The sequence below is a fragment of the Halogeometricum sp. S3BR5-2 genome (assembly GCF_031624635.1).
Taxonomy (GTDB): domain Archaea; phylum Halobacteriota; class Halobacteria; order Halobacteriales; family Haloferacaceae; genus Halogeometricum; species Halogeometricum luteum.
The window spans coordinates 392,330-446,725 of the sequence record NZ_JAMQOQ010000001.1; the positions used below are offsets into that span (position 1 = coordinate 392,330).

57 protein-coding genes (2 of these 57 only partly in view) are annotated in these 54,396 nt (G+C 69.1%); 33 read left to right on the forward strand and 24 right to left on the reverse strand.

Annotated elements, in window-relative coordinates; genetic code table 11:
- Window positions 1–1,675, reverse strand: partial view of a bacterio-opsin activator domain-containing protein gene (locus NDI79_RS01950; RefSeq protein ID WP_310926768.1) — the 5' portion only. 122 nt of this gene lie to the left of the window's left edge; the window shows 1,675 of its 1,797 coding nt (coding positions 1–1,675); its start codon is at window positions 1,673–1,675; its stop codon lies off the left edge, out of view.
- Between the two features lie 107 nt (window positions 1,676–1,782).
- Window positions 1,783–4,131, reverse strand: a complete 2,349-nt coding sequence (locus NDI79_RS01955) for a PAS domain S-box protein (protein ID WP_310926769.1) — start codon at window positions 4,129–4,131, stop codon at window positions 1,783–1,785.
- Between the two features lie 230 nt (window positions 4,132–4,361).
- On the opposite strand from NDI79_RS01955, the gene NDI79_RS01960 reads away from it, so the two are divergent.
- From NDI79_RS01960 to NDI79_RS01970, 3 genes are all read left to right on the forward strand, one after another.
- Window positions 4,362–4,523, forward strand: a complete 162-nt coding sequence (locus NDI79_RS01960) for a DUF7563 family protein (protein ID WP_310926770.1) — start codon at window positions 4,362–4,364, stop codon at window positions 4,521–4,523.
- Between the two features lie 112 nt (window positions 4,524–4,635).
- Window positions 4,636–4,896 (forward strand): UPF0058 family protein, encoded by a 261-nt coding sequence (locus NDI79_RS01965; protein WP_310926771.1) that lies wholly within the window; start codon window positions 4,636–4,638, stop codon window positions 4,894–4,896.
- A 114-nt stretch (window positions 4,897–5,010) separates the two neighbouring features.
- Window positions 5,011–6,750, forward strand: a complete 1,740-nt coding sequence (locus NDI79_RS01970; protein ID WP_310926772.1) for a MutS-related protein — start codon at window positions 5,011–5,013, stop codon at window positions 6,748–6,750.
- Window position 6,751: 1 nt separating this feature from the next.
- On the opposite strand, the gene NDI79_RS01975 is transcribed toward NDI79_RS01970, so the two are convergent.
- Window positions 6,752–6,994, reverse strand: a complete 243-nt coding sequence (locus NDI79_RS01975) for a DUF7511 domain-containing protein (protein ID WP_310926773.1) — start codon at window positions 6,992–6,994, stop codon at window positions 6,752–6,754.
- Between the two features lie 230 nt (window positions 6,995–7,224).
- On the opposite strand from NDI79_RS01975, the gene NDI79_RS01980 reads away from it, so the two are divergent.
- Both NDI79_RS01980 and NDI79_RS01985 read left to right on the forward strand, forming a co-directional pair.
- Complete coding sequence (locus NDI79_RS01980) at window positions 7,225–8,652, forward strand: CRTAC1 family protein (protein ID WP_310926774.1); 1,428 nt, start codon at window positions 7,225–7,227, stop codon at window positions 8,650–8,652.
- Window positions 8,653–8,733: 81 nt separating this feature from the next.
- Window positions 8,734–8,916 carry a DUF7576 family protein gene (locus NDI79_RS01985; RefSeq protein WP_310926775.1) on the forward strand — a complete coding sequence of 61 codons (183 nt, stop codon included), beginning with the start codon at window positions 8,734–8,736 and terminating at the stop codon, window positions 8,914–8,916.
- Window positions 8,917–8,922: 6 nt separating this feature from the next.
- Here NDI79_RS01985 and NDI79_RS01990 read toward each other — a convergent pair whose 3' ends face one another.
- Both NDI79_RS01990 and NDI79_RS01995 read right to left on the reverse strand, forming a co-directional pair.
- Complete coding sequence (locus NDI79_RS01990) at window positions 8,923–11,322, reverse strand: ATP-dependent DNA helicase (protein WP_310926776.1); 2,400 nt, start codon at window positions 11,320–11,322, stop codon at window positions 8,923–8,925.
- Window positions 11,323–11,386: 64 nt separating this feature from the next.
- Window positions 11,387–12,568, reverse strand: coding sequence for an MFS transporter (locus NDI79_RS01995; protein WP_310926777.1), 1,182 nt, complete (start codon window positions 12,566–12,568; stop codon window positions 11,387–11,389).
- 168 nt (window positions 12,569–12,736) lie between these two features.
- Here NDI79_RS01995 and NDI79_RS02000 point away from each other — a divergent pair, with 168 nt between their 5' ends.
- Window positions 12,737–14,170 carry an NAD(P)H-hydrate dehydratase gene (locus tag NDI79_RS02000; RefSeq protein ID WP_310926778.1) on the forward strand — a complete coding sequence of 478 codons (1,434 nt, stop codon included), beginning with the start codon at window positions 12,737–12,739 and terminating at the stop codon, window positions 14,168–14,170.
- Window positions 14,167–14,691 (forward strand): cyclic pyranopterin monophosphate synthase MoaC, encoded by a 525-nt coding sequence (gene moaC, locus NDI79_RS02005; protein WP_310926779.1) that lies wholly within the window; start codon window positions 14,167–14,169, stop codon window positions 14,689–14,691. Before NDI79_RS02000 ends, moaC begins: the two co-directional genes overlap by 4 nt.
- Before the next feature lie 23 nt (window positions 14,692–14,714).
- Here the strand turns inward: moaC and hflX are convergent, their stop codons facing one another.
- Complete coding sequence (gene hflX, locus NDI79_RS02010; protein WP_310926780.1) at window positions 14,715–16,064, reverse strand: GTPase HflX; 1,350 nt, start codon at window positions 16,062–16,064, stop codon at window positions 14,715–14,717.
- Window positions 16,065–16,343: 279 nt separating this feature from the next.
- On the opposite strand from hflX, the gene NDI79_RS02015 reads away from it, so the two are divergent.
- Window positions 16,344–16,676 carry an FUN14 domain-containing protein gene (locus NDI79_RS02015; RefSeq protein WP_310926781.1) on the forward strand — a complete coding sequence of 111 codons (333 nt, stop codon included), beginning with the start codon at window positions 16,344–16,346 and terminating at the stop codon, window positions 16,674–16,676.
- 27 nt (window positions 16,677–16,703) lie between these two features.
- Here the strand turns inward: NDI79_RS02015 and NDI79_RS02020 are convergent, their stop codons facing one another.
- On the reverse strand, window positions 16,704–17,429 hold the full coding sequence (locus tag NDI79_RS02020) for a ribosome assembly factor SBDS (RefSeq protein WP_310926782.1): 726 nt from the start codon (window positions 17,427–17,429) through the stop codon (window positions 16,704–16,706).
- A gap of 99 nt (window positions 17,430–17,528) precedes the next feature.
- Here NDI79_RS02020 and NDI79_RS02025 point away from each other — a divergent pair, with 99 nt between their 5' ends.
- Both NDI79_RS02025 and NDI79_RS02030 read left to right on the forward strand, forming a co-directional pair.
- A complete protein-coding gene (locus tag NDI79_RS02025; RefSeq protein ID WP_310926783.1) occupies window positions 17,529–17,852 on the forward strand; it encodes a NifU family protein in 324 nt (107 codons plus the stop codon).
- Window positions 17,853–17,979: 127 nt separating this feature from the next.
- Window positions 17,980–18,153, forward strand: coding sequence for a hypothetical protein (locus NDI79_RS02030; protein ID WP_310926784.1), 174 nt, complete (start codon window positions 17,980–17,982; stop codon window positions 18,151–18,153).
- Window positions 18,154–18,193: 40 nt separating this feature from the next.
- On the opposite strand, the gene trxA is transcribed toward NDI79_RS02030, so the two are convergent.
- A complete protein-coding gene (gene trxA / locus NDI79_RS02035; protein ID WP_310926785.1) occupies window positions 18,194–18,532 on the reverse strand; it encodes a thioredoxin in 339 nt (112 codons plus the stop codon).
- Between the two features lie 115 nt (window positions 18,533–18,647).
- The gene (locus NDI79_RS02040; protein WP_310926786.1) at window positions 18,648–19,310 is read right to left on the reverse strand and encodes a 2,5-diamino-6-(ribosylamino)-4(3H)-pyrimidinone 5'-phosphate reductase; all 663 of its coding nucleotides are present in this window, start codon (window positions 19,308–19,310) and stop codon (window positions 18,648–18,650) included.
- 165 nt (window positions 19,311–19,475) lie between these two features.
- On the opposite strand from NDI79_RS02040, the gene NDI79_RS02045 reads away from it, so the two are divergent.
- Window positions 19,476–20,507 carry a glycosyltransferase family 4 protein gene (locus NDI79_RS02045; RefSeq protein ID WP_310927613.1) on the forward strand — a complete coding sequence of 344 codons (1,032 nt, stop codon included), beginning with the start codon at window positions 19,476–19,478 and terminating at the stop codon, window positions 20,505–20,507.
- Between the two features lie 66 nt (window positions 20,508–20,573).
- On the opposite strand, the gene NDI79_RS02050 is transcribed toward NDI79_RS02045, so the two are convergent.
- Together NDI79_RS02050 and NDI79_RS02055 are read right to left on the reverse strand one after the other, a co-directional pair.
- Window positions 20,574–20,978, reverse strand: coding sequence for a DUF7510 family protein (locus tag NDI79_RS02050; RefSeq protein WP_310926787.1), 405 nt, complete (start codon window positions 20,976–20,978; stop codon window positions 20,574–20,576).
- Window positions 20,975–21,232, reverse strand: coding sequence for a hypothetical protein (locus tag NDI79_RS02055; protein ID WP_310926788.1), 258 nt, complete (start codon window positions 21,230–21,232; stop codon window positions 20,975–20,977). The genes NDI79_RS02050 and NDI79_RS02055 overlap by 4 nt, the downstream gene beginning before the upstream one ends.
- Here NDI79_RS02055 and NDI79_RS02060 point away from each other — a divergent pair.
- The 3 genes from NDI79_RS02060 to NDI79_RS02070 are packed head-to-tail and all read left to right on the forward strand — an operon-like array spanning window position 21,215 to window position 25,321.
- Complete coding sequence (locus tag NDI79_RS02060; protein ID WP_310926789.1) at window positions 21,215–22,486, forward strand: Single-stranded DNA binding protein; 1,272 nt, start codon at window positions 21,215–21,217, stop codon at window positions 22,484–22,486. The two genes, NDI79_RS02055 and NDI79_RS02060, sit on opposite strands and share 18 nt — an antisense overlap.
- Window positions 22,483–24,522: a hypothetical protein gene (locus NDI79_RS02065; RefSeq protein ID WP_310926790.1), complete on the forward strand. Its 2,040-nt coding sequence runs from the start codon at window positions 22,483–22,485 to the stop codon at window positions 24,520–24,522. Before NDI79_RS02060 ends, NDI79_RS02065 begins: the two co-directional genes overlap by 4 nt.
- A gap of 4 nt (window positions 24,523–24,526) precedes the next feature.
- The gene (locus NDI79_RS02070) at window positions 24,527–25,321 is read left to right on the forward strand and encodes a metallophosphoesterase (RefSeq protein ID WP_310926791.1); all 795 of its coding nucleotides are present in this window, start codon (window positions 24,527–24,529) and stop codon (window positions 25,319–25,321) included.
- A gap of 38 nt (window positions 25,322–25,359) precedes the next feature.
- On the opposite strand, the gene NDI79_RS02075 is transcribed toward NDI79_RS02070, so the two are convergent.
- The gene (locus tag NDI79_RS02075) at window positions 25,360–25,845 is read right to left on the reverse strand and encodes a DUF7342 family protein (RefSeq protein ID WP_310926792.1); all 486 of its coding nucleotides are present in this window, start codon (window positions 25,843–25,845) and stop codon (window positions 25,360–25,362) included.
- 179 nt (window positions 25,846–26,024) lie between these two features.
- Complete coding sequence (locus tag NDI79_RS02080; RefSeq protein WP_310926793.1) at window positions 26,025–26,324, reverse strand: hypothetical protein; 300 nt, start codon at window positions 26,322–26,324, stop codon at window positions 26,025–26,027.
- 92 nt (window positions 26,325–26,416) lie between these two features.
- Between NDI79_RS02080 and NDI79_RS02085 the strand changes: the two genes are divergently transcribed.
- A complete protein-coding gene (locus NDI79_RS02085; protein WP_310926794.1) occupies window positions 26,417–29,263 on the forward strand; it encodes a DEAD/DEAH box helicase in 2,847 nt (948 codons plus the stop codon).
- Window positions 29,264–29,357: 94 nt separating this feature from the next.
- Here the strand turns inward: NDI79_RS02085 and NDI79_RS02090 are convergent, their stop codons facing one another.
- Window positions 29,358–29,507 (reverse strand): hypothetical protein, encoded by a 150-nt coding sequence (locus NDI79_RS02090; RefSeq protein WP_310926795.1) that lies wholly within the window; start codon window positions 29,505–29,507, stop codon window positions 29,358–29,360.
- A 102-nt stretch (window positions 29,508–29,609) separates the two neighbouring features.
- Between NDI79_RS02090 and NDI79_RS02095 the strand changes: the two genes are divergently transcribed.
- Window positions 29,610–30,320 carry a class I SAM-dependent methyltransferase gene (locus NDI79_RS02095; protein ID WP_310926796.1) on the forward strand — a complete coding sequence of 237 codons (711 nt, stop codon included), beginning with the start codon at window positions 29,610–29,612 and terminating at the stop codon, window positions 30,318–30,320.
- Window positions 30,321–30,329: 9 nt separating this feature from the next.
- Here the strand turns inward: NDI79_RS02095 and NDI79_RS02100 are convergent, their stop codons facing one another.
- On the reverse strand, window positions 30,330–30,695 hold the full coding sequence (locus tag NDI79_RS02100; RefSeq protein WP_310926797.1) for a hypothetical protein: 366 nt from the start codon (window positions 30,693–30,695) through the stop codon (window positions 30,330–30,332).
- A gap of 60 nt (window positions 30,696–30,755) precedes the next feature.
- The gene (locus tag NDI79_RS02105) at window positions 30,756–32,915 is read right to left on the reverse strand and encodes a CDC48 family AAA ATPase (RefSeq protein ID WP_310926798.1); all 2,160 of its coding nucleotides are present in this window, start codon (window positions 32,913–32,915) and stop codon (window positions 30,756–30,758) included.
- A gap of 136 nt (window positions 32,916–33,051) precedes the next feature.
- Here NDI79_RS02105 and NDI79_RS02110 point away from each other — a divergent pair, with 136 nt between their 5' ends.
- Complete coding sequence (locus tag NDI79_RS02110; RefSeq protein WP_310926799.1) at window positions 33,052–33,192, forward strand: DUF7128 family protein; 141 nt, start codon at window positions 33,052–33,054, stop codon at window positions 33,190–33,192.
- 13 nt (window positions 33,193–33,205) lie between these two features.
- Here the strand turns inward: NDI79_RS02110 and NDI79_RS02115 are convergent, their stop codons facing one another.
- Window positions 33,206–33,436 carry a DUF7508 domain-containing protein gene (locus NDI79_RS02115; protein ID WP_310926800.1) on the reverse strand — a complete coding sequence of 77 codons (231 nt, stop codon included), beginning with the start codon at window positions 33,434–33,436 and terminating at the stop codon, window positions 33,206–33,208.
- A complete protein-coding gene (locus tag NDI79_RS02120; protein WP_310926801.1) occupies window positions 33,436–33,894 on the reverse strand; it encodes a DUF5796 family protein in 459 nt (152 codons plus the stop codon). Before NDI79_RS02120 ends, NDI79_RS02115 begins: the two co-directional genes overlap by 1 nt.
- 167 nt (window positions 33,895–34,061) lie before the next feature.
- On the opposite strand from NDI79_RS02120, the gene NDI79_RS02125 reads away from it, so the two are divergent.
- The 5 genes from NDI79_RS02125 to NDI79_RS02145 all read left to right on the forward strand — a co-directional run bounded on the left by NDI79_RS02125 (window position 34,062) and on the right by NDI79_RS02145 (window position 38,738).
- Complete coding sequence (locus tag NDI79_RS02125) at window positions 34,062–34,928, forward strand: shikimate kinase (RefSeq protein ID WP_310926802.1); 867 nt, start codon at window positions 34,062–34,064, stop codon at window positions 34,926–34,928.
- Entirely contained in the window at window positions 34,925–35,254 is a 330-nt protein-coding gene (locus NDI79_RS02130) for a chorismate mutase (RefSeq protein ID WP_310926803.1), read from the forward strand. The genes NDI79_RS02125 and NDI79_RS02130 overlap by 4 nt, the downstream gene beginning before the upstream one ends.
- Window positions 35,255–35,595: 341 nt before the next feature.
- Window positions 35,596–36,702, forward strand: coding sequence for a CNNM domain-containing protein (locus NDI79_RS02135; protein ID WP_310926804.1), 1,107 nt, complete (start codon window positions 35,596–35,598; stop codon window positions 36,700–36,702).
- 95 nt (window positions 36,703–36,797) lie between these two features.
- The gene (locus NDI79_RS02140) at window positions 36,798–37,886 is read left to right on the forward strand and encodes a CNNM domain-containing protein (protein WP_310927614.1); all 1,089 of its coding nucleotides are present in this window, start codon (window positions 36,798–36,800) and stop codon (window positions 37,884–37,886) included.
- Window positions 37,887–38,204: 318 nt separating this feature from the next.
- Window positions 38,205–38,738, forward strand: coding sequence for a LysE family translocator (locus NDI79_RS02145; protein ID WP_310927615.1), 534 nt, complete (start codon window positions 38,205–38,207; stop codon window positions 38,736–38,738).
- 88 nt (window positions 38,739–38,826) lie between these two features.
- Here NDI79_RS02145 and NDI79_RS02150 read toward each other — a convergent pair whose 3' ends face one another.
- Both NDI79_RS02150 and NDI79_RS02155 read right to left on the reverse strand, forming a co-directional pair.
- A complete protein-coding gene (locus tag NDI79_RS02150) occupies window positions 38,827–39,447 on the reverse strand; it encodes a hypothetical protein (protein WP_310926805.1) in 621 nt (206 codons plus the stop codon).
- Window positions 39,448–39,581: 134 nt separating this feature from the next.
- Window positions 39,582–39,785, reverse strand: a complete 204-nt coding sequence (locus NDI79_RS02155) for a hypothetical protein (RefSeq protein ID WP_310926806.1) — start codon at window positions 39,783–39,785, stop codon at window positions 39,582–39,584.
- 150 nt (window positions 39,786–39,935) lie between these two features.
- Between NDI79_RS02155 and NDI79_RS02160 the strand changes: the two genes are divergently transcribed.
- From NDI79_RS02160 to NDI79_RS02170, 3 genes are all read left to right on the forward strand, one after another.
- Window positions 39,936–40,619, forward strand: a complete 684-nt coding sequence (locus tag NDI79_RS02160; protein WP_310926807.1) for a haloacid dehalogenase type II — start codon at window positions 39,936–39,938, stop codon at window positions 40,617–40,619.
- 58 nt (window positions 40,620–40,677) lie between these two features.
- Window positions 40,678–41,595, forward strand: coding sequence for an alpha/beta fold hydrolase (locus NDI79_RS02165; protein WP_310926808.1), 918 nt, complete (start codon window positions 40,678–40,680; stop codon window positions 41,593–41,595).
- A gap of 100 nt (window positions 41,596–41,695) precedes the next feature.
- The gene (locus tag NDI79_RS02170; RefSeq protein WP_310926810.1) at window positions 41,696–42,394 is read left to right on the forward strand and encodes an SRPBCC family protein; all 699 of its coding nucleotides are present in this window, start codon (window positions 41,696–41,698) and stop codon (window positions 42,392–42,394) included.
- A gap of 19 nt (window positions 42,395–42,413) precedes the next feature.
- On the opposite strand, the gene NDI79_RS02175 is transcribed toward NDI79_RS02170, so the two are convergent.
- Window positions 42,414–42,986 (reverse strand): flavodoxin domain-containing protein, encoded by a 573-nt coding sequence (locus NDI79_RS02175; protein WP_310927616.1) that lies wholly within the window; start codon window positions 42,984–42,986, stop codon window positions 42,414–42,416.
- A gap of 160 nt (window positions 42,987–43,146) precedes the next feature.
- On the opposite strand from NDI79_RS02175, the gene NDI79_RS02180 reads away from it, so the two are divergent.
- The 7 genes from NDI79_RS02180 to NDI79_RS02210 all read left to right on the forward strand — a co-directional run bounded on the left by NDI79_RS02180 (window position 43,147) and on the right by NDI79_RS02210 (window position 50,491).
- Window positions 43,147–43,986 carry a 2-oxo acid dehydrogenase subunit E2 gene (locus NDI79_RS02180; RefSeq protein WP_425499578.1) on the forward strand — a complete coding sequence of 280 codons (840 nt, stop codon included), beginning with the start codon at window positions 43,147–43,149 and terminating at the stop codon, window positions 43,984–43,986.
- Between the two features lie 87 nt (window positions 43,987–44,073).
- Window positions 44,074–45,099, forward strand: coding sequence for a DUF7544 domain-containing protein (locus tag NDI79_RS02185; protein WP_310926812.1), 1,026 nt, complete (start codon window positions 44,074–44,076; stop codon window positions 45,097–45,099).
- A gap of 115 nt (window positions 45,100–45,214) precedes the next feature.
- A complete protein-coding gene (locus NDI79_RS02190; protein WP_310926813.1) occupies window positions 45,215–45,394 on the forward strand; it encodes a hypothetical protein in 180 nt (59 codons plus the stop codon).
- Window positions 45,395–45,692: 298 nt separating this feature from the next.
- Window positions 45,693–47,165, forward strand: a complete 1,473-nt coding sequence (locus tag NDI79_RS02195; RefSeq protein WP_310926814.1) for an extracellular solute-binding protein — start codon at window positions 45,693–45,695, stop codon at window positions 47,163–47,165.
- Window positions 47,166–47,171: 6 nt separating this feature from the next.
- Window positions 47,172–48,158 carry a carbohydrate ABC transporter permease gene (locus NDI79_RS02200; RefSeq protein ID WP_310926815.1) on the forward strand — a complete coding sequence of 329 codons (987 nt, stop codon included), beginning with the start codon at window positions 47,172–47,174 and terminating at the stop codon, window positions 48,156–48,158.
- A gap of 1 nt (window position 48,159) precedes the next feature.
- Complete coding sequence (locus NDI79_RS02205; RefSeq protein WP_310923442.1) at window positions 48,160–49,086, forward strand: carbohydrate ABC transporter permease; 927 nt, start codon at window positions 48,160–48,162, stop codon at window positions 49,084–49,086.
- Between the two features lie 4 nt (window positions 49,087–49,090).
- Window positions 49,091–50,491, forward strand: coding sequence for an ABC transporter ATP-binding protein (locus tag NDI79_RS02210; RefSeq protein ID WP_310926816.1), 1,401 nt, complete (start codon window positions 49,091–49,093; stop codon window positions 50,489–50,491).
- 45 nt (window positions 50,492–50,536) lie between these two features.
- Here the strand turns inward: NDI79_RS02210 and surE are convergent, their stop codons facing one another.
- From surE to NDI79_RS02225, 3 genes are all read right to left on the reverse strand, one after another.
- Window positions 50,537–51,334, reverse strand: a complete 798-nt coding sequence (gene surE, locus NDI79_RS02215; protein WP_310926817.1) for a 5'/3'-nucleotidase SurE — start codon at window positions 51,332–51,334, stop codon at window positions 50,537–50,539.
- 75 nt (window positions 51,335–51,409) lie between these two features.
- The gene (locus tag NDI79_RS02220; protein WP_310926818.1) at window positions 51,410–52,849 is read right to left on the reverse strand and encodes a small ribosomal subunit Rsm22 family protein; all 1,440 of its coding nucleotides are present in this window, start codon (window positions 52,847–52,849) and stop codon (window positions 51,410–51,412) included.
- Window positions 52,846–53,643 carry a prephenate dehydrogenase/arogenate dehydrogenase family protein gene (locus NDI79_RS02225; RefSeq protein ID WP_310926819.1) on the reverse strand — a complete coding sequence of 266 codons (798 nt, stop codon included), beginning with the start codon at window positions 53,641–53,643 and terminating at the stop codon, window positions 52,846–52,848. The genes NDI79_RS02220 and NDI79_RS02225 overlap by 4 nt, the downstream gene beginning before the upstream one ends.
- 144 nt (window positions 53,644–53,787) lie before the next feature.
- Between NDI79_RS02225 and NDI79_RS02230 the strand changes: the two genes are divergently transcribed.
- On the forward strand, window positions 53,788–54,396 hold the 5' portion of the coding sequence (locus NDI79_RS02230; protein ID WP_310926820.1) for an SDR family oxidoreductase. It continues 237 nt past the right edge of the window; only the first 609 of its 846 coding nucleotides appear in the window; its start codon is at window positions 53,788–53,790; the stop codon falls past the right edge of the window.

Consider the following 54,396-nt stretch of genomic DNA (forward strand, 5'->3'; position numbering starts at 1 on the left):
CGAGCGACTCGGCCACCTCCTCGGCCGTGCTCCCGCGCGGCCAGTCGAAGTAGCCCGAGACGAACGCCGTCTCCAGCACGTCGTGCTGTCTGCTCGTGAGTTTGTCCTCCAGTTCGCGCTTGAACGTCTCCGTCGACTGGACCGACTGCTCGACCTCGCGCTTGGCGACGACTTCGATGGCGGGGAACGCGGAGCGCACCGTGTCGCTCAGGACGCGCAGGTCCGCGTCGGGCGAGACGGTGACCGCGAGCGACCCGGCGCCGTTCGTCGCGGTGAGCGTGTTGACGCTGGCCCCGAACTCGATCAGCGGACCCAGCACCGTCGACCCGGTGATGCGCACCTCGAACATGGACTCCTCGGGACCGTCCGTGATGGTCCGAGCGTTCTCGACGGACTCGTGCGTGGTGAGATACTCCAGTATCGCCTCGGTGTCGGCGCCCTCGGTGCTCAGATAACAGGAGACGCCGCCGTCCGCGGCGGGCGAGAACCCCTGGAGCGTGACGCGGCAGTCCGCGACCGCCGAGAGGTCGACGAACAGGTCGTCTCTGTCCTCGTGTGAGAACTCCAGTTCGACCGCGGTGTCGCTGTAGAGGAGACGCTTGGATTCGGCGGCGTTGATGCCGTGACCGATGGTCGCGCCGAGTTCCTCGAACACCGTCCGGTCGTCGTCGCCGAGCGACGCCCCCCGGTCGGTGTAGACGACGAGGGCGCCGTAGGCGGTGTCGCGGTACGCGATGGGGACGACGACGGCCGAGAGGCTCTCGCGGTCGAGGTCCGGCGGGGCCGCCCCGTTCGACTCGAACACCGCCGCGAAGTGGTCGGCGCTCACGTCGTCGACCAACTGGACCCGCCGCTCCTGCAGGGCCGCGCGGACGACGGGCGTGACCGCCTCCGCCGTGCCGTTGAGCCGCGGCGGCGCGACGCCCGAGGAGGTCCGGCAGGTGACCGCGTTCACGGCGTCGCTGTAGCGGGCGACCCACGCGGCGGCGTAGGCGTCGAACGACGCCAGCGACTCGCAGACGGTCTCCTCTATCTCCTCGCGGGTCGTCGCGTCGACGAGCGCCCGGTCGACCTCTCTCAGTAAGTCGTTGATGTGGTGCAGTCGGTCGAGTTGCCGCTGTCGCTTCTCGATTTCGTCGGCCTGACCCTTCCGGACCGCCTCGACCTGTTCGCGGAGTTCGCTCAGGACCTCCGGGTCGCGCAGGTCGTCGAGGTCGCGCGTCTCGAGGGCTTCCTCCGTCGATTCGAGCGCGAAGAACTCCCGCACCTCCTCGTCGAAGTCCGAGCGCACGACGAGTTCGTCGACGGCCTCGCGGACGTCCGTCTTCGTCACCGGCTTCACGAGGTAGTCGTCGAACGGCATGTCGACGATGTCGGTGTCGGGTTCGACCGCGGTCATCATCGCCACGTGGCAGTCGAGGCCGCGGTCGCGGAGGGCTTCGAGCACGTCGTCGCCCGAGAGGTTGGGCATCCGACGGTCCAGGAGGACCACGTCGACCGTCTCGTCGACTTGGTCCAGGGCGTCCTCGCCGCCGTACGCGACTCGGACGTCGTAGTCGTCCCGGAGCCAGTATTCGCAGGTGTCCGCCAGGTCCTCGTCGTCGTCGACGACCAGGACGACGGGCGTCGCTGAGCGACCGTCCTTCTCCTCACCCAGCGAGCGTTCGGTGGACATGCTGATAACTTTTCGAACTGCCCCCACAGATATATATCTGGCCCCTTGGCGGTCGAATTTATCCGCCGTGGAACACTAACGAACGTAAAGAACGCGCCGGATTCGGTTCACACCGTCTGGAGCACGATGGTGAAGACGGCGCCCGTGGGGTCGTTGTCGCTCACGTCGATAGTGCCGCCGTAACTGTCGACGAGTTCCTTCACGAGGTAGAGGCCGAACCCGCTGCCGGGCGTCGAGAGCCCCTCGACGCCCTTCTCGACGATGTGGCGTTTCTCCTTGTCGGGGACGCCCGGGCCGTTGTCCTCGATTCGGACGGCGACCATGCCGTCGCTGCACTCCTCGACGTCGACGGCGACCCGCGGGACGGCCTTGTCGTTGTGCTGGACGGCGTTCGTGAGGAGGTTCTCGAACACCTGCGGCAGCAGGTCGTCGGCGAGGACGTCCACGTCCGGGATGGGTCGCTCCGTCGAGACGACGACGTGTTCGTTGTCGTCGTCGATGCGTTCGAGTTCGCGCACGAGCGTCTTCCCGAGCGGTTTCGGTTCCAGTTCGTGCGCCTCGCTGTGGACGATGGCCTTCGTGAACGAGCGCATCGTCTCCACGAGGTCGACCATCTCCTCGATGCGACCGCGCACCGTCGAGAGGTGCGTCCGGCCCGGTTCGTCGACGAAGTCCTCCAGAATCTCCGCCCGCGCGCTGACGACGTTGAGGCCGTTGAGGAGGTTGTGCCGGAGGATGCGGTTCATGAACTCCAGTCGCTCGCGCTCCTGTCTGAGTTCGCGTTCGCGCTGCTTACGTTCCGTGATGTCGCGGCCCTCGGGGACCAGGAGGACGACTTCGCCCATCTCGTCGGTGACGGGCGTGATGGAGAAGTCGAGGACGAGTTCCTCGCCCGTCCGCGGGTCCGCCCCGGTTGCCTCGTAGCGGACGAACTCGCCGGCGGCGGCCCACCTGATGGCGTCTCTCAGGCCGGCGATGGTGTCCTCGCTCGCGTCCCACCACGGCGCCTCCCAGAACCGCTTGCCGATGAGTTCCTCGCGGTCGGTGCCCGCGAACTCCGTGGCGGCGTCGTTCACCTTCACCACCGTCCCGTCGGGGTCCATCAGCCCCATGAACTGGAAGGTGCGGTTGAACACGGCGTCGAGGCGGCGTTCGCGGCGCTTCCGGTCGGTCATGTCGCGGACGACCTTCACGAACCCTCGGCAGGCGCCGCCGTCGCCGGTCAGGGCGGTGATCGACACCAGCGCCCAGAAGCGCGTGCCGTCCTTGCGAACGCGCCACCCTTCGGTCTTCACCTGTCCCTCCGTGCGCGCCCGTTCGAGCAGTTCCGAAGGGTAGCCGTCCTCGGTGTCCTCGGGGTAGAATATCGAGAAATGCTTGCCGAGCACCTCCGACTCCTCGTACCCCTTTATCTCCTCGGCGCCGCGGTTCCAACTGGCGACGTGGCCGTCGGGGTCGAGTCGGAAGATGGAGTACTCCTCAACGTCCTTCACGAACGTGCTGAACTCCTCTCGGCGGCGCTTCAGTTCGCGCTCCTCCCGTCTGCGCTCGACGGTGTCGATGGCGTGGGCGACGGCGTCGCCGAGTTGCTGAAGCGGGTCCTTCGGCCCGTCCTCGCCGCCGAACGCGCCCTCCCGTTCGGAGTAGAGGACGAGGACGCCGTAGTTCGATCCGCGATACTCCAGCGGAACGCAGACGCAGGACTCGAACCCGCGTTCGAGGGCCGCCTCGCGCCACGGGCCCCACGCGTCGTCCGACTCGATGTTCGCCGTTATCTGCACCTCGTTCCGCCTGATCGCCCGGCCGACCGGTCCCCGTCCGGTCGCCTCCTCGGCGTCGATAGAGAACGACGACTCCGAGAGGTAGCCGTGCTCGGCGCCGGCCCACGCCGAGGGAACGACGGTATCGCCGTCGATGCGACCGATCCACGCGAACGTCAGCGGCGTCGTCTCGACCAGCCGACTGCACACCAACTGCTCGACGTGCGCCCGCGAGATGGCGTCCTCGCTGGCGCCGCTCACCTCGGTGATGACCTGCGTGAACGTCTCCAGGATGTCGAGGCGGTCCCGCTGGCGTTCCAGGCGCTCCTCGCGGCGCCGCCGGTCCGTCACGTCGTTGAAGTAGACGGTGACGCTCCCGTCGGCGGGGTAGACGTCCGCCTCGAACCACTTCTGTAGGGGGGCGTAGTAGTCGGTGAACGTCGTCGGTTTCCCCTCGGCGAACGCGCGTTCGCACTCCCCGAGGAACGGCGCCGCCTCCGCGTCCGGGAAGGCGTCCGCGACCGCCGCGCCGACCAACTCGTCCCGCCCGCGGTCCAACAGCGCCGCCGCCTTCTCGTTCAGATAGGTGAATCGGTAGTCGGCGTCGACGGTGAACACCGCGTCCGAGACGCGTTCGAGGTGCTCGCGCACGTCCGTCTCGAACTCGCCCGCCGACCGTCTCGTAGAGTCCTCCATGGTTGTCGCCGCGCCCCGCGGACCGCGCGCCGGGGCGCCGTTGCTTGTATGGTGTCCTCGGCCGAAACATATACCCCTTTCCCAATCCCACGGCGCCGCCCTAACCACGTAGGACGGCGAGTTAGGAGCGCTCTCGGATTATCAAAGAAAGAGAATGTCAAAGCGAATCTTAACGTTCGACGAGTCAACCGCCCCGCACTCCGTTCCGGTCCCCGACCAGGTGGTTCCCGATGCCTAAGTGCCGAAACTGCGAGTCGTTCGTGACGAGAGACTACGTCCGGGTGTTCGCCCCCGACGGCACCGACGACCCGCGCGTCTGCCCCCACTGCGAGGACAAACTGCGCGACGGCGGCGACGTCCGCGAGGCGCGGACGAGGCGTCTCTCCTCCTGAGGCGGGCGGCGGACGGCGGGCGGACCGCGCCTCCGCACGCCGCGCCCGCCGCCGTTCTCTTCCCCGCACACGGGCGGGAAACTTACCCGCTCCGAGCCCCTAGGTCGCTCGGATGAAGAAGAACGAACTGGTCCATCTGCACGCCCTCCTAACGTGCGTGGCCGAGGACTTCGTCGACCGCGGCCTCGTCGACGCCGAGGCGTTCGCGTCGTACCGCGCGCTCGGTATCTCCGCCCGGTCGCTCCGCGCCTCGCGCGAGGACCACCAGACGGCCGTCCGCCTCCTCGCCGAGGCGCTCTCGGCGGCGGCCGCCGAGGACGCCGAGGACCCCGACCGCGGGGCCGCGGGCGATACGCATCTCTCGCCGCGATAACCGCCGCTCCGACCCGGAGCGGTATCGTCGCAGTCGAGGCCGGCCGCCGGGCCGCCTCCGAACCCGACGACGGAGACGAGGAACCTACAAGACCGGCCGCGCCCAGTTCCCGGTATGCGATTGCAGGATTACTGGGGGGTCGGCCCGAAGACGAGCGAACGGCTCCGCGAGTCGCTCGGCGTCGAACGGGCCGTCGAGGCCATCGAGGGCGCCGACATCAGGACGCTCGCCGAGGCGGGACTGCCCCGCGGGCGGGCCGTCCGCATCCTCCGGCGCGCGAACGGCGCCGCGGGGATGGACGCCCTCGGGACGCGGGACGTCCACGAGGTGTACGACGAACTGCTGACGCTCGCCGGCGAGTACGCCGTCACCGACCACGCGGCCGACCGCATCCGCGTGCTGACACCGTTAGAGCGCGTCGAGGACCGCGAAGACCGATTGGACGACGTGCTCGACGCCCGCGAGGCGTGGGAGTCGCTCGGCGGGGACGCCCGCGAGGCCGTGCTCGACGCCTTCGCGCGCTACGACGAGGCGGGCGGGTCCGACCGGGCGGCCGTCGAGGCGGCGCTCTCGCTCCGCGAGGCGGGATTGAGAGGGGCCACGTTCGCCGCCCTCGACGGCATCGACGACGACGCCCTCCGCGAGGCCGCGGGCGCCCTCGGCTACGTCGAGGACGACGGCTCCGTCGCCGCGGGCGCCGACGAGGAACTCGACCGCCTGCGCGAGCGCCTCGACTCGGTCAGAGAGATGGAGAGCGGCGCTCTCGACGCCCTCGAATCCGTGCGTTCGCGCGGCGTCCGCAGCCTCGATGAGTTTCGCTCGGCGTTCGTCGAGTACGTTACCGAGGAGACGGACCTCCGGCGCGGGCGCGTCGAGTCCGCGACGACCGACGACGCCTACGACGAGGCCGACTTCGCCTCCGCGACGCTCAGGAACCTCGTCGCGGAACTGGAGGCCGACGCCGAGGCGAGAGAGGAGTCCGTCGCCGCGGACCTCCGCGCGGACGTGGAGGCCGCCCGCGCGGACGTCGACGCCGCCGTCGCCGCCGTCTCCGACATCGCCTTCGAACTCTCCTTGGGTCGGTTCGCCGCCGAACACGACTTGGTCCGGCCGAGACTCGTCGACGACGGACTGGCCGTCCGGGGGGCGCGCAACCTGACGCTTCCGGGCGACGTCGACCCCGTCTCCTACGCCGTCGGCACCCACGGACTGACGGGTGACCCCGACTCGACGCCGCCGTCGGGCGACCGGGTGGCCGTGCTGACCGGCGCGAACTCCGGCGGGAAGACGACGCTCCTGGAGACGCTCTGTCAGGTGGCGCTGCTCGCGTCGATGGGGCTGCCGGTGCCGGCCGAGGAGGCCGAAGTCGGCGCGTTCGACACCGTCGTCTTCCACCGCCGACACGCCAGTTTCAACGCGGGCGTGCTCGAATCGACGCTGAAGTCCATCGTCCCGCCGCTCTCCTCGGGCGGGCGGACCCTCATGTTGGTCGACGAGTTCGAGGCCATCACGGAACCCGGGCGAGCGGCGGACTTACTGGAGGGATTGGTGTCGCTCACGGTCCGGCAGGACGCGCTGGGAGTGTACGTGACGCACCTCGCCGACGAACTGAGCCCGCTTCCCGAGCAGGCGCGCATCGACGGCATCTTCGCGGAGGGGCTGACCGAGGAGTTGGCGCTCGAAGTGGACTACCAGCCGCGGTTCGGCACCGTCGGCAAGTCGACGCCGGAGTTCATCGTCTCGCGACTCGTCGCCAACGCCCGCGACCGGGCGGAGCGACAGGGGTTCGAGGCGCTGGCGGCCGCCGTCGGCGAGGAGGCGGTCCAGCGGACGCTCTCGGACGCGGTTCAGTGACTCAGCGCATCTCGGCGAGGTCCACGAAGGCGTCGAAGTCCGCCGATATCCACGCCTCGACGCGTTCGAGACAGCGGTTCCGACGCGGGTACACCGTGCACCGGTCGGGGCCGTCCTCGTAGCTGACGACCACGCTGTGAAGCTCGAACTCCCGGCCGTCGACGTCGCGGGACCGGTCGACGTCGGCGCCGGTGATGTTCCGCGCGTCTGGCGTCCCGTCGGAGCCGGCGGATGAGTCGGACATGGGCGTTTCGTTCGAAGAACGCTCCTCCAGCCTACATAACCTCTACTAACTCCGCTCAATAGGTCACATTTCGGAAATATGGCTCCACGGAGGACGGTCTCCGAACCCATTCCGTTCGGTCGAGTCGGCCGACCCGGTTCGCGTCGGTCGGTTCGACGCGAGGACGGCGCCGCTCTCCCGGCGGAGCGTCGGACCGCACGTTTTTCGGCGTCGGTCCCCGACGGGGAGATATGTTCGAGGACCGCTCCGGCCGCCTCCCCGACAGGCGACCGCTCAAGGGGTACGGCGCGGCCGTCACGGCCGGACCGGACGGTCCACTCCTGTTCGTCGGCGGGTACGGCACCGACAACCGGGTGTTGACGGGCGGCGACGACGGACTCGTCGACGCGACCCCCGACCCCCTCTCGGACCCCCACGGACACGCGTTCGGCGTGGTCGCGGCCGACGTCGACGCCGACGGCGACGAGGAGGTGTACGTCCACAACAGCGACGCCTACGGCGGTATCTCCACCGAGCGGGACCGCCTGTTCGACCGAACGGCGACCGGGTGGCGGGACCTGTTCGGCCTCCCCGTCAACGCCGGCCGGGAGAACGTCCGCGCCGGGCGGTCCGTCGCGGCCGTCGACCGACTCGGAACCGGCCGCTACGGCCTCCTCCTCGCCTGTTACGGCGCGCCGATGCGCTTCTACGAACTCGGCGACGACGGCGAGGTGACCGACATGGCCGAGGACGTCGGCGTCGACTTCCTCACCGGCGGCCGGTCGCTGGTCGCCGGTCCCGTCGTCACCGACCGGACGGACGTGTTCGTCGGCAACGAACGCGGGCCGAACTACCTCCTCCGCAACGACGGCGGCCGCTTCTCCGACGTGGCCGAGGCGTTCGGCCTCGGCGCGCCCGGCGAACACGCCCGCGGCGTCGCCCTCGTCGACCCCGACGGCGACGGCGCGTTCGACCTCGTGGTCGGCAACTGGGAGGGGCCGAACCGCCTCTTCGAGCGACGGGGCGGCGGGGGCGGGGACGACGGCGAGGGAAACGGCGACACCGACGCCGACCCGACGTTCGTCGACGTCGCGCCCGCCGAGTGGGCCGAACCCACGCGGACGCGGACCGTCCTCGCGGCCGACTTCGACAACGACGGCGCCCCCGAGGTGTTCGTCAACGCGATGGGCGCGCCGAACCGACTCCTCCGGTACCGCGGGGGCGAGTGGGCCGTCGCGGACCCCGGCGACGCGGCGGAACCGCGCGGCCTCGGCACGGGCGCGACGGTGTGCGACGTCGACGGCGACGGGACGCTCGAACTGCTCGTCGTCCACGGCGAAATCGGCTCGCAACCGCTGTCGCTGTACGCCGCCCCGAACGACAACCGGTGGCTCCGCGTCCGGCCGCTGACCGAACACGGCGCGCCCGCGCGAAACGCCGTCGTGACGCTCGACACCGACCGCGGGACGCAGACGCGACTCGTCGACGGCGGGTCGGGCTACCTCTGCCAAACCGAACCGGTCGCGCACTTCGGCCTCGGCGGCGACACCGCCGCGGCGGCGGTACCGGAGGAGGTTCGGGTCCGCTGGCCCGGCGGGCGCGAACGGGGCGTCGACGTCAGCGAGGAGGAGGCGGAGACGGAACTCTCGGTCGAGCACCCGGCGAACCGCGGTGCGTGACTCGGACGGGACCGCACCGCGCCGAGGCAAGTTCCGCCACCTCGGTCGGAGTGAAGTGCGTCGGGCGGTTCTCTTCCGGGGATGGTAGACCCGACCTCGGATCTCGGGGAGGACGTCGACGAGTCCGACGCCCCCGCCTGCGCGAACTGCGACGAACCGATACTCCAGTCGCCCACGCACCGCGTGGTCACCTGGGTCGAGGACGGGGCCGTGCGGCACCGCCACTTCTGCTCGGAGGAGTGTCGCGAGGAGTTCGGAGAGTAGCGACGTTCACTCGACGGACGACCAGAAGCGGTCGACGCCGAGTCGAAGCATGTCCGGGCTGACCGGCGAGAACTCTTCTCTCTCCTCTTCGGGGAAGTACTCCCGCACACCGTCCCACGAGTCGCGGGCGTAGCGCGCGTCGACGAAGGCGCGGACGCCCACCTCCTCGGGGCCGCGGATGACCCGGCCGATAGCCTGTCTGGCTTTTCTGACTGCCGGCACGGTGAGGGCGGCCTCGAATCCGCTGCGAGACGTTCCGCCTCGCATGCTCCCGCTCGCTCCGCTCGCGGGACCGCTTCCAAATTCACGGTCGTACGCCGTCTTCACCGCCCGCGTGCGCGGACTCGACGTGTTGATGATTGGGACGCCGCAGACGACGGCCGCGGCGAGTCGGTCGCCGCGGTAGTCGACGCCTTCCGTCAAAGTCCCGCGCAGACTCGTCACGAGTACCTTCTCCTCGCCGCCGAAGAAGTCGGCCTTCAGACGTTCGGTCGCGCCGTCGTCGGACGCCTCGTCGAGGAGCACCGTCTTCGATAGTCTCGACTCCAACTCGCCCGCCATCCACTCGGCCTCGGCGTAACTCGGCATCCCGACGAGGACGTTGCCCGGCGAGCGGGCTATCTCGGCGCAGGCGTCGACGTGCGCCCGGCGCGTCGGGTTCTCCTCGCCCGGCGGGCCGCGGTTCCCGTAGGTGAACTTCGGGGCGTCGACGGCGAACGACGCGCGGTTCTCCTCGGGAAAGGCGAGGCCGTACGTCCGCTCGGCTATCGGGCGGTCGTCCGATTCGAGGGCGTTCAGCCCCGTCACTTCTCGAAAGACGTCCAGCGGGGCGAGCGTCGCCGACATGAGGACGCCGCCGCCGAACTCGCCCAACCGCTCTGCGATGGCGTCGCCGGGGATGCAGTTGTGGAGAGCGAGATGCGCGTTGTACGCGCGCCGCCATGAGTCCTCCCGTTCGCTCTCGTCCCACGTCCGGTCGAGTTCTATCTCCCGGAAGTAGCCCGCGTGGTCGGCGCGCGCCCAGTTGGCCAGCGTCCGCCCGACGCCCGGCGCGGCGCGTCGGGTGTCCTCCTCTTCGGCGCTGTTCAGCACGCGGGCCGCGACGGCGCCGACCGTCTCCGCGCGGACCCACGTCCCCTCGTCGTAGCCCGCCTCGTCGGCCCACGCGGTCAGTTCGTCCTCGGCGGGTTCCTCCGGGTCGCGGAGGGGTATCTCGTCGTCGTCCAGTCGGGTCAGGTCGGCGCGCCAGTCGGGCAGTTCTTTGTCCAAATGCGCCGTCACCCGCCGGTCGAGTTCCTCCCGCAGGTCCCGAACGAAGTCGCGCGTCTCCTTCAGTTCCCGGAGCGTCACGTCTGACTCCTCCAGTTCGCCGCGGACGAGTTCGGCGTCCTCGCTCTCCCGTCCGTCACCGTCGAACTCGACGGGTTGGATCACGCGCGTCAGTTCGTTCTCGGCGTCCCGCAGGGTGGCGTCGCCCACGCCGTCGCTGACGAGTTCGCGGACGCGCGGTTCGAGCATGTGGGCCTCGTCGCAGACGACGAACGTCGACTCGTCGAGGAGGGCGCCCGTGAACGACCCGGTCGTCGTCGGGTCGAACGCGTGGTAGTAGTTGCCGACGACGACTTCGACGTGCGGCAGGACGGCGCCCATGACCGAGTGCGGGCAGGTGCCGTACCCCGCCGACAGGCGCACGAGTTCCTCGGTGTCGATGAGGCCCGACTCCGTCACGTCGAACGGGACGGCCTCTATCGGGTCGCCGTCCTCGGGCAGGTCGTCGAGGAACGTCGCGTAGAAGGGGCAGTACTCCGTGTCCTCGTATTCGGACGTTTCGGGGAGGTACGGCGTCGGTTCGCCGGCCGTTTCGAGGTAGTCGGGACCGGTCGTCGAACCGCTGTCGAGGAGGCCAGTCTGCGCCGCCCGCGCCTCCTTGACGAGTTTCCCGGTCGAGGTGAGACCGCCGTCTCCCACGAGGTTACGCGTCCGCTCTCTGAGCCCCTCGCAGCGGTCGTACACCGTCGAGTCGTCGATGGCGGCGACGTTCTCTCGACTGTACGGACAGACGTCCGCCTTCCCGACGAGCGTCAGCGCCGAGACGGGGTTCCAGTCGTCGGGCAGGTTGTCGTTGATGGTACGCAGGTCCTGTTCGAACTGCCTGAGCTGCTGTTTCACGCTCGTCAGCACGAGCACCCGTTCGTAGTCGGAGTCGGGGTCGCGGACCCGGTCGATGCCGGCCGTGAGCGCGAGCATCGTCTTGCCCGTCCCGCACGCCCCCTCGACGACGAGGAAGCCGCCGTCCTCGGCGGCGTCGACGGCGGCGTCGATGCCGTCGGCTTGCTCGGGGTAGGGTTCGGGGTGGCCGAACACGGCCTGCCAGTTCACGCGCCTCACTCGCGTCGCGGCGGTCATAGGGATGTCGGTGCTGGCCCCGCGCTCGTATTTGAACGTTCGCGGGACGGGCGCGACCGTCGATTCAGGAGACGATCGCGCGGCGCTCCGTCCCCGGAATCCGCCCGAGGGCGTACAGCGCGACCAGCGCGACGACGACGCCCGCGAGGCCGAACGCGAACGCCCGGAACACGTCGTCGAAGGCGTAGCCCGCCTCGGTGAGGACGCCGACGACGCCGCTTCCGTTGGCCTCGATGAGCAGGGAGGCGCCGCTGAAGACGGCGTAGGCGCTGCTGCGCACCTCGGCGGGGAGCGTACCGAGCAACCACGTGTCGAGCGCCGGGAACATGCTGTGGATGGTGTAGCCGACGACGGCGGTGACGGCGAGCACCGGGAGGAACCCGGTCACCTCCGTGAGGGCGAACAGCGCGGCGACGTAGGCGGCGAGCACGGTCAGGAGGTACGGCACCGTGGGGAGGCGGTCGGCGAGGCGGCCCGAGAGCCAGAACGCGGGGACGCCCGCCGCGAAGACGACGGTGAGCATCGTGCTCGCCTGCGTCGTCGAGAACGACTTCGCGGTCACGAGGTAGGTGACGTAGAAGTTGAAGAGGCCCTGCCAGACGAACCCGGCGGTGGCTATCATCAGCAGTCCGACGCCCATGAGTCGCCAGTAGCGCAGGGCGCCGACGAAGTCCCGGTCGACGTCCGTCTCGACGACGGCGTCGCTGTCGCGGGCGGTGTAGGCGAGGACGGCGGTGACGACGGCCGCGAGAACCGCGAGGAGCCAGAACGTCGCGCGCCAGTCCGCGACGGTGACGAACGCGACGACGACGGGGGCGGCGACGACGGCGGCGAGTTGGGCGGCGGTGCCGTGGACGCCGATGGCGCGCCCCACGGCGTCGGGGTAGAGTTCGCCGACGAGGGGGACGGCGGCGACGAAGTACGCCCCCGAGGCGAGACCGATTCCCAACGCCCCGACCTGCACCGCCAGAACCGACGGCGCGAGGGCGGTGAACGCCGCGGACAGCGAGAGCAGCGCCCCCGTCGCGAGGACGACTCGGTGGCGGGCCACGCGCGTGAGCAGGTAGCCGACGGGGATGCGCGGCACCGCCGTCCCCATCCAGACGAGCGTCGTCACCAGGCCCACCGTCGCCGGGCCGACGCCGAACTGCGTCTGGAACGTCTCGACGAGGGGCGCGAACGCCGTCCGACCGAGGTTGACGAGGAAGACCAACCCGCAGAGCGTGCCGAACAGTCGTGTGGTCACGCCGGCCGATTCGGCCACCGGGGTGAGGAAGCTACCGGAAGGGGCCAACGGGGAGAGGACGGGGACGGCCCGACCGCGCGTCTTCGAGCGAAGCCGGACCGCCGGGTAACCCGGCCGGCCGGCGACCGGGCCACCTCTTTTACCACGGCACCGAACCAACGCCCGCGTATGATTTCGAGCGACCGCATGGCAGCGGTGGACGAGAACAGCGAAGCGCTCGGCGTCCCGCGGAAACAGCTGATGGAGTCGAGCGGGAACGCCGTCGCCCGCGCGGTCCGCGACGTCGCGGACCCCGGTGCGAGCGTCGTCGTCGTCGCCGGCCGCGGCAACAACGGCGGCGACGCCTTCGTCGCGGCGCGCTTTCTCGACGGGTACGACGTGTCGGTCCGCCTGCTCGGCCGTCCTGACAGCATCTCCACGGACATCGCCCGCGAGAACTGGGACGCCCTGCAGTCCGCGGAATACGACGCGGAATCCGTGACGGACTCCAAGGACCTCGCTCTCGGCGACCCGGACGTCGTCGTCGACGCGATGCTCGGCACGGGCGTCACCGGCGCCCTCCGCGAACCCGAGGCGACCGCGGCGGAGGCGATGAACGGCCTCGACGCGACGGTCGTCGCCGTCGACGTGCCGTCCGGCGTGAACGCCGACACCGGCGAGGCCGAGGGCGTCGCCGTCGACGCCGACCGCGTGGTGACATTCCACGACCAGAAGCCGGGGCTCCCGGACCTCGACTGCGAGGTGACCGTCGCGGACATCGGCATCCCGCCGGCCGCCGAGGCGTTCGTCGGCCCCGGCGACCTGCGCTCGGTCCGCGAGGGCGTCCGCGGCGGCGACTCGCGCGTGTTCGTCATCGGCGGCGGCCCGTACACCGGCGCGCCCGCCCTCTCCGGGCAGTCTTCCCTGCGGGCCGGCGCGGACCTCACGTTCGTCGCCGCGCCGTCGAAGGTGTCCGGGCAGATTCAGGGGTACGCCGAGGACCTCATCGTGCAGGACTACGAGGGCGACCACCTGACGCCCGACCAGGTCGACGGCCTCGTGGAGACGGCCCACGACTACGACGACGTGGTCGTCCTCGGCCCCGGCCTCGGCAACGACGACGAGACGCTCGAAGCGGCCGAGCAGTTCCTCGAACGGTTCGAGGGGAAGGCCGTCGTCGACGCGGACGCCCTCGCCGTCGTCTCCGAGGTGGACACCGACGCGACGCTGGTCTGCACGCCGAACCGCAAGGAACTGGCCACGATGGGCGGTCCGGACGTCGACGGCCCCCTCCGCGACGCACGCGAGGAGATAGAGGAGTTCGCGGCCGACCTCGGCCACGTCGTCGTCGCCAAGGCGGCCGAGGACGTGGTCTCGGACGGCGAGCGAACGCGACTCGTCCGCGCCGGAACCCCGGCGATGACCGTCGGCGGCACAGGCGACATCCTCGCCGGCATCGTCGCGGGCCTCCTCGGCACGCAGGACCCCTTCGACGCCGCCTGCGCCGGTCCGTTCGTCAACGGCCGCGCGGCCGAACTCCTCGACGACGAACGCGCCGGCGGCCTCCTCGCCTCGGACCTCCTGGAGACCATCCCGCGGGCGATTCGGGGTGAGGGGGAGTGACGGGAGGGGAAGGCGGCGACGCCGACGCCGATGTCAATGCCACCGACGACTCCGACCTGACCCACGTCGACGACGACGGCGACGCGCAGATGGTGAACGTCGGCGAGAAACCGGACAGCCGCCGCCGCGCCGTCGCGCGCGGGACGATTCACCTCACCGAGTCCACCGTCGGCGCGATTCGCGCCGACGAGATAGGCAAGGGCGACGTGCTCTCGACCGCCCGAATCGGCGCGATTCAGGCCGTCAAGCACACGTGGGAGACGATTCCGATGTGCCACCAGATTCCGATCACGAACGTCGACACCGAGTTCGACGTGGCCGACGACGGCGTGACGCTCTCCGTCGCCGTCGAGACGACCGGAAAGACGGGCTGTGAGATGGAGGCCTTGGAGGGGGTGACGACGGGGTTAAACGTCGTCTGGGACATGGTGAAGGCGGCCGAGAAGAACGACGAGGGTCAGTACCCCGAGACGCGGATATCGGACGTGCGCGTGGTCGAGAAGAAGAAGCGGACGGGCTGAGCACCGCCGCTCGGTCCGTCCCCTCAGTTCCGCCGCCCGCCGTCCGTCTCGGCTCCGGCCCCCGCCTCGGCGCCGCCCGCCCGCACGTCCGCGGCCTTCGCCCGCGCCTTCTCGACGATAGCGGGGCGGGCCGCGAACTCCACGAGGACGTTCTCGCCGTCGTACTCCTCGTTCTCGACGTGGCCGTGGTCGTACAGCCACGAGACGAGGCTCATCGAGTCGTCCGACATCGGCAGGAGGAGTCGCTCCTCGCGCCAGTCGGGGAGTTCGTTCTCGATGCGGTCGGCGAGTTCGGAGACGTTCTCGCCGGTCAGCCCCGAGACGACGACCGGATTCGGCGCGAGGGCGCGGAGCGCCTCGGTCTTCCGTTCGAGTTCGCCGGGGTCGACGAGGTCTATTTTGTTCAGCACCGTCACGATGGGCGCCTCGTTCCGTTCGTACAGCGTGTCGTGGCAGGTGACGAGTTTGTCGCGCATCTCCTCGACCGGTTCGGAGGCGTCGACGACGAGGAGGACGAGGTCCGCGCGGTACACCGAGTCGAGCGTCGACTTGAACGACTCGACCAGCCAGTGCGGCAGGTTCGAGACGAAGCCGACGGTGTCGGTGAGGAGGACGTCGCGCGTGCCCGTCTCGGCGCGGCGCGTCGTCGTCCCGAGCGTGGTGAACAGGCGGTCCTCGGACTCGGCGGTCGGAGCCAAGTCGGGATGTAAGCCCTCGTTCTCGCCGACCTCCAGGTCCTCGGCGAGGCGGCGCATCAGCGTGGACTTCCCGGCGTTCGTGTAGCCGGCCAGCGCCACCAGGTCGAACCCGGACTCGCGGCGCTGTTCGCGCCGCGTCTCCTCCTTCTCGGCGATGGCGTCGAGTTCGTTCTTGATGCGCGAAATCTGCGCTTTGATGTCCTGTTCGCGCGACTCGTCGTACTCGCCGAGACCCATGAACCCGGGGCGCTCGTCGCGCTTTGCGAGCGAGGCCTTCGCCTCCGCGCGCGGGAGTTCGTAGCGGAGTTCCGCGAGTTCGACCTGCAGTTGGGCCTTCCGGGTGTTGGCCCGCTGGCCGAATATCTCCAGGATGAGCGTGAAGCGGTCGATGACCTCGACGCCCTCGGGGAGTTTCCCGCCGATGTTGTACGTCTGGTAAGGACCCAGACGGTTGTCGACGATGACCACCGCGGCGTCCGTGTCGACGGCGAGGGCGGTGAGTTCGTCCACCTTCCCCTCGCCAAAGTGGAACGCGGCGTCCTCCTCGCGCGACTGGGAGAGTTCGCCGACCACCTCGTACCCCGCGGCGCGCGCGAGGTCCCGTATCTCAGAGAGGTCCGCGGACTCGCCGGCGTCGACGCGCTTTGCGACGACGGCCGGAGTGCCGTCGCTCATCGGCGACCCCCGACCGCTCGCCGGTGGTTCGCCCGCACGCGTGCGAGGGTTCCGCCGCCGGCGCACGTGAGCGCTGCTCGAATCGACTCAGGGGAGATGCCGGTTCGTCACCCCGATTGTCCCGCCCGCCGTCTGTTCGCAGTCCATACCCCCGGGTTGGGCGCCGCGGGACTTGTAAGTTCCCCGCGGCGGCGCACACCGTCACCGCCGCGGACCGGTGTTTCTACTGACCTGTCCACATACACAAAAGTTATAACTTCTGATGATACAGGACGAGATATGCCGGACCCGCTACAGCTGTCGATAGACCCCACCTCCCTCGGACTCGAGTTCGGAAGCGGCGCCGTCGTCGGCGGCGTCGTCGGTTTCGCCGCGAAGAAGGTGGCCAAGGTGCTCGCCGTCGTCGTCGGCCTCGAACTGGCGCTGTTCAAGTTCCTCGAATCGCGCGGGATACTCGTCGTCGACTGGGAGAAACTCACCGCCGGGATGATGAAGACCACCGAGGCGGCCGCCGCCGGAACGCCCCCGAGTTGGCTGTCGACGCTCCTCTCGACGCTCTCCGTCTCGGCGGGGTTCACCGGCGGGTTCCTCCTCGGATTCAAGCAGGGATAGCCGCCGTTCGACACGCCTCCGCGTGCCTCACCGGGTGCTCAGTTCGTCTTTGTCCTTGACGATGCGCGTTTCGGCCTCCCCGGAGGTGTAGTCGTTCACCATGTCGTAGAACTCGTTCTGCATCCCCGCCGGGAAGGTGACGACGCCGACCCACGACCCGTCGTTCTGCCACTCCTCTCGCTCCAAGTCGCCGTACTCGCGCACCTGCGCCTGCGTCTTCCCGGCGTACTGCGCCGGAATCTGGACGGCGACGGTCACCTCGTCGAACCGGATGGGGATGACCGGCCGGAGGGCGTCGAGGGCGTCGTCCACCTGCGACTCCACCGTCTCCATGGGGTCGACTTTGAACCCCGCCTGTTCGAGGGCGCGTTCGATGCGGTCCGGAGGGTGCGGCGCGTTGTCCATCTGCGGGTTCACGGCGTTGCGCGTGATGGTGTTGATGAGTTGCTTGCGCTTTTGCTCCTGCATCTCGCGGCGCTGTTCGGCGGTTATCTGTATCTCGCCGCGCTTTACGACCTCCGGGATTATCTCCATCGGGTCCGTCGTCCCGAACACGGTTTCGAGGTCCTCCTCCGCCGGTCTGTCACCGCGGGAGGCGTCCTCGAAGACGTCCTCCGCCGCGATGACGTCCTCCAACTCGCCCTCGAACTCGCCACGTTTCATCGCGAGGGCGGCGTCGGGGTCGATGAGCACCTCGAAGCGTTCGCCGTGGGACTCCAGTCGGGCGGTCACCGCTTCGTCGAGTGAAATCATACGACGTGATACTCGCTCCGAATTAAAAAGCCCTCCCCGAACTCGACGCGCGTGGCCGGGGAGCGAAGCGCTATATCGGCCGCGCGCCTCCGCCCGGCTATGAGCATCGACACCGCGGACGACGCCGCGACCCTCGAAGACCGACTCGCCCTGTTCATGCGGCGCAACTTCCCGCAGATTCAGATGCACGGCGGCACCGCCGGCATCGACGCTCTCGACGAGGAGTCGGGCGAAGTGTGGATTTCGCTCGGCGGCGCGTGCTCGGGGTGCGGCATCTCCCCGATGACGGTGCAGGCGCTGAAGTCCCGGATGGTGACGGAGTTCGAGGAGATATCGCAGGTGCACGCGACGACGGGCGGGTCGTTCGACTACGATACCCCCGAGGACCCGTTCGCGCGCAGTCGCGACGACGCCCCGTTCTGAGACGCTTCGCTCGAACCGACTTCGCGGCCGGAAACCCCCCGTTAACGACCCGATTACCGGGCGAATGGGGCCACTAAACGGCGTCTAGTCGAACCGTACCTATATAATCAGACGACAGTCTCGGAGTATGTCCAAAACGAAATCACACCGCTCGAACGCGTCCGCGCGCTACCACGTCGTCTGCCGCGACTGTCCGACGGAGTCCGTCGAGCGAACCGGCGTGGCGGCCGCGCAGGTGCGCAGCGAACACGTCGCCGAGACGGGACATCGCGTCGTCGTCGGCGCTCTCTCGGGCGAGTAGTCGAATCGAAAATCGAGAACGGCGTCGCCGGCGCGGGCGCTCAGTTCGACAGTTCCTCGATGATGTCGAGGAGGTCGTCTTTGTCCTGCACGCCGATGACGCGCTTGGCCTGTTCGCCGCCCTGGTAGAACTGCAGCGTCGGCACCGAGCGGACGCCCTCGTCGCGGGCGAGTTCCTGCAGTTCGTCGATGTCGACTTTCAGGACCAGCGCGTCGGTCTCGGCGGCGATTTCCTCGACGGTCGGTTCGAGCATCTTGCACGGTCCGCACCAGTCCGCGTGGAAATCCACGAGCACCACGTCGTGTTCCGAGACGAGTTGTTCGAGGTGGTCCTGGCTCTCGACGTGGACGGGGCTGCCTTTGCTTTCGGGCGTGCTCATTATCGGGGATAGTCGCGGGACGCCCTTAACTATTGAGAGGGAATGTCGACTGGCCGCACGACCGTCGAGCGACCGCCGGGCGACTACCGGGCGCCTGCGGAGCGACGGCGTCCGCTCAGGGGACGTCGTATCCGAGGAGGACGCCGTCGTCGATGCGTTCGACCTCGCGGAGTTCGAGTCGGGGGAACGACTCGACGAAGCCGTCGCCGTCGGCCAGCGTGGGGGCGTCGCGGCCGCCGAACACCACCGACCCGACGTACAGGGTGAGTTCGTCCACCAGTCCGTCCTCGAACAGCGAGAAGATGACCTCGCCGCCGCCCTCGACCATGAGTCGGTCGACGCCGCGCGATTCGAGTTCCGCGAGGGCGTCGGGGAAGGAGACGCGCGTCCGGCCGGCGACGACCACCTCCGCGCCGGCGTCGCGGAGAGCAGCAATTCGGTCGTCGGGGGCGGCCTCGCTCGCGAGGAGGTACGTCGTCGCCGCGCCGTCGAGGATTCTGGCGTCGGACGGCGTCCGGGCGCGGGAGTCCGCGACGACGCGCGCCGGCGAGGGGTCGCGGCCGGCGGTCCGGCGTTCGTCCCGGTAGTTGTCGTCGTCGAGGGTAAGGTGCGGGTCGTCCGCGAGGACGGTGCCGACGCCGACGAGGACGGCGTCGCTGTCGGCGCGGACGCGGTCGACGCGGGCGAAGTCGTCCGCGCCGCTGATCTTCACCTGCTCGCGCCGCCGCGTCGACAGTTTCCCGTCGACGCTCGCGGCGGCGTTGACGACGACGTGCATACGCCTCCGTGGACGCGACCCGGAAAACGGGTTTCGGTCGGCGTTCGTACGGCGAGATTCGGTCGGCTTCGCTCCGACGGGAAGCGGTGCTGTCCGGCGACCGCGGACCGGAGATATAAATACGCCACCGTGGTAATCCATTACAGAATGCCGCCGAAAGTGCTGATGCTGGGTTGGGGCTTCCCGCCGAACGTGAGCGGTGGTCTCGACACCCACGTCGGGGAGATGTTCGACGGACTCAGAGCGCGCGACGTGGACATCGAACTCGTCCTTCCGGCGGAGTACGCCCCGGAGGACAGGGAGGGAATCCACGGCGTCCCGACCGGACAGGGCGACATCATCACCCGCATCGGGCGGCTCAGTTCGGCGTTCGCGGAGCACGCCGAGGACGCCGACATCGTCCACACCCACGACTGGTTCGGCTACGGTCCGGGGTCGCGCGCGAAGTCGAACGCGGACGTCGAGTGGGTGACGACGTTCCACTCGCTGTCGTCGGACCGCAACCTCGACCCGCCGAAGCGGGAGGTAGAGACCGAACGCCGCATCGCCGAGCGCTGCGACCACCTGTTGGCGGTGAGCAAACTCACCGCCGGCCGCGTCAAGGAACTGTACGGCGGCGACCCGGAGGTCATCTACAACGGCTTCTCGAAGTGCGAAACGACCGGCCGCGACCTGAAAGAGGAACTCGATATCGACGGCGACATGCTGTTCTTCGTCGGCCGGCACACCGACCAGAAGGGCATCTCCCACCTCGTCTACGCGATGGAGAAGCTCAGACGCGACGACGTGACCCTCGTCGTCGGCGGGTCGGGCCACCTCACGGCGCAACTGAAGAAGTTCGCCCAACTGCTCGACGTCGAGGACCAACTGGAGTGGGTCGGCTACATCCCCGAGGAGGAACTCGGCGACTACTACGCCTCGGCTGACCTGTTCGTCTCGCCCTCCCTCTCGGAGCCGTTCGGCATCACCATCACGGAGGCGCTCTCGGCCGGCACGCGCGTCGTCGCCACCGAGAGCGGCGTCAACGAGGTGCTCCCCGACGACTGCGTCATCGAGGTCGAACCCGCCTCCGACTCCATCGCCGACGGCATCGACTACGGTCTCTCCCTGGAGGGGCCGCCGGAGTACGACCCCGTCACGTGGGAGGACGTGGTCGACGAGACGATCGACTTCTACGAGCGCATCGCGGACGAGTAGACGAGTAAACCCGAGCGCTACGCGGACGCTGACGCGTGAACGTGCGACCGGCGCTCGTCGAGTTTTTTACCGCAGCAGACGCACGTCGGTGACCGGTTCGGGGTGGCGGATCCGGTAGCCGTCGCTGGTCGGGACCATCCCCTCTCGGGGGAGGCTCTGTCGGGCGGCCTGGTACGGCGAGTCGTCGCGGGCGGACTGGTAGGGGCTGTCGTCCCGCGAGGACTGGTAGGGGCTGTCCCGGTCCGCCGGTTGGTACGGGCTGTCACCGTCGGCCCGTTGGTACGGACTGTCGCTCTGCTGGCGCGCCCCGCGCTCGAAGTCCTCCGGCGGCAGGTAGATTCGCTCGCCGGACTCCGACTCGACGACGACGGCGGTGTCCCGGTCGCCCCGCATCGTGATGACCGTCTCCTCGTCGTCGACGGTCAGGCTGAACGAGACGTCCTCCTCTCTCTCTGCCTCGGCGTCGCTCATACCCCCTCCTGCGGCGGCCTCGCACTTAGCAGTTCGTGCTCCTCTTCGACGTTTGATTCCGCAGACGCGGTCGGGACGGCGGTGAAGCCTCGAAGGTCGACCCTTTTCAGCCCCGCCGGTGGCGACTTCCCGGCCGCCGTCGCGCGTTCGCGTTCGGTCTCTTCGCCGTCGCGCGACCCCACCCGACGACCCCCGCCGGCAACCCTTTTTACGGGACGAGGCAGTAGTTCACGACGATGAACGTCGACGAACACGCCGAGGAACTCGCCTCCACCCTCGGGGTAGACAAAGCGGAGGTCAAATCCGACCTGGAGAACCTGCTGTCGTACAGCGTGCCGATAGACGAGGCCAAACAGAGCATCCGCCGGAAGCACGGCGGCGACTCCGGCGCCAGCGCCGCGCCCACCTCGAAGGACGTGGCCGACGTCGACACCGACGACGGCAACGTCACCGTCACGGTGCGGGTGCTCACCGTCGGCAAGCGCTCCATCCGCTATCAGGGCGAGGAGCAGACCATCCGCGAGGGCGAACTCGCGGACGCGACGGGCAAGATATCCTACACGGCGTGGCAGGACTTCGGCTTCGAGGCCGGCGATTCGGTCACCGTGGGCAACGCCAACGTCCGCGAGTGGGACGGCAAGCCCGAACTCAACCTCGGGCAGAGCACCACCGTCGCGGTGGAGACGGAACCCGTCGAGACGGCTCACGAGGCCGGCGGCGACACGGACCTCGTGGACTTGCGCGCCGGCGACCGGGGGCGCAACGTCGAGGTGCGCGTCCTCGAATCGGAGGAACGGGTCATCTCCGGGCGCGACGGCGACACCACCATCCGGTCGGGCGTCGTCGCCGACGAGTCGGCCCGACTGCCCTTCACCGACTGGGGCGCCCGCCCCGAACTCCGCGAGGGCGAGGCGTTCCGCTTCGAGGACGCGTACGTCCGTGAGTTCCGCGGCGTCCCGCAGGTGAACCTCTCGGAGTTCACCACCGTCACGCCGCTCTCGCGCGACGTGGAGGTGAACGAGGACGCCCCGCGGATGCGAATCGACGAGGCCGTCGGTTCCGGCGGGATGTTCGACGTGGAAGTCGTGGGCAACCTGCTGGAGGTGCGCGACGGGTCGGGACTCATCGAGCGCTGCCCCGACTGCGGACGCGTCCTCCAGAACGGCCAGTGCCGCCAGCACGGCGACGTCGACGGCGAGGACGACATGCGCGTGAAGGCCATCATCGACGACGGGCACGGCACGGTGACGGCCGTCCTGGACCGCGACCTCACGGAGGAACTGTACGGCGCGCCGATGGCCGACGCGATGGAAGCGGCCCGCGAGGCGATGGACAAAGAGGTCGTCGCCGACGAAATCAGGAATCGCGTCGTCGGACGGGAGTTCCGCGTCCGCGGCAACCTCTCGGTGGACGACTACGGCGCGAACCTCGAAGCGACCGAGTTCGAGGAGACGGGGGACGACCCCGCCGACCGCGCGGCCGCGGTCCTCTCGGAGGTGTCGGCATGAGCGTCATCGAGAACCGCCGCGAGGTGGCCTACCGCGTCTTCGCCGCGGAGTTCGACGACGCCACCCTCTCCTACTCCGAGGGCGACGAGGAGCGAGCGCCGAACTACGTCGTCACGCCGACCGGCGCGCGCGTGAACCGCCTGTTCGCCGTCGGCGCCCTCACCGAGGTGGAGTCGGTGAACGAGGAGGTGCTGCGAGGCAGAATCGCGGACCCGACCGGCGTGTTCGTCACCTACGCCGGGCAGTACCAACCGGAGGCGATGAACTTCCTCGACCGCGCGTCGCCGCCGATGTTCGTCTCCATCACGGGCAAGGCGCGGACGTACGAACCCGAGGACTCGGACCGGGTGTTCACCTCGGTCCGCCCGGAGAGCATCAACGAAGTCGACGCCGGCACGCGGGACCGGTGGGTCGTCGCCGCCGCCCGAGCGACGCTCGAACGCGTGGCGACGATGCGGGCCGCGATGGCGATGGACCGCCGCGGCGAGGACCTGCGTGTCGCCCTCGAAGCGCGCGGCGTGAACGAGTCGCTGGCCGCGGGCGTTCCCCTCGCCATCGACCACTACGGGACGACCGAGCACTACCTCGAAGCCGTCCGGCGGATGGCCGTCCAGGCGCTCGAACTCGTCGAAGGCGACCGCGACGCCGTCGACTCGCTGACCGTCGACCCGGACGAGGTCGGACCGGACGAACTCGGTCCGCTTCCGGCGGTCCCGGCGGCGACGGAACCCGAGGGCGGCGACGTCGCCCTCACCGAGGTCCGCGAGGGCGGCGACGCCGACGAGAGCGTCACTGCCGCCCCCGACGGTGCGGCGGGCGACGCCGACGCGGAACCCGAATCCGAATCGGGCGCCGCCGATGCCGATGTCGATATCGGCGCCGGCGCGGGCGCGAGTACGACCCCGGACGCGAACACCGACACGGCCGCGGACGCGGAAGTCGAGTCGTCCGGAACCGACCGCGAGACGACCGAACCCGGGATGGAGACGGCGGCCGCCGAGTCCGCCGAGACGTCGGACCCGTCCGGCCCCGACCCGTCGACGGAGGCGCCCGACGCGCCCTCGGAGTCGGACGCGACCCCGGACTCGGTCGAGACGGAACCCGACCCGACCGAACGGACCGCCGCCTCCGCGACGGCGGACGCCGGCGGGTCGGGGAGCGAGAGCGACTCGGAGCCGTCCGATTCGACGGGCGGACTGGGCGACTTCGACGAGGGGTCGGCCGCGTCCGCCGAACCGGCCGGAGACGAGACGGCCGAGTCCGAATCCATGTCCGACGCGGACGACGGTGACGCGAGCGGACTGGGCGACTTCGACGCCGGCGACGCCGAACCCGAGGCGACGGAAGAGGCCGGAGCGGACGCGACAGAGGCGGAGGCGGCGGAGGCGGACGCGGGCGAGATGTACGAGATGAGCGACGACGAACGCGCGGAGATAGAAGAGGAGTTCGGCGCGGAGTTCTCCACCGGCAACGAGGTGGACGACCCCGGCGAGGCCGACATCGACGTGCCCGACGCCGACGAACTGGAGGCGCAGGCCGCCGAGGCGAACGCCGGAACGAACGGCCAGACGCCGTCGACGACCGAGTCGGTCGCCTCCGAGTCGACCGGCGAGTCCGACGCGGCGAGCGATGAACCGGCGGCGACGCCGGACGACCCGCGCCCGGACACGCAGTCCCCCGAGGCGGCGGCCGAGTCACCGGACGGCGCCGTCGCGGACGACGTCGAGACCCCCGAGGAGGCCGAGACGGCGGCCGGCGAGTCAGACCCCATCGAGTCCGCGGGCGGCGACGACGCGGAGACCGCGGACGCGGACGCCGGCGGCGACGCGGAGGCCGAGGACGTCGACCTCGAAGACGCCGTCGTGGAGGTCATGGCCGACTTGGACGACGGCGACGGCGCGGACCGCGAGGCGGTCGTCGAGGCCATCGTCGACCGCTACGGCGCCGACGCCGACGCCGTCGACGACGCGATTCAGGACGCCCTCATGAGCGGGAAGTGCTACGAGCCGAACGAGGGCACGCTGAAGTCCATCTGAGCCGATGGCGCGCCGACGCGACAGGCCGATAGTCGAACCCGTGCCGGGCGACCCGGCGGCCGTCGCGCGCCTCGGCCCCGACGCCGGCGGGGACAGAGCGCTCGTCGTCGCGGACTACCACGCGGGCATCGAGGCGGGCCTGCGCTACGAACGCGGCGTCGAACTCGACAGCGACGCCGACGTGCGGTTCGCCCGCCTCTCGCGACTGCTGGACGAGACGGACCCCGACCGACTCGTCGTGCTCGGGGACCTGGGCCACCGCATCGGCGACCCGCGCGGCGACGAGACCGAGGAGTTGGAGGCGTTCGTGGAGCGAATCACGAGGAGAGTACCGGTGACGCTCGTCCGCGGCAACCACGACGGCGGCATCGCGGAGGCGTTCGGCGACCGACTCGACGTGACCGACGCCGCGGGCGTCCGACTCGGCCGCGTCGGCTTCGTCCACGGCCACACGTGGCCCGCCCGCGAGGTGGTCGAGAGCGAGGTGGTCTGCGCGGCGCACGAACACCCCGCCGTGCGACTCGAAGACAGCGTCGGCGGCGGCCGGAAGGAACGCGCGTGGCTTCGCGGCCCGATGAACCCCGACCCCTTCGCGGCGCAGTTGGGCGTGGACGTGACCGACCTCGATTGGAAGACGCCCGAACTCGTCGTCTTCCCGGCGTTCAACGACCGCTCCGGCGGAACGTGGGTGAACGTCGAGGGGCAGGGATTCCTCTCGCCGTTCCTGCCGGCGGGCGTGTTCGACGCGGACGCGTATCTACTCGACGGGACGCGACTCGGGCCGTATCGGTCCGTGTGACCGCACGGGGAGCCGCGGGGTCGCTCGAAGACCGACGGTCAGTTCGCCGGCGACCGGTCGCTCCGGTCGGGTCCGCCCTCGTCCGTCCCCTCTCCTTCGGTCCCGCCCCGCAACTCGGAGAGCATCGACAGGACGGTCGAGTACCCCTCCAGACGGCCCTTCTCGTACTCGGTCAACTCCGCGTACGGGCGGTCGGGGTCGGCCCCCTCGGCCTCCCGGACCGCGGCCTCCATGCGGGCGAGCGTCTCGGAGTCCAACTCGGTCGGGTCGACGCCGCGTCGGGTCTCGGAGCGGCGCACCGACCCCGACGGGTCCATCTCGTACCCGTCGCCGTCGACTCGGACGACGCCCTCGTCGACCAGTCGGTCGAGCGCCTCCTTCGTCTCGGCCTGCGTCCCGTCCGCGAGGACGGCGAGGTACTCGGCGCTCCGCGGTTCCTCCAGTACCTCCACCGCGGAGACGACGCGTTCGCGCAGCGTGAACACGTGCGTCCACGAACCCGGAGACCACCGTGACCGCTTCATACCTTCCCGCTAGGTGTAGCTCCTTATGACTGTGGTGGCAGATTTCCTATATTTCACTCGTGAGAACGTATGAACAAGGCTGTCAGAACGTAATTTCAACGGACAGCGGGTAGAACGAGCGCGTTCGAAACCTGACGAGCAGTCGATAGGACGACGAGAGGAGGGGCCGACCACCCGGGTCAAGAGTACTGCCAGACGGTCCCAGCGGCGAAGAGAAGCGCCCCCAACGCTGACGCGTAGACGAGCAAGTTCCACTCGTCCGGGGTCTCGGCGGTTCCCGGACCGACCGTCTCGTAGGCGACGAAGGCAGCTACGAGGACGCCGCTGGCGAGGAAGAACGCCGAGGTGACCGTCTCTCCGTCGGCGTACGACAGCAGGCCGCGAGCGAGGCTCGTGAGCCCGAAGACGAGATGGGAGAGCGAGTACGCGAGGGCGGGACCGGCGAGCGGACGGGAGCGAGTTCGGGCGGAGGGGTTCACGGCGACCGCTTCGTTCCGTGGGGAGGTAACTGTCGGGGAATTGTCGTGAGGAGGGCGGTGCGCTTAATCCGCTCGCGCCGTTAGCAGTGTCGATGGGAGACGCGACGGCCGCGCAGGGTATGGACGCGTTTACGGCGCTCGGCGAGACGGTCCGCGCGGCGCTCTCCGAACGGGGCTTCACGACGCCCACGGAGCCGCAGCGACGGGCGATTCCGCCGATAGCCGCCGGGAAGAACGCCCTCGTCCTCGCCCCGACGGGGACGGGGAAGACGGAGACGGCGATGCTCCCCGTGCTGGACGCCATCGTCGACTCCGACCCCGACGAGCGCGAGGGCATCTCTGCGCTGTACATCACGCCGCTTCGCGCCCTCAACCGCGACATGCGCGAGCGCCTCGACTGGTGGGGCGAGGAACTCGATATCGAAGTCGACGTCCGCCACGGCGACACCACGCAGTATCAGCGGGGAAAGCAGGCGGACGACCCGCCGGACGTGCTGGTGACGACGCCGGAGACGCTGCAGGCGATGCTGACGGGCAAGAAACTCCGGAAGGCGCTCTCGGACGTGCGCCACGTCGTCGTCGACGAGGTGCACGAACTCGCCTCGGCCAAGCGCGGCGCGCAGTTGACTATCGGGTTGGAGCGCCTCCGCGCCCTCGCCGGGCCGTTCCAGCGCGTCGGCCTCTCGGCGACGGTCGGTTCTCCGGAGGAGGTGGGGAAGTTCCTCACCGGCGACCGACCCTTCGAGGTCGTGGAGGTCGACGCCGGGAGCAAGGTGGAGTTCACCGTCGTCCACCCCGAGATAACGCGCGAGGACCAGGAGTTAGCGGGGCGGTTGGCCTCCGAGGACGAGATGGCCAGCCACGTCCGCGTCATCCGCGACGTCGTCCGCGAGAACGAGTCAACGCTGGTCTTCGTCAACACCCGACAGACGGCGGAGGCCCTCGGGTCGCGGTTCAAGACGCTCGACGCGCCGATTGAGGTCCACCACGGGTCGCTCTCGAAGGACGTGCGCATCGACGTGGAGGACCGCTTCAAGGCGGGCGAACTGGACGCCCTCATCTGCACCTCCTCGATGGAACTCGGCATCGACGTGGGGCGGGTGGACCACGTCGTCCAGTACGGCAGTCCGCGCGAGGTGGCCAGACTCCTCCAGCGAGTCGGCCGCGCGGGCCACCGCCGCGACCAGACCTCGCGGGGGACCGTCGTCACCTCCTCCGCGGACGACACCCACGAGGCCCTCGCAATCGCGCGAAAGGCCGAAGCGGGGGAGGTCGAACCCGCGCGCATCCACCACGCCAGCCTCGACACCGTCGCCAACCAAATCGTCGGCGTCGTCATGGATTACGGCGAGGTGTCGGCCCGAGAGACGTACGAACTGATCACCGCCGCGTACCCGTTCCGCGACTTGGGAGAAGAGACGTTCCGCGAGATAGTGCGGGAGCTATCGGGCAACCACCTGCTCTGGATGGACGAGGAGAAGGACGTCCTGGAGAAGTCGGGCGGGACGTGGCAGTACTTCTACGCCAACCTCTCGATGATACCGGACGAGGAGACGTACGACGTCTACGACATGTCTTCCCGGAGACAAATCGGCACGCTCGACGAGCGGTTCGTCGTCAACTTCGCCGAACCGGGGGCGTCGTTCATCCAGCGCGGGGAGATGTGGCGCATCAACGACATCGACGAGGACGAGGCGGAGGTGAACGTCACGCCCATCGAGGACCCCGGCGGCGAGGTGCCGTCGTGGACGGGGTCCGAGATACCCGTCCCCGCGCACGTCGCGGGCGAGGTGGGCGAGATTCGCGAGACCGCCGCGCGGCAGTTCGCGGCGGGCGGGGAGCGAGGCGCCGTCGCCCGCGACTTCCTCGCGCGCTACCCGACGGACGAGCGGACCGTCTCGAAGTCGCTGAAGCCGACGGAGCGACAGGTCGAGGCCGGATTGCCGGTGCCGACGGCGGACCGGTTGGTCATCGAGGGGCAGGGGCGGAAGGTGGTGCTCAACTCCCCGTACGGCCACCGCGTGAACGAGACGCTCGGTCGGATGCTGGCCGCCCTCGTCGGCCAGCGCACCGGCTCTTCGATAGGTATCGAGACGGACGCCTACCGAGTGAAGTTCGAGGTGCCGCCGAACGCCTCCGTCCACGATTTCACGGAGGTGTTGGAGACGACCGACCCCGACCACGTCGAGGGCGTCCTCGAACTCGCCCTGAAGCACTCCGAATCCCTCAAGTTCACCCTCGCGCAGGTGGCCGCGAAGTTCGGCGCGCTGAAGCGCTACCAGGGGAACAAGCGCTTCGGCGGCGACCGACTGCTGGCCGCGTTGGAGGATACGCCCGTCTACGACGAGGCCGTCCGGGAGGTGTTCCACGTCGACCTCGCGGTGCCGGAGACGGCCGAGTTGCTCAGGCGGATTCAGGACGACGAGGTGGCCCTGGAGACGGCGCGCGAACGGACGCCCATCGGCATCGACGGTCGCTCCAGCGGTCGGGACCTGCTCGTCCCCGAGAACGCCGACGCGAGCGTGATTCAGGCCGTCCGCGAACGGATTCGGAACGACCGGGTCATCCTGCTGTGTCTGCACTGCACGGACTGGAAGACGACCAGGAAGGTGCGCCGCGTCCGCGACCAACCGGAGTGTCCCGACTGCGGCGCGACCCGCATCGCCTGTCTGAACCCGTGGGACGACGAGACGGTGAAGGCCGTCCGCGCCCCCGACCCCGACGAGGAACAGGAGCGACTGAAGCGCCGCGCGTACCAGTCGGCGAGTCTGGTCCAGAGCCACGGTCACAAGGCAGTCGTCGCCCTCGCCGCCCGCGGCGTCGGCCCGCAGACGGCCGCGCGCGTCATCGGCAAACTCCGCGAGGACGAGGACGACTTCTACCGCGACATCCTCGAACAGGAGCGGCAGTACGCCCGGACGCAGTCGTTCTGGGACTAGAGCTGCGGGTTTGCGATGGGCGATACGGTCTCGGGCGCGTTCGAGAACGTGACGACCGGAATCCGGCGACAGGCGGCGCAGCGAGTTCCAGCGACTACGACTCCTCGGAAGCCCCCGCCGTCTGAACTCCCGGGACTCGCTGCGCTCCGCTCGTTCGCTCCTGCGGTGCTTGCTTCGTCCGGGTTCGTCCGGACGGCGGCCCCTTCCAGTCCCGCCCGCGGCGGATGTCGACCTGTCGTCGCATACCGGAGAAACCGCCGCCGACGTCGGCGCCGGTACCGTGTCGAACGGTATCCCGACGCGAACCCGCGGGCGATTTATCCCGCACACGGGCGACGGTTCGCACATGCCGGACGACGCCCTCGGCACGGCGATGTGGGATTTCCTACACGGCGAATACGACGGGTCGTGCGTCCACGTCGACCCGGAGACGGGAGAGACGTGGGACGCGAACGTCGAGCAGTTCTACTTCGCGCCGTACGCCCGGTGGCCCGCGGAGACGAGAGCGTTCGTCGACGGACTGGCGACGCCGCTCCTCGACGTGGGGTGCGGCGCGGGTAACTACGCGCGCGTCGTCTCCCTCCGCGGCCGCGTCGCCGCCTTCGACGCGAGTCCGCTGGCCGTGCGAACGGCGCGCGCACGCGGCGTCGACGCCTTCGTCGCGGACATGTTCGACCCGCCCGTGCGCGAGAGTCGGTTCGAGACGGCGCTGGTGAACGGTACGCAGGCGACGCTGGCACGGTCCGACGCCGAACTCCGCGACTTCCTCCGCGAACTCGCGCGGGTCACGACGGCGACGGGCGAAGCGCGAGTCGATTCGTACGACCCCGAACGAGTCGGGGAGTCGCACGGGCACGCTCCGACCGAAGCGGACGGCGTCGGCCGCCGGCGGTTCCGCGTGGAGTACCGGAAACGCGACCTGGTCGGGCCGCGCTTGGAGTTCCGGACGGTTTCGCCCGCGAGACTTCGGGCCGTCTGCGAGGAGACGCCGTGGACCGTCGCGGAGACGACGTACCCCGGAGAGTTCGGTTACTACCGGGCGCGACTGGAGAAGTGAGGGAACCGGTCAGCGCCACGCGCCCGGCCGGGACGGGTCGCGCCGCGGGAGGAACGGCAGGGCGAACGCGACGGCGGCGACGAGGAGGAAGACGCCGAGGAGCAGCGGCGTCGTGACGATGGCGAGGGGAATCGTCCACCACGGCGCCGCCCCGGCGGCGACGCCCTCCAGCACGTCGGGTCTGGTGTTCAAGAGCAACAGCAGCATGAAGACGAACTCCGCAAAGGCGACGCGGAACAGACCCCGAAGGACCCACCACGTCGCCGAGAGCGGACCGCCGGTCAACTGACCCCACTCGTCCCGGACGCGACGCCGCCATCCGGAGGTGCTCACGGTCGGCCACCGCGGTTCGTGTGCCACGTACTCACGACTCATACTAGTGGGACGGTCAGATAAACCCGTATTGCGGGTCCGCGGGACTGTCGAGGGCGGCGACTACTCCTCGGCGGCGCCGCGGACAACGTCGAGAGCGGCGTCGAAATGCGCCTGCGTGATGCGAATCTCGTCGGCGTGGTCGTTCGCCTCCTCGCCGTCGTAGGCCTCCGCCACCTCCTCGATGGCGCGCATCGTCGCCTCGCGGCAGACGGCCTGGATGTCGGCGCCGGAGAGACCGTCCATGTGCGCCGCGAGTTCGTCCAGGTCCACGCCGTCGGCGAGCGGTTTCTCGCGGGTGTGGACGCCGAGGATGGCCCGCCGGGCGTCCACGTCGGGCGCGGGAACGAGGACGTGCGACTCCAGCCGACCGGGTCTGAGGAGAGCGGGGTCGAGGGCGTCTTTCCTGTTCGTCGCCGAGAGGACGACGACGTTGGGGTTGTCCGCCAGACGGTCCAACTCGGTCAGGAGCTGCGAGACGACGCGTTCGCCGACGCCCGAATCGGACCCCGCCGAGTCGCGGTTGGTCGCGATGGCGTCTATCTCGTCGAAGAAGACGATAGCCGGGGCGGCCTGCCGCGCGCGCTCGAACACCTCCCGCACGGATTTCTCGGACTCGCCGACGTATCTGTCCAGGAGTTCGGGGCCGGCGACGTGGATGAAGTTCACGCCGCTCTCGCCCGCGATGGCCCGCGCGAGGAGCGTCTTGCCCGTCCCCGGCGGGCCGTGCAGGAGGACCCCCGAGGGCGGCGTCGTGTTCGCCGCCTCGAACAGGGGCGCGTAGGTCAGCGGCCACGTCACGCTCCGTTCGAGGGTGCGCTTCGCCTCTTCCAACCCGCCCACGTCGTCGAACGTCGTCGTCGGCGCCTCGGCGACGTACTCACGCATCGCGGAGGGTTCGACGCTCGCCATCGCCGTCTCGAAGTCCTCGCGGGTCACCTCCAACTCCGAGAACTCGACTTTCTCGCCGCCGCCGCGGCGGGCGCGCCGCAGGGCGGTCATCGCCGCCTCCTTCGACAGCGACTCCAGGTCGGCGCCGACGAAGCCGTGGGTTCGCGCGGCCAGTCTGTCCACGTCCACGCCCTCCGCGAGCGGCATCCGCCGGGTGTGGACCTCCAGAATCTCGCGGCGGCCCTGCTCGTTCGGAACCCCTATCTCTATCTCGCGGTCGAACCGGCCGCCGCGGCGGAGGGCGGGGTCCAAGGAGTCCACCCGGTTCGTGGCGCCGATGACGATGACGTCGCCGCGGGCGGCCAGACCGTCCATGAGCGAGAGCAGTTGGCCGACGACCCGGTTCTCCACGTCGCCGCCGTCCTCGCGCTTGCCCGCGATGGAGTCTATCTCGTCGAAGAAGACGATGGCGGGCGCGTTGTCCCTGGCCTCCTCGAACTTCTCTCTGAGTTTCTCCTCGGATTCGCCCTTGTACTTCGACATGATCTCCGGACCGGAGATGGTGATGAACGTCGCGTCCACCTCGGTGGCGACGGCCTTCGCGATGAGCGTCTTGCCCGTCCCGGGCGGGCCGTGCAGGAGCACGCCCTTCGGCGGGTCGACGCCGAGGTGGGCGAACACCTCGGGTTCGGAGAGGGGGAGCTCTATCATCTCGCGGACGAGGTCCAACTCCTCGTCGAGGCCGCCGATGTCCTCGTAGGTGACGCCGGTCGGCTTGTCGGATTCCTCCTCGTCGCCGCCGGAGACGCTGGTGACGACGCGGCTGACGGTTCCCTGCTTCGAGAGTCTGAGCTTCGTGGAGGCGGTGACGCGGACCATCCCGTCGGGACTCGTCTCCTCGACGACGAACGGGTCCGAACTCAGCGTCTCGAAGCGTATCTGCCCGCCCGACTGGATGGGCCGGTCCTGTATCGCCCGCTTGATGAGTTCGACCGCCCGGTTGTCGTCGGTGAACGCCACGTCGTCGGGCATCGACAGCGTCACCGACCGGGCGTCGTCGACGTCCACTTTCCGAATCCGAACCGTCTCGCCTATCTTCGCGTCGGCGTTCGCCCGCGTGTCGGCGTCGACGAGGACGACGCCGTCCGGCGTGCCGCCGCCGGCGGGCCACACCTTCGCCACCGTCTCGCGGCCGCCCTCGACGACGACGGTGTCGCCGCTGAGGACGCCGAGACGCTGGCGCGCGGACTCGGGGAGGCGGGCGATGCCGCGGCCGGCGTCTCGCTTCTCCGCGCCGCGGACGGTGAGTTCGAGGCCCTCGTCGTCTGGCATACCACCGGCTTGGGGTGCCCCGGTCTTTACCCTTGCCCGACGGCCGCCGGGGGCGGCCGCGCGTGCCGCCGTCCGCCCGCCCGTCGGCCTCCCGTCCGGCAGAAACGTTATGGGTCGCGATAGCACATCACCCCGTATGGTCTCCACGACGGAGAGGGACGGAACGACCTGGTACCGCTGTGAGGAGTGCGAGATGCTGTTCGACGCGGAGTCCGACGCGAAGACGCACGAGGAGAACTGCGACGGCGAGGACGACAGCCCGTCGTACCTGCAGTAGATCGGAAACGACGCTACAACTCTTCGAGCAGTCGCTCGGCGTGGTCGCGCGACTGCGCTCGCTCCCAGCGCACCCGCGCGGCCTCCCCGTAGGAGAGTTCCTCGCGGAGTTCGTCGGGGAGGAAGCCCGCGGCGGCGCGGAGCACCTCACCGTCGTCGTCCCCGAACTCGACGACGCCGTAGGCGTCCGGGGCCGACCCGACGGTCTTCCGTTCGAGCGGTTTCCAGCGCTTTCGGAGCGCCATCACTCGCTCTCGCCCTCGTCCTCGTTCTCGCTCTCGGTCACGAACTCGTAGGAGGTCTCCGCCCAGTCGTCTTCCTCGAAGACGAACACGCGGCCGCGGGCCACCTCCGGGTCGGCCTCGATTTCGGTGCGCATGCTCTTCGTCCGGCGGACGCGGACGCCCGGGAACAGTTCCTCCTCCTCGTCGGCGCCGAGGACGACCCGACCGACGCCGCTGGCTTCGAGGATGTCGTCGTCGGTCTTCAGGTCGTTCACGTACATCATCACGCCCTCCGTCTCCGTGGGGTCGGTCACGAGGACGTGCGTCTCCCGTCCGGGGGCGGTGGTGAGCGTCCCGGTGACCGCCTCCGGCACGCCGCGGTAGAGGGTCGTCCGGCCGTCGAGGTACTCGACCTGCACGCCGTGGTCGAGCAGTTCGACGCCGAGGGTGCTCGGCGCCACGTCGTTTCGCGCGCTCATGCCCCCGGGTTGTGCGGGTACGGTGAAAAGGTGCGCGATACCGACGGTCGGTCGACCGCGGCCCCGCGGTCACGCTCGACTGCGCTCGACTCCGGGGTCCCGCCCGACCGGCCGGCCAATACGGCGGAGACCGCTACACCTTTGCCTCCGCTCGATTCCGTACAGGTATGCACGGCCGCGCAGTCGCGCTGGGAGCGGGGACGATTCTGAACGCCCTCTCGACGGGGTTCGGGTCGGCCTTCGCCATCGACGCCGAGACGAGCGCCACCGTCGAACTCGACGAGTCGGGGACGGTCACCGGGTCCGTCGCGGAGGACGTCGACGCCGACACGCGCCTCATCGAGCGGTGCGTCGAACTCGCGGTCGAGCGGTACGGCGAGGGGCAAGAGGAGTACGGCGGAACGGTCCGCACGGAGAGCGACGTGCCGATGGCCGCCGGTCTGAAGAGTTCCAGCGCCGCCGCGAACGCCGCGGTGCTGGCGACGGCGGACGCCCTCGGCGCGGACCCCGACCGGACGGAGGCGTGCCGACTCGGCGTGCGGGCCGCCCGCGACGCCGGCGTCACGGTGACGGGCGCGTTCGACGACGCCTCCGCGTCGATGCTCGGCGGCGCGACGGTGACGAACAACGACGGGGACGAACTGCTCTCGCGGGACCCCGTCGAGTGGGACGTGCTCGTCTGGACGCCCGAGGAGCGCGCCTACAGCGCCGACGCGGACGCGGAGGCCTGCGCGAGCGTCGCCCCGATGGCCGAACTCGTCGCCGAACTAGCGTTAGAAGGGCGGTACGCCGAGGCGATGACGGTCAACGGCCTCGCGTTCTCGGCGGCGCTCGGATTCTCCGCCGACCCCGCCGTTGAGGCGATGCCCCACGCCGCGGGCGTCTCCCTCTCCGGCACCGGTCCGAGCGTCGTCGCCGTCGCGGACCGAGAGGCCGACGGCGACCCGTTGGGACGAGTCCGCGACCAGTGGACGGAGCGAGACGGCGAGACGTGGCGGACCACGACCCGGAACGACGGAGCACGCGTACTATGACACGAGACACAGAGACCGACGCGCCGAAGAACGACCAGCTAACGAAGCGAGCCGACGACATGACGCTCGACGAACTCCGCGGGGAGATAGCCGACATCGACCGCGAAATCGTCGAACTCATCGCTCGACGGACGTACGTCGCCGACACGGTGGCGCAGGTGAAAGAGGAGCGCGACCTTCCGACGACCGACGAGGGCCAGGAAGACGTCGTGATGGACCGCGCCGGCGAGAACGCCGAGCGGTTCGACGTGGACTCGAACCTCGTGAAGGCCATCTTCCGGCTGCTCATCGAATTGAACAAGGTCGAGCAGCGCGAAAGCAGGTAGTCGGATTCGGCCGCTTCAGTGTTTCTATGGGCCGTTTAACGGCCGTATCTCTTTCCGGTAGCTGCCTCTTCAACCGGATCGGTGAGTGATGAGGCCGTCCTATCGTCGTCTCAGACGCTGAATCGAAGAACGACTTCGTGGTAACCGGCGAACCTCCGCAGTAAGACGCTCACGACCCTCTCGCACGCCGACGTTCGGTACAACGGCACCGAAGACCACCGCTCTGAGTTCCCCGCGACCCACCGGAGCGGAACACGACTCGACTGAACGGTCCGACCCGACGGCACGTCTGTTTGGCCCCCATCCTTTTGCCTCGACGCCGTGTCGACGGTACGCACTAGATGCAAGCGCCCGAAATACTTCTCCGTCTCGTCGCGGGTGCCGCGTTAATTCTCGCCAACGGGTTCTTCGTCACCATCGAGTTCGCGCTGACCCGCGCGCGGCAGTATCCCGAATCGGAGTTCATGGAGGCCGGTCTCGAACGCGCCTGGGAGATGACCGAGGAACTCGAAATCTATCTCACCGGCTGTCAGGTCGGCATCACCGCCTGCAGCATCGGACTCGGTATCGTCGCCGAACCCGCGCTCGCAGCGATGTTCGAGCCGGTGTTCGGCGGGACGGTTCTCGCGTCCATCGGTGCGGGCGTGATTCTGGCGTACATCGTCGTGAGCCTGGTACACAAGATATACGGCGAACAGGCCCCCACCTACCTCGGCGTCGAGCGCTCGAAACAGGTCTGTCGGTACTGCGCGACGCCGCTGTACTGGTTCACGTGGGTCATTCGACCGATTCTCCGCGTCGGCGACTGGGTGGCGAAGTGGACCCTCTCGCTGTTCGGCGTCGAGATGACCGGCGCGTGGCTCGAATCCGAGGGCGAGGAAATCGAGGGGCGGACGGACCTCCACCGAGAGCTCGGTTCGATACTCGACGACAGCGAGATTCCCGAAGAGCGCCGTCAGGAAGTGATGAACGCGTTGGCGGTCGAGGAAATCCCCGTCCGTGACAGCATGGTGCCGCGCGAGGAAATCGCCGCGCTCTCGACCGAGAACACTCCCGAGGAGAACCTCGCGGTTATCGAGGAGCACCCGTATCTCCGCTTTCCGCTGGTCGGCGAGGACGTAGACGACTTCCGCGGTATCGTGTACCTCGCGGCCATCACGAACCAGTTCGAGGCGTTCAAAAACGGTGATATCGACATCGAAGACCTCGCCGAGTCGCCGATGACGCTACCGGCCGACGAGGAGATCAGCGACGCCATCGACCGCTTCCAGACGGAGGACCAGGAACTCGCGCTCGTCACCGAGGAGGGCAGGGTCGTCGGTCTACTCACCTCGACGGACGCCTTCGAGGAGGTCATGGGCGGACTCGAGGACCCCATCGACGTCTACCAGCGCGAACGACCCGCGGGCGACGCGTCTGGGCTGGACTCTCGAAGCGACCCGGCTTGACACGTCTCGCGAGAACCGGATTCGTCGTCGCGCGAGGAATTAGTTATCGGGCAAACTGCTTTTCCGTGTCGCCATTCACGTAACGCATCATGCCGATGACTGCGTTCGAGATGTTCATCAGGCTCACCGCCGGTCTGTTGCTCATTCTCGCCAACGGGTTCTTCGTCGCCATCGAGTTCGCGCTGACGCGCGCCCGACAGTACTCCGAATCGGAGTTCGTGGAGCCCGGTCTCGAACGCGCCTGGGAGATGACGCAGAACTTGGAGATCTACCTGACCAGCTGTCAGATAGGGATTACGTTCTCGAGCATCGCGGTCGGTATCGTCGCCGAACCCGCGCTCACGGCTATCTTCGAGCCGCTGTTCGGCGGGACGGTTCTCGCATCCGTCGGCGCGGGAGCCATCCTCGCGTTTCTCATCGTCAACCTCGTCCATCTCACCCACGGCGAGCAGACCCCTACCTACCTCGGCGTCGAGCGCTCGAAACTGGTCTGTCGGTACTGCGCGACGCCGCTGTACTGGTGGACGCGAGCCATCTGGCCGGTTATCCAGTTCGGAGACGGAGCGGCGAAGTGGACTCTCTCGCTGTTCGGCGTCGAGATGACCGGCGCGTGGCTCGAAACCGAAGCCGACGTCATGGAGGGGCGCGCGGGTCTCTACAAGCGCTTCGGCTCGGCTCTCGACGCCGGAAACGTCTCCGCGGAACGCCGGCAGGAAGTGATGAACGCGCTGGCCGTCGGCGACATCCCGGTCGAGGGGATCATGGTCCCGCGCGAGGAGATCGTCGCGCTCTCGACCGAGAACACCCCCGAGGAGAACCTCGCGCTCGTCGAGAAACACTCCCACTCTCGCTACCCGCTGGTCGGCGAGGACGTGGACGACTTCCGCGGCATCGTCTATCTCCCGGCGATCACGAACAACTTCGAGGGCCTCGTGAGCGGCGATATCGACATCGAAGACCTCGCCGAATCGCCGATGACGCTGCCGGCCGAGGAAGGAGTCAGCGACGCCATCGACCGCTTCCAGGCGGAAAATCAGGAGCTCGCCTTCGTCACCGAGGAGGGCAGGGTCGTCGGCCTCCTGACCTCGACGGACGCCTTCGAGGAGGTCATGGGCGACCTCGAAGACCCGATAGACGAGCGAGCGGAGCGCGCGCGTCGCGGGGCTGGACCCACTGGGACCTGAGGCGGCCCGGAGTTTCCGGGCGGTCGTCGTGAATTCTGTGTGAACATCGGGCCTTGCCGACGTCTTCGGCGGTCAGTCGCTCGACGAAGTGCTCGTCAGTTCGTCTGAGACCTGTCACGGATTTTAGCCACCCGAACAAGGTCGAGTGCCGAGAGAGCCGCTAGCAAGTAGCACAGATACGGAACGTACTTGCGGACTGTCCCCCTCCGCTCACTCGTGAGGTGATGCGTATTAACGACGACAATCGGCATCCTGGTTCGGGGCATCGTCCTCGGATTCTCGATTGCGGCCCCGGTCGGTCCGGTCGGAATCCTGTGCATCCAGCGAACGCTCTCTGAGGGGCGGCTCTCGGGCTTCGCCAGCGGACTCGGAGCCGCGTCCGCGGACGCCGTATACGGGGCGATTGCGGGCTTCGGAATCACGGTGCTGTCGTCGCTCCTGCTCGACCACCGGACGGGTATTCGGGTCGGTGGTGGACTTCTCCTCTTGTATCTCGGCGTGCGGTCGTTCCGCGCCGAACCGGCGGAGACGGCGGTTTCAACCGCTGACGTGCGGGGTCTCCTCGGAGACTACGGTTCGACGTTCCTCCTGACGATAACGAACCCGGTGACCGTCATCGCTTTCGTCGGCATCTTCGCCGGATTGGGCGTCGGCGTGTCGGGGGACTACTCCGACGCCACCGCGTTGGTCGGCGGCGTCTTCCTCGGCTCTTCGCTCTGGTGGCTCGCCCTGAGTGCCGGCGTGAGCCGCTTCCGTTCCCGGTTCACGCGCTCGGTCATGCGTCGAGTGAGCCAACTGGCGGGTGCAGTCCTCGTCGGGTTCGGGTTACTCGCCATCTGGGGCGTCCTCTAACCCCGCTCGTGCTCCGGATGCTCGGAAGAGCGGGAAAACACGCGTAATCGTCTCGCACGGGGACGGGTTCGAGATAGAAGAACGTCACCTACCGGGGAACCGCTTCCGCCGCGAGAGCGTCGGTTCGCCGCGTCCGGAGGTGGTAGCAGAAGACGGTCCACGCGAGAGCGTAGAGAACGAGCGGGCCGTTCCACGGCGTGTCGACCTGACCCAGCACGTACCAGGTGAACGCGACGGATACCGGAAGTCCGACGGGGAGCGCCGCGACCAACAGCCACGCGCCGAGGCGAGGCACCGTCGCGGCGTCGGTACGGAGCATCGAGACGCCGAAGACGAGGGCTCCGACCATGGCGACGAGCCACCCCACGAGGAACGCGAGACCTCCCGCCTCGGATCCGAGCGCGAACGCCGTCATCGTGACCGCCGTGGCTATCCAGCCGACGGCCATGACGCCGAATCCGACCCTCGCGAGGGTACCGAACCAGTGGCGCTCGCTCAGGTAGAGCGCCGGGAGACCGACCGCCAGGAGGACCATCGCGATGGCTCCGAGGGGGTTGACGACCGCCCACTGGGCGTCGCTCAGTCCGAGGTGGGTCGCGACCCCGAGAAGCGCTAGCAGTACGCCGCCGACCAGTCCACCCGTCGCGCTGATTCGCATCCAACGTCCCGTCTGCACGTCCGCCGTCCGCCGCTGTTCGTACTCGCCCATCTCGATCACTCGAATCTCACCTCGTCGGACACCCGACTCGGTCAGAATCACCGTCTAGATGGGTCGCTCGGATAATAATCTCATCGCGGTATCCGCCGCTTCCGTCCGCACCGTCCGATACTCCGACGGTCCGCTCACGCTCCGCGCGCCCGCCGGGCGAGTTCGTAGGCGGCCGTCGCCGGGAGCGTCACGGCGAGGAGGACGAACACGACCTCTCTGACGGCGAGTCCCGTCGCCGTCGAGGCGGCGTAGAACACTAGCGCTCCGGCGGCGACGACGCCGACGACCGTCGCGACGTACTCCGGGTCGGTCCACGAGGCGGGGTCGGGGGACGACACGGGACCGTTTACGCGCTCCCTCCCGTTGCGTCTGTCGGTGATGGCAGCGAGAGTTCACGACACCGCGGGCGAACGCGCCGGAAGGCGTCGCGGCCGGGTCGCTCGACCGAGGCCCCAAGTTACTTCGCTCCGTGTCCCCGCAGCGTACCCATGTCGTTCGACTCCGACGCGGTTGAGGCGGTCGCGTTCGACTCGTACGGAACGGTCGTCGACGTCACGGCGGTCGAGGGACCGCTGTCCGAGTACACCGACCGCGCCGAGGACGTCTCGAAACTCTGGCGGGAGCGCTCGCTGCAGTACGCGATGGTGGGCAACGCCATCGAGGAGTACGACTCCTTCTACGCCATGAACCGCCACGCGTTCCGGTACGCCCTCGACGAGGTGGGCGTCGACCTCTCGGAGGACGAACGCGAGGACGTGCTCTCGACGTACCACGAACTGCCGCTCTTCGACGACGTGCGCGAGGGAATGGAGCGGTTGGACGACGCGGGGTACGACCTCTACGTCGTCTCGAACGGTAGCCAGGACATGCTCGATTCGATGGTCGACCACGGCGACCTCGGGGAGTTTCTCGCCGACACCGTCAGCGCCGACGAGGTGGAGCAGTTCAAGCCGGACGCCGCCCTCTACCGCCACGCCGCGGAGCGAATCGGCGCGCCGATAGAGGACATCGCGTTCGCGGCCGCGGGGTGGTGGGACGTGCCGGGAGCGATTCACGCCGGCATGCAGGGCGTCTGGGTCGACCGGCAGGACACGCTCTGGGGACCGTACGAGACGGACCCCGACCTGACCGTCGAGACGTTCGTCGAACTGGCCGACGAGTTCGGGGTCTGAAACCGGCGGACGCCGAGACTCCCGCGAGTTCATCTCCTCGAAGCGCCTCCTTCCTCTCATGCCGACGATTCGCGCGAACGGGGTCGACACCTACTACGAGCGTCGGGGTAACGGTCCGACGGTGGTGTTCGTCCACGCCTCGATGCTCGACCACTCGGTGTGGGACGAACAGGTCGAGGCGCTCTCGGACGGGTACTCGACGGTGACGTACGACCTGCGCGGGCACGGCCGGACGGGTCCGTCCGCGGAACCCGAGTACGCGGTGGACCTCTACGTCGCGGACCTGCGCGCCCTCCTCTCCGAACTCGGGGTCCGAAAGCCCGTCCTCTGCGGACTCTCGATGGGCGGGACCGTCGCGCTGACGTACGCGGCGACCTACCCCGACGACCTCTCCGGACTCGTGCTCGTCGACGCGTTCGCCCCGGAGTTCCGCTCCCGCGGCGAGTGGTTCCTGCGGCGCGTCGCACTGAGCGCCCTCGTCCCGCCGGTTCGACTCCTCGGACTCGAACGCGTCGAACGGGCGAACGTGTGGCTGACCGCCCGACTCTTCCCGGGCGCGGACGGCGACTACGGGAACGTCGAACGCCTCCGCGAGGCGGGGCCGCGGATGGCCACCGAGGAGTTCGCGAAGGTGGTGCGGTCGATGGCGCGGCCCCGCGACCCGCCGGTCGACCTCTCGGCGGTGTCGGCGCCGACGCTCGTCCTCTACGGCGAACGCGACCTCCCGTTCGTCAGACTCCACGCGGCCCGCTTCGCCGCGCGCATCCCGACGGTCGAGGTGGACGAGGTGCCGGACGCCGGCCACGCCGCGAACCTCGATGCCCCCGAGTACGTCACCGCCGCCGTCCGCGCGTTCCTCGACGGCCTCGGCCTCGGAGCGGACGCGGGGGAGTCGACGGGGACGGAACGGCGGGCGGGAACGAACGGGCGACTTTCCGACGACGCCGGCGGGGAAACCGGACCCGAGACGCGATAGTCGACAGTAGTCGATAGGCGCGATGCGCGCGTTCGCCGGAAGCCGAGCGTACCGCGCACCGTTATCTCGCCACGCGACCAACAGTCTTCGGTGATCGAACGTGAACGACACACGCGGAGAACGCGCGACCGACGGCCGAACTCGAAGCCGCCGGCTGGTCGCGGGTCCGCTCGCCCTCTTGGCCGGGTACGCCCTCCTCAGACCGCGGCTGAACAACTGGGGAGCGACGGCCGACGAGAGAGACGCGACGCTGCCGGGCGACGAACTCGTCCCGCGCCCGAACTACCAGACGACCCGCGCGGTGACGGTGGACGCCCCGCCCGAGGACGTCTGGCCCTGGCTGGTCCAACTCGGCGCCGGGCGCGGCGGCCTCTACAGCTACGACTGGCTCGACGTCCTGTTCGGCGTCCTCGACGCGCCGAGCGCCGAGCGAGTCCTCCCTCAGCACCAGCGCCTCGAAGCGGGCGACGAGATATCGCTCGGCGCCGAGGGCGGGGGACTCCTCGTCGAACGCGTCGACCCGGAGCGGGCGCTGGTCACCGTCTCGGAGGCGTTCACCGACGGAACGCTCACGTGGGTGTTCGCCCTCGAACCGCTGGCGGACGGGCGGACGCGACTGCTCACGCGGAACCGCGCGCGGGTCGAGTGGTCCCCCCGCGCCGTCCTGACGCTCCTCGGTCTCGAACCGGCCGCGTTCGCCATGACGAGGAAGATGCTCCTCGGCATCAAGCGACGGGCGGAGCGCGAGGCGGTGCGCATCGCCGTGGGCGTCGACGCCGATATCGCCGGCCGCCGTTGATTCGCCGGTCGTGTCGCCGCTAGACGGGGGTATCCTCGCGGGGCGCCGCGGCGTCTCCGACTTCTCCCTCGACGAACGCGGCGAAGTCGGCGGCGAACCGTTCGACCTCCTCCCAGTCCGTATACTCGTAGTCGCGCGAGGTGTCCACGTCGCCCGTCGACTCCGCGGCGATGCGCTTCATCAGCGCGCGCTTGAGGAACCCGTACTCGGAGTAGCGGAGGGCGCCGCCGAGGACGGCGACCCTATCGGGGTCCCACTCCGTCTCCCGGAGGAAGTCGTGGGCGGCCCGGGCGGCCGCCTCCTCGTTGTCCACCGCGGACAGACACACCTGGACGAACGCCGTCGGTCTCGACGCGAGTTCCTCGCGGTGGGCGCGGACGAACCGCCGGACGCCGCGTTGGAGTCGTCCCGCGTGGACGGACCCGCCGACGAGGACGGCGTCGTAGGCGTCGAGGTCGAACCCGCGGGGCAGTCGCTTCACGTCGACGGCCTCCGCCTCGTGCCCCCGTTCGCGCAGGGCGTCGACGATGCGGTCTGCGACCTTCGCGGTCTGTCCCTCTCCGGTTCCGTACGCGACGAGCGTGGCTGTCATCTCGGTCACCGAGCGGAGAGACGCCTCGCAGGGCGATAACCACCGACTGCGGTTCTCTCCGACGGAGAAACGCGAGGCCGACGCGGCGGACCCCGCGGACGGAGCGAACGGGCGGACGCGACGGGGGAACGCGTATCTCGTCGCCGAGCGTACGCGGCGCATGCAGGGTCGAGGATACACCCGGGAGCCGTTCTCGCCGCGGCGGCGGGCGACGGTCGACGCCATGCGGATGGCCGGGCGGCGCAACGACGTCCACGGCCTCGTGACGTTCGACGTAACCGAGGCGCGGCGGCGCATCAGGGAGCGAGAGGCCGAGACGGGCGAACGGCTCTCGTTCACCGCGTTCGTCGCGTACTGTCTGGCGCGGGCCGTCGCCGCCGACCCGCGGGTGCAGGCCTACCGCGACTGGCGGGGACGACTCGTCGTCTTCGACGACGCGGACGTGATGGTGGTCGTCGAACGGGAGGTGGACGGCGAGCGCGTCGGCCTGCCGCACGTCGTCAGGGCGGCGAACCGGCGGTCGCTCCGGTCGATTCACGACGAGATTCGGACCGCCCAGCGGGCCCCCGAACCGACCCATCGAAACCGCTGGCTCAACTTGGCCGCGCGCCTCCCCGGACCGGTTCGTCGGCTGTTCTACCGACTCCCGCGGCGGGCGCCGGGGTACTGGAAGCGCGCCGCGGGGACCGTCGCCGTGTCGTCGGTGGGGATGTTCGGCACGGGCGGCGGGTGGGCGGTAACGCCGACGAACTACGCCCTGCAACTGACGGTCGGCGGCGTCTCGCGGCGGGCGGTCGTCGTTGAAGACGGCGACGGCGGCGACGGCGGCGGTACGCGCGAAGGGGAAGGGCGCGTCGAGACGCGGGAGTTCCTCCACGTCACCGCGACGTTCGACCACGACGTGGTCGACGGCGCTCCCGCCGCGCGGTTCCTCGAACGCCTCCGGGAACTCGTGGAGTCGGCGCGCGGACTCGACGGCGACGAGGGCGCGTCCGGGTGAGCCGTCGACCCGGGGACGTCCGTCGGTAGTTCCCGTGTGTCGAGAGTGATGTCGGTGTTCTAAGCCTTCTGCGGGCGTACTCGCCCCATGGCTCTGTACGCGCTCGACAATCTGGACGACGCGCTGGACGCGACCCGAGCGTTCCTCTGGCCCGTCGACCGCACGACGTGGGTGAAACTTGCGCTCGTGACGCTGTTCGTCGGCGGTCCGGGGGCGAACTTCGGCGGCTCTCAGTACTCCGCCGGCGGCGGCGACGGCGGCGCCGTCCCCGGAACCGTTCCGCCGACCGACTTCGGTCCGCGGGCGTGGCTGCTCGTGGCCGGCGTCGTCGGCGTTCTCGTACTGCTCGCACTCGCGTTCGCCTTCGTGGGGTCGGTGATGGAGTTCGTCTTCGTCGAATCGCTCCGGAACCGCGCGGTGACGGTTCGGCGCTCCTGGGGCCGCCGGTGGCGTCAGGGCGCCCGGCTCTTCGGATTCCGGTTGATTCTCGGGCTGTTCACCCTCGGAGCCGTGCTCCTGTTCGCGGCGCCGTTCGTCCTCCCGCTCTTGGGCTTCGACGCCGGCTTCGTCCCGGCCGGCGGCGCGCTCTTGGGACTGCTGGTCGTCCTCGTCCCGGTGTTCGTCGTCCTCGCCGTCGTCGTGTCGCTGGTGGACGGCTTCACCACCGCGTTCGTCGTCCCGATAATGCTGCTCGAAGACTGCGGCGTCCTCGACGGCTGGCGGCGCCTCTGGCCGACGATACCGGCGCAGTGGACGCAGTACCTCGCCTACGTCGTCGCCGGGTTCTTCCTCTCGCTCTTCGGCGGCCTCCTCGTCACCGTCGTCACCGCGGTGCTGGCGTTCGCGCTGCTCGTCCCCTTCGGCCTCCTGTTCGCCCTCGGCGTCGCGTTGCTCGTCTTCGTCTTCGAACCGCTCGGAATCGCGGCGCTCGTCGCGTTCGGCGTCCTCTACGCCCTCGCGGTGGTCGCCGCCGCCGCCCTCGTACAGGCGCCCGTTCAGACTTACCTCCGCTACTACGCGCTCCTCGTCCTCGGCGACGTGGATTCCACCTTCGACCTGATCCCCGACCAGCGACGCGCCGTGCGCGGGGAAGACGGCGACCCCGCCGTCTGAACCCGGCCGCGCCGCGTCGACCTCTCGGGGTCGTCCCCCGGCGAGCGAAATATGTACTTCCGGATGTATGTCAATAAAAGAATACGGTTATACGCACGGCCGCGGTAAGGGGCGCATGCGCGGAAAACTCGCGGCCGCCGTCGGCGTCCTCGTCGCCCTCGCCGGCGTCGTCTCGGTGGCGACGACCGGGGGCGAACTCTCCGAGGCGGTCATGTGGGGCGTCGCGGCCCTCGTCCCGGCCGGTATCGTAGCGCTCGGCGCCCTCCCGTCGGGGTACTCAACCGACGATAACTGACGGCCGACGGCGCGATCCGCCGTCCGACTCGATTCGGATTCGCGGCTCTTCGACGTTAATTTATTCTTTCACGAGTTTATTTCTTTACCCGCGGCCATAAACGATTATTAGTTATGGTCTGTCGGCGTACACATGGCGTCCCAACCGGCGGACAGTCCTGAGACTGCGAATAGAGGCACAGTGCGTCCGTATCGGCGTAACGCGGGATGTGAGCGCGAGACGGACGGCGGTGGTCGGAGATGACGGGTCGTCTCCGAACGGACCCAATCGCGGCGCGACGCGCCGCGCGGACCCCTCGATGAGCCGAGAGACCAGCGTCAGCCGACGGCGGTTCGTGAAGGCCGTCGGCGCCGGAAGCGCCGTCGCGGCGTCCAGCGTCGCCGGCTGTATCGCCCGGGCGGAGTCGAACCCGAACACGGTCCAAATCGCGGCCAACACCGACCTCAAGAACATCTCCGGACAGGTAGAACGGAAGCTGAGAGAGGTCGGGATGCCCGACGAGATATCGATAGAGATCATCGCCGGGACGGCCTCGACCGGCGCCCGCCAACAGCAGTACAACCGGTGGCTGTCGGCGAACCTCCAACAGCCGTCGCTCCTGATGATGGACAGCGGGTGGACGATTCCGTTCATCGTCCGGGACCAACTGGCGAACCTCACGGAGGTGATGCCCGACGTCGCCGAGATGGTCAAGTCGAACTACTTCCAGACGTTCACCCAAACGGCGACGAGCGAGCAGGGGCACCTGCACGCGGTCCCGCTGTTCCCGACGACGGGGAACATGCTCTACCGGAAGGACCTGGTCAAAGAGGCCGGGTACAGCCCCGACCAGGAGGGGTGGGCGACGAACCCCATCTCCTGGCAGAAGTTCTCGGAGGTGACGAAGGAGGCGCGCGAGCAGTCCGATACGAGACTCGGCTTCACCTTCCAGGGCAGGGCTTACGCGGGACTGTCCTGCTGTGACTTCCGCGAGTTCACCGGCACGTGGGGCGGGTCGTACTTCGGTTCGACCGAGAACCTGTTCGGACCCGTCGGCGAGCGACCGGTCACGGTCGACTCCGAACCCGTCGTCAGGGCCTCGCGGATGGTCCGCACGTTCATCGACGGCGACGCGAACAACGCCCTGGAGTCGGTGACGGGGGATATCGCCCCGCGGACCGTGCTCCAGTGGGAGGAGGAGTCCTCCCGACAGCCGTTCGCCGCGGGCAACGCCGTCACGCACCGCAACTGGCCGTACGCCATCGCCATCAGCGGCGCAGAGGACGCGTTCGGAGAGGACCTCGGCGTGATGCCCATCCCGTACGGCGTCACGCAAGAGGAGGCGAAGTTCGACGGCTACGGCGGGTCCGTCTCGTCGCTCGGCGGCTGGCACATGGCGCTGAACCCGAACGCGGCGCGACCCGAGGCGGCGAAGGAGGTGCTCCGGGCGATGACCGACGAGCGGTTCCAACTGTTCCTGTTCGAGACGCTCGGCTACCTCCCGCCGCGCCGGTCGCTGTTCGAATCCCAGCGCGCTCAGCAGGTCCCGGTGATGGGGCGGTATCTGGAGACCCTGAAGTACACCGTCGAACACTCCATCCCGCGCCCCGTCACCGTCGCGTGGCCCCCCGAATCGGCGAAGATAGCACAGCAAGCGAACGCGAGCTTCACCGACCTCAAAGCACCACAACGGGCGATGAACCAGTTAGCACAACAGATACGAGAGATAGAGGAAGCCTCGGAGCGAGACGAACAGTCGCGGGACGGCCGAATCGTGGCGGGAGGACGGTGAGCCCCGATGTCGACCGAGACAGGCTCGCAGTCGGAATCGAACTCGCTGTCGCCGCTCGCCAGCGGTCAGCGCTGGGTGGAGAACCTCAGCGACACGCAGTTCGCCTACCTGCTGTTGGCGCCGTCGCTCCTCATCTTCGCCGTCATCGCGTTCTGGCCGCTGGCGCGGACGTTCCAGATGTCGCTGTACGCCAACTCGCTGTACGGCGCCGAGCGACTGGGCGACTTCGTGGGCCTACAGAACTACGTGCGGCTCCTGACGGGCGACCTGAACTCCTCGCTCCCGCGGCCGTTCCTCGACCTCGCCCAACCGTTCACCAGCGCCGTCATCGTCACGCTCGTCTTCACCGTCGCGAGCGTGACGCTGGAGACGATAATCGGCTTCGGGCAGGCGCTCGTCCTGAACCAGGACTTCCGCGGGCGCCGCTGGGTCCGCGTCGCCATCATCCTGCCGTGGGCCGTGCCCATCGTCATCCAGGGGATGATATTCTACCTGCTGTTCCAGCCCACGGTCGGCTTCCTCGTCGAACCGCTCCACCAGCTGGGGCTGTTCTCGACGACGCCGCAGGCCAACAGCCTCGACTCGCTCATCATCGTCATCGTCGCCGACGTGTGGAAGACGTCGGCGTTCATGGCGCTCATCATCCTCGCCGGTCTGCAGAGCGTCGACCGCTCGCTGTACGACGTGGCGAAGGTGTCGGGCGCCTCGAAGTTCGAGGCGTTCAAGACGGTGACGCTGCCGCTGGTGCTCCCGTCGGTGCTCGTGGCGATGCTGTTCCGCACCATCGGGGCGATGCGCGTCTACGGCCTCATCACGACGGTGTCCTCGTGCAACACGGTGCCGTCGCTGTCGTGTCTCGTCGTCCAGACGTTCAGCACGAGTCGGTACGCCGCCGCCGCCGCCGTCGCGTTCGTCACGGCGGCGCTCATCGGACTGGTCGTGACCGTGTACATCGTCAAGTTCGCCGACGTGCAGGGCGCGGGGGGGATCTGAGATGAGCACCGAAGACGGAAACGCGATTCAGCGGTGGGCCAGCCGGTCCATCTCGAACCCCGAGCGGACGTACAAGGCGCTGTTCTACGTCCTCACCGGGGTGTTCCTGTTCACCACGCTGTTCCCGTTCTACTGGCTGACGGTGCTGGCGCTGACGCCGAGCGGGAACATGATAGACGTGGGACTGCTGCCGAACGGGTTCAACCCCGAGGCGTTCGTGACGGTGTTCACGCAGGTGCCGTTCCACCTCTACATCCTCAACAGCCTCATCATCGGCGTCGTCACGACGGCCGTCGTGTTGGTGCTGGCGAGTTTCGCGGGCTACGCGTTCGGGCGCTTCGAGTTCCCCGGCCGCCGTCCGCTCATGCTTATCTTCCTCGCCATCTCGTACTTCCCGCCGGCGGCGTTCCTGCTGCCGCTGTTCGAGTTGTTCACGGCGAACATCACGTTCTTCAGCCTCCCCGGCATCGGAACGGTGAACAGCCCGATGCTGTTCAACGGGCCGGGAGCGATGGTGCTGCCGTACACGGCGCTGTTCATGCCGCTGTCCATCTTCATCCTCACGACGTTCTACAGCCAGATTCCGGACGGCTTGGAGGACGCCGCGCGCGTCGAGGGCAACACCCGCCTCGGCGCGCTGTTCAAGGTCATCATGCCGCTGTCGGCGCCCGGCGTCGCCACGGCGGGCGTGTTGACGTTCATCTCCGTCTACAACGAGTTCTTCTTCGCGTTCCTGATGACCGACGGCCGGGTCCAGAACTGGGCGACCATCGTCTGGGGCCTGCTCAGCTATCAGGGCCGCTACGCCACGTCGTACAACCTCATGGCCGCGGCGAGCATCCTCGGGGTCATCCCCATCGCCATCCTCGTCGTCGTCGCACAGGAGAAGATCGTCAGCGGACTGACGGCAGGGGCCGTCAAGGAGTAACACAATGGGAGACGTAACTTACGAGAACATCACGAAGAAGTACGAGGACGTAACGGCAGTCGACGACCTGAACCTCGAAATCGAGGACGGCGAGTTCGTCACGCTCGTCGGCCCGTCGGGGTGCGGCAAGTCCACGTCGCTGGAGATGGTCGCCGGACTCACCGAACCGAGTTCGGGGAACCTCTACATCGACGAGAAGGAGGTGTCGGACCTGCCGCCGAAGGACCGGGATATCTCGATGGTGTTCCAGAACATCGCGCTGTTCCCGCACATGGACGTCTACGACAACATCTCGTACGGCCTCCGACTGCGGGACTTCGAGAAGGAGGAGATAGACCGCCGCGTCGACGAGGCGGCCGAACTCGTCCAGATGAGCGGCATGCTCGACCGGATGCCCGACGAGATGTCCGGCGGGCAACGTCAGCGCGTCGCCATCGCCCGCGCCATCGTTCGGGACCCCGAGGTGTTCCTGATGGACGAACCGCTGGCGAACCTCGACGCCAAACTCCGCGTCCACATGCGGACGAAACTGCAGGAACTCCACAAGCAGTTGGACGCGACCATCATCTACGTCACGCACAACCAGGAGGAGGCGATGACGATGTCCAGTCGCATCGCGGTGATGAACCGCGGGGAACTCCAGCAGTTCGCCGCGCCGCTGACGTGCTACTACCGCCCGACCAACGAGTTCGTCGCGGGGTTCATCGGGTCGCCGTCGATGAACTTCCTCGACGGGCGCGTGACGGAGGGTGCGGTCGAGACGGACGAGTTCTCCGTCGATGTGGACGACGGCGTCCTCGACGGCGTCGACTCGGGGACGAACGTCACTCTCGGCGTCCGACCCGAGGACATCTACCTCGCCGAGGGGTCCGACATCGAGGACGACGGCGGGCCGGTCGGCGCCGCCGACGCCGCCGACATGGACGGGGAGCCCTCGGCCCCCATCGACGTGACGACGACGGTGCTCGAACCCGTCGGCGACGACATCTACGTCTACACCGAGTTCGGCGACCTGACCGGCGATTCGGGCGGGACCGAAACCGGCGCCGGTGCGGCGACCGGAGGCGGGACGGCCGGCCCCGCCGTCGCGGACGGCGAGACGGACGCCGCGGAGTCGAGCGCGGACGCGGACGCCGACGACGAGGCCGCCGCCGGCGACGCGGGGATGGGCGACTCGGCGCTCCTCATGAGCATGCCGCCGATTCCGGACATGGACACGGACGCCGCGGAGGGACAGCAGGTCCGGGTGGTTCTCGACCGGACGATGGTCCACCTGTTCGACGGCGAGACGGGCGAGGCAATCGTCCACGGCCTAACGGCGGAGGCCGACGCGGCGGGCGGTCGAACGGGGCGCGGCGGACGGACCGAGAGCGGTCCGAGCGCCTCCGAGAGCAACGCGCGCTGAGACGACCGCCGAGTCCGATTCACGGCGGTCCGTCGCCCGCTGTTTTTACTGCCGATATGACGCCGCCAGGGCGTCGAGCGCGTCGTGCCGCATCGTCGTGTGCGGCGCGGTCAGCGGCGACACCGACACCCGACCCTCGACGACGGCGCGGCGGTCGGTGCCCTCGGGGTCGGGCAGGTCACCGTCGCGCATCATCTCCCAGACGCCGTCGTGGAGCGTGACGCGCCCGTTCCCGTCGTGCCGCGCGGTCATCTCGTACAGCGTCGACGGCGTCGTCACTTCCAGCGGCGCCGGGTCCTCCTCGCCCGTCGCCATCGGCGCGTTCACGTTCAGGTACTCCGCCTCCTCGAAGACGCCCGCGTCGGGAGCGCGGTCGGTGAGATACGCCGCCGCCGCCGTCGCGTGCCGGTAGTCCGCCGGGTCCGACGCCTTCTCGTGCCACGGCGTGTCGTCGTCGGACGGGATGTACATCGAGACGGCGATGGCGGGCACGTCGAAGAACGCCGCCTCGACAGCGGCGCTGACGGTGCCGGAGCGCCCGAGGACGTACGCGCCGAGGTTCGCTCCCTTGTTGCAGCCGGCGACGACCATGTCGACGTCGGGGCAGAGCGCCTCCAGACCGACGACGGTGCAGTCGGCGGGCGTCCCCTCGACGACGTAGCCGAGTTCGTGCTCGGTCACCGCCACGTCGTGCGACATCTTCCGGCCGACGGCGCTCTGGTCGTCCGCGGGCGCGACGGCCGTCACGTCTGCGACGGCGTCCAGCGCGTCGTACAGCGCGCGAAACCCGGTGCTGCCGACGCCGTCGTCGTTCGTCAGGAGGAGAGACAGTGACTCGCTCACGACCGTCCGTTCGGCGGACCGGGCAAATGTCTACCGCTCCCGCGGGTCCGACGGAGCGCCCGAACGCTCGGTTTCTCAGGCCACCCGGTCGACCACCGTCTCCGCGTCGACGACGAGGTTGTACGCCCCCTCGTCGCCGTTCCAGAGACAGAGGACGTTCTCGAAGGCGAGCACGTCGCCGTACCCCGCGCGGGCCACCGCCTCGTTCAGGGCGTCACGCTTGGTGAGGACGGCGTAGTGCTCGACGGCCTCGCTGCCGTCGCCCACCTTGAACAGCGGGTTCGAACCCTCCCCCTCGCTCAGGTCGCCGCTGAGTTTCACCGCGAGGAGGTCGATGCGGTTCGTGACGTGTCGCTCCATCTCGGCCATCTTCGCGTACCGACTCCCGTCGGCGGTCACGTCGACCCGTCGCTTCCCGTCGCGGCGGAGCACCGTCGAGGAGAACTGCACCGTCTCGTTCGCGAAGGTGCCGTCGCCGGGCGTCCGCCCCTCCGTCGCCGCGCCCGCCTCGTCGAGTCGGCGCTGGAACGCCGGTGCGGCGACGTCCGCGCCCGCCTCGAACGACCACCCGCGGTCGGAGGGGACGTGGCCGGGCCACAGGCGGAGCGTCGGCGCGTAGACGGTCGCGCCGCCGTCGGCGGGCGCGAGAGCGCGTTCGACCTCGCGGAGGCCCGTGCTGGTGTTCAGGTCCGCGGGCGCGAGGGCGACGAACGACCCATCGGCGGCGGCGGATTCGAGGTAACGCTCCGCGACGGCGACGGGGTCGTCGAGTTCCGAGAGCACGTTGGCGAACAGCACGAGGTCGAACCCCTCACCGTCGGGAACTATCGAGAGGGGGTCGAACGCCTCGGCCGTCTCGCGGTGTATCTCCGTCTTGAAGTTCGACCGCGTTCCCGCTACCATGTGGTCGAGCACGTCGGCCGAGGCGGACGGTTCGACGGCGTGGTACTCGACGAGGGAGTCCTCCGGTAAGTAGTCGTGCAGGCCGAGGGCGGGGCCGCCGGCGCCCGCGCCCACGTCGAGGACGCGGAGCGTCCGCGGGAGAAGGCCGTTCTCCGCCAGGTCGTCGAGGACGTAGCCTATCGCGGCGTAGTAGTCGGGCAGGTGGTAGATGCCGTAGCCGAGGGCGGCGTCGGCGTCGTACTCGACGTCGTTCTGGTAGTAGTAGTCCTCCTTGAGACGGCGAATCGACTCGCGGAGTCGGTCACCCGACTCGCCGCGGTGCCAGTTGACGCCGTGGCGTTCGACGAGGAGGTCCTCGAACCGGAAGGCGTGCTCCTCGGGGAACTCGGTCGGCGCCCAGTCTCGATAGGGGACCGGGTCGTCTTCGACTGGGACGAACGTCCCGTCGTCGCGTTCGACCATGCCGAGGTCGAACGCCTCCTCGCGCAGGGTCTCGCGCACGACGGCGGGGTGGGGCGTCCCCTCGATGTACTCGCATATCTCCTCGGGGTCGACGGGCCGGACGTTCCGCAGATACTTCGCGTTCGACCGGACGGCGTCTCTGTCTATCATGGTGGCTCGTTCTCCTCCGTCTCCTCCCCGCTCTCCGCGTCCGAACTCGTGTGCGCGTGCTTCGCGTTCGCCTCCCGGTACAGTCGCTCGAACGCCTCGGCGTCCGCCGCGGCGAGTTCGGCCGCGGCGTCGGCGACGCGGTCCGCGCCGGGGAACGACTCCTGAATCTCCCGGTAGACGCGGGGGGTGCCGCCGGTCACCGTCTCCGCGAGCGCCGAGAGCGCCTCGGAGACGGGGGTGGCGAACTCCTCGCGCACGTCCCCGGCCGCCAGCGCGTAGGCGAGGACGGCGGCGTGCGCCCCCGCCTGAACGGTCTCCATCGCCTCGTCGTGCTCCTCGGGCGTCGTCTCGAAGACGCGGTTGCCGGCAGCCGCGAAGGCGTCGCAGACGCGGTCCGTGACGGGGCCGGGGGCGTCGCGGACGGCGGCGACGTTGCCGGGCGCGTTCGCCGCGGCGAAGAGGGGGTGGAGACTGAGTCGCTCTTTTTTCTCTGCGGCCTCGCGCATCGCCGCGACGGGCGCGGCCATCACCCCCGTCACGTCGAACACCGCGCGGTCGGCGCGTGAGGCGTGGTCGGCGACGGCGTCCGCGGCGGCCGAGATGGGCACCGCGAGGCAGACGGCGTCGAACGTCTCCGGGTCGTCGAGGGCGACCGGTCGGGCGTCGGGGGTCGTCGCCGCGGCGTCGCGCGCGGCCGCGGCGTCGCGGTCCGCGTACGCCACGTCGAACTCGGGGGCGAGCGTCGCGCCCGTCCACCGACCCATCTCGCCCGCGCCGACGACCAGTACCTCCATCGCCGCCGACTACGCGCCGGGGCCGTCAAAAGGGGTTCGGTGACGGGACGCGCTCTCGGACTTCTCGCGCCGTTCTCCTTCCCCTCGAGCGTCCCGTCCGCGCGCGTGAGGAAACGTGAAGTACTCGGCTGCGGTAGGGGAGCCATGACCGGGAGTAAACTCGACGGACGTGTAGCGTTTATCACGGGAACGAGTCGCGGTATCGGGAAGGCGTTGGCCCTCGAACTGGCCGAGAAGGGGGCGAAAGTCGTCTCCACCGGCAAGACCGTCGAACCGAGAGACGAACTCCCGGGGACGATAACGCAGACGACCGAGGAGATACGCGAACGCGGCGGCGAATCCATCTGGAAGGAGTTGGACGTGCGCGACGAGGAGTCCGTCGAAGCGGCGGTAGCCGACACCGTCGAGGAGTTCGGCGGTCTGGACATCCTGATCAACAACGCGGGCGCCATCCACATGGCGCCGTTCGAGGAGACGCCGCCGAAGCGGTTCGACCTTCTCACCGACGTGAACGTCCGCGGGACGTACGTCACGACGCAGGCGGCCCTGCCGCACCTGAGGGAGAGCGACCGCGCGCACGTCCTCGCGTTCTCGCCGCCGGTGGCGAACCCCGCGCGGCCGGGGATGGCCGCCTACGCCGTCTCGAAGTACGGGATGACCGTCGTGATGCAGTCGCTGGCGGGGGAGCTCTCGGGGGAGGGAATCGGCGTGAACAGTCTCTGGCCCGTCTCGGCCATCGAGTCCGAGGCGACG

Excerpts from the sequence above, each read along its gene's own strand:
- NDI79_RS02190 (WP_310926813.1), top strand. The coding sequence starts at position 45,215 with ATGCGCGGAAAACTCGCGGCCGCCGTCGGCGTCCTCGTCGCCCTCGCC.
- NDI79_RS02020 (WP_310926782.1), bottom strand. The coding sequence starts at position 17,429 with ATGATTTCACTCGACGAAGCGGTGACCGCCCGACTGGAGTCCCACGGC.
- NDI79_RS01985 (WP_310926775.1), top strand. The coding sequence starts at position 8,734 with ATGGTAGACCCGACCTCGGATCTCGGGGAGGACGTCGACGAGTCCGAC.
- NDI79_RS02200 (WP_310926815.1), top strand. The coding sequence starts at position 47,172 with ATGTCGACCGAGACAGGCTCGCAGTCGGAATCGAACTCGCTGTCGCCG.
- NDI79_RS01955 (WP_310926769.1), bottom strand. The coding sequence starts at position 4,131 with ATGGAGGACTCTACGAGACGGTCGGCGGGCGAGTTCGAGACGGACGTG.
- NDI79_RS02180 (WP_425499578.1), top strand. The coding sequence starts at position 43,147 with ATGCAGGGTCGAGGATACACCCGGGAGCCGTTCTCGCCGCGGCGGCGG.
- NDI79_RS02040 (WP_310926786.1), bottom strand. The coding sequence starts at position 19,310 with ATGCACGTCGTCGTCAACGCCGCCGCGAGCGTCGACGGGAAACTGTCG.
- NDI79_RS01970 (WP_310926772.1), top strand. The coding sequence starts at position 5,011 with ATGCGATTGCAGGATTACTGGGGGGTCGGCCCGAAGACGAGCGAACGG.
- NDI79_RS02075 (WP_310926792.1), bottom strand. The coding sequence starts at position 25,845 with ATGAAGCGGTCACGGTGGTCTCCGGGTTCGTGGACGCACGTGTTCACG.
- NDI79_RS01990 (WP_310926776.1), bottom strand. The coding sequence starts at position 11,322 with ATGACCGCCGCGACGCGAGTGAGGCGCGTGAACTGGCAGGCCGTGTTC.
- NDI79_RS02000 (WP_310926778.1), top strand. The coding sequence starts at position 12,737 with ATGATTTCGAGCGACCGCATGGCAGCGGTGGACGAGAACAGCGAAGCG.
- NDI79_RS02210 (WP_310926816.1), top strand. The coding sequence starts at position 49,091 with ATGGGAGACGTAACTTACGAGAACATCACGAAGAAGTACGAGGACGTA.
- NDI79_RS02110 (WP_310926799.1), top strand. The coding sequence starts at position 33,052 with ATGGTCTCCACGACGGAGAGGGACGGAACGACCTGGTACCGCTGTGAG.
- trxA (WP_310926785.1), bottom strand. The coding sequence starts at position 18,532 with ATGAGCACGCCCGAAAGCAAAGGCAGCCCCGTCCACGTCGAGAGCCAG.
- NDI79_RS02130 (WP_310926803.1), top strand. The coding sequence starts at position 34,925 with ATGACACGAGACACAGAGACCGACGCGCCGAAGAACGACCAGCTAACG.
- NDI79_RS01975 (WP_310926773.1), bottom strand. The coding sequence starts at position 6,994 with ATGTCCGACTCATCCGCCGGCTCCGACGGGACGCCAGACGCGCGGAAC.
- NDI79_RS02030 (WP_310926784.1), top strand. The coding sequence starts at position 17,980 with ATGTCCAAAACGAAATCACACCGCTCGAACGCGTCCGCGCGCTACCAC.
- NDI79_RS02015 (WP_310926781.1), top strand. The coding sequence starts at position 16,344 with ATGCCGGACCCGCTACAGCTGTCGATAGACCCCACCTCCCTCGGACTC.
- NDI79_RS02105 (WP_310926798.1), bottom strand. The coding sequence starts at position 32,915 with ATGCCAGACGACGAGGGCCTCGAACTCACCGTCCGCGGCGCGGAGAAG.
- NDI79_RS02175 (WP_310927616.1), bottom strand. The coding sequence starts at position 42,986 with ATGACAGCCACGCTCGTCGCGTACGGAACCGGAGAGGGACAGACCGCG.
- NDI79_RS02185 (WP_310926812.1), top strand. The coding sequence starts at position 44,074 with ATGGCTCTGTACGCGCTCGACAATCTGGACGACGCGCTGGACGCGACC.
- NDI79_RS01960 (WP_310926770.1), top strand. The coding sequence starts at position 4,362 with ATGCCTAAGTGCCGAAACTGCGAGTCGTTCGTGACGAGAGACTACGTC.
- NDI79_RS02160 (WP_310926807.1), top strand. The coding sequence starts at position 39,936 with ATGTCGTTCGACTCCGACGCGGTTGAGGCGGTCGCGTTCGACTCGTAC.
- NDI79_RS02050 (WP_310926787.1), bottom strand. The coding sequence starts at position 20,978 with ATGAGCGACGCCGAGGCAGAGAGAGAGGAGGACGTCTCGTTCAGCCTG.
- NDI79_RS01965 (WP_310926771.1), top strand. The coding sequence starts at position 4,636 with ATGAAGAAGAACGAACTGGTCCATCTGCACGCCCTCCTAACGTGCGTG.
- NDI79_RS02085 (WP_310926794.1), top strand. The coding sequence starts at position 26,417 with ATGGGAGACGCGACGGCCGCGCAGGGTATGGACGCGTTTACGGCGCTC.
- NDI79_RS02100 (WP_310926797.1), bottom strand. The coding sequence starts at position 30,695 with ATGAGTCGTGAGTACGTGGCACACGAACCGCGGTGGCCGACCGTGAGC.
- NDI79_RS02090 (WP_310926795.1), bottom strand. The coding sequence starts at position 29,507 with ATGCGACGACAGGTCGACATCCGCCGCGGGCGGGACTGGAAGGGGCCG.
- NDI79_RS02205 (WP_310923442.1), top strand. The coding sequence starts at position 48,160 with ATGAGCACCGAAGACGGAAACGCGATTCAGCGGTGGGCCAGCCGGTCC.
- NDI79_RS02150 (WP_310926805.1), bottom strand. The coding sequence starts at position 39,447 with ATGGGCGAGTACGAACAGCGGCGGACGGCGGACGTGCAGACGGGACGT.
- NDI79_RS02095 (WP_310926796.1), top strand. The coding sequence starts at position 29,610 with ATGCCGGACGACGCCCTCGGCACGGCGATGTGGGATTTCCTACACGGC.
- NDI79_RS01980 (WP_310926774.1), top strand. The coding sequence starts at position 7,225 with ATGTTCGAGGACCGCTCCGGCCGCCTCCCCGACAGGCGACCGCTCAAG.
- NDI79_RS02140 (WP_310927614.1), top strand. The coding sequence starts at position 36,798 with ATGACTGCGTTCGAGATGTTCATCAGGCTCACCGCCGGTCTGTTGCTC.
- NDI79_RS02120 (WP_310926801.1), bottom strand. The coding sequence starts at position 33,894 with ATGAGCGCGCGAAACGACGTGGCGCCGAGCACCCTCGGCGTCGAACTG.
- NDI79_RS02135 (WP_310926804.1), top strand. The coding sequence starts at position 35,596 with ATGCAAGCGCCCGAAATACTTCTCCGTCTCGTCGCGGGTGCCGCGTTA.
- NDI79_RS02065 (WP_310926790.1), top strand. The coding sequence starts at position 22,483 with ATGAGCGTCATCGAGAACCGCCGCGAGGTGGCCTACCGCGTCTTCGCC.
- NDI79_RS02125 (WP_310926802.1), top strand. The coding sequence starts at position 34,062 with ATGCACGGCCGCGCAGTCGCGCTGGGAGCGGGGACGATTCTGAACGCC.
- NDI79_RS02165 (WP_310926808.1), top strand. The coding sequence starts at position 40,678 with ATGCCGACGATTCGCGCGAACGGGGTCGACACCTACTACGAGCGTCGG.
- hflX (WP_310926780.1), bottom strand. The coding sequence starts at position 16,064 with ATGAGCGACGGCACTCCGGCCGTCGTCGCAAAGCGCGTCGACGCCGGC.
- NDI79_RS02195 (WP_310926814.1), top strand. The coding sequence starts at position 45,693 with ATGAGCCGAGAGACCAGCGTCAGCCGACGGCGGTTCGTGAAGGCCGTC.
- NDI79_RS02045 (WP_310927613.1), top strand. The coding sequence starts at position 19,476 with ATGCTGGGTTGGGGCTTCCCGCCGAACGTGAGCGGTGGTCTCGACACC.
- NDI79_RS02025 (WP_310926783.1), top strand. The coding sequence starts at position 17,529 with ATGAGCATCGACACCGCGGACGACGCCGCGACCCTCGAAGACCGACTC.
- NDI79_RS02060 (WP_310926789.1), top strand. The coding sequence starts at position 21,215 with ATGAACGTCGACGAACACGCCGAGGAACTCGCCTCCACCCTCGGGGTA.
- NDI79_RS02220 (WP_310926818.1), bottom strand. The coding sequence starts at position 52,849 with ATGATAGACAGAGACGCCGTCCGGTCGAACGCGAAGTATCTGCGGAAC.
- NDI79_RS02225 (WP_310926819.1), bottom strand. The coding sequence starts at position 53,643 with ATGGAGGTACTGGTCGTCGGCGCGGGCGAGATGGGTCGGTGGACGGGC.
- NDI79_RS02115 (WP_310926800.1), bottom strand. The coding sequence starts at position 33,436 with ATGGCGCTCCGAAAGCGCTGGAAACCGCTCGAACGGAAGACCGTCGGG.
- NDI79_RS02070 (WP_310926791.1), top strand. The coding sequence starts at position 24,527 with ATGGCGCGCCGACGCGACAGGCCGATAGTCGAACCCGTGCCGGGCGAC.